This is a genomic window from Candidatus Dependentiae bacterium (genome assembly GCA_013821315.1).
Classification (GTDB): Bacteria; Babelota; Babeliae; order Babelales; family Babelaceae; genus JACDHA01.
Genome location: JACDHA010000010.1, coordinates 1 through 49952 on the forward strand (window position 1 = coordinate 1; position 49952 = coordinate 49952).

At 36.6% G+C, this 49952-nt stretch carries 46 protein-coding genes and 2 tRNA genes; 30 read left to right on the top strand and 18 right to left on the bottom strand.

The features are described 5' to 3' along the window. A partial coding sequence (locus H0X48_03245) for a hypothetical protein (GenBank protein ID MBA3954305.1) occupies positions 1-250 on the top strand: 250 nt, incomplete at its 5' end. A gap of 15 nt (positions 251-265) precedes the next feature. Here H0X48_03245 and H0X48_03250 read toward each other — a convergent pair. From H0X48_03250 to H0X48_03275, 6 genes are all read right to left on the bottom strand, one after another. Then, positions 266-577 (bottom strand): hypothetical protein, encoded by a 312-nt coding sequence (locus H0X48_03250; GenBank protein ID MBA3954306.1) that lies wholly within the window; start codon positions 575-577, stop codon positions 266-268. Then, positions 547-819: a hypothetical protein gene (locus tag H0X48_03255; GenBank protein MBA3954307.1), complete on the bottom strand. Its 273-nt coding sequence runs from the start codon at positions 817-819 to the stop codon at positions 547-549. Before H0X48_03255 ends, H0X48_03250 begins: the two co-directional genes overlap by 31 nt. A gap of 95 nt (positions 820-914) precedes the next feature. Further along, positions 915-2039, bottom strand: a complete 1125-nt coding sequence (rodA, locus tag H0X48_03260) for a rod shape-determining protein RodA (protein MBA3954308.1) — start codon at positions 2037-2039, stop codon at positions 915-917. A gap of 122 nt (positions 2040-2161) precedes the next feature. Then, on the bottom strand, positions 2162-2821 hold the full coding sequence (locus H0X48_03265) for a hypothetical protein (GenBank protein MBA3954309.1): 660 nt from the start codon (positions 2819-2821) through the stop codon (positions 2162-2164). 95 nt (positions 2822-2916) lie between these two features. Next, a tRNA-Pro gene (locus tag H0X48_03270) sits at positions 2917-2992 on the bottom strand. Between the two features lie 63 nt (positions 2993-3055). After that, positions 3056-3131, bottom strand: a tRNA-His gene (locus tag H0X48_03275). Positions 3132-3334: 203 nt separating this feature from the next. Here H0X48_03275 and H0X48_03280 point away from each other — a divergent pair. The 10 genes from H0X48_03280 (at position 3335) to H0X48_03325 (ending at position 17590) form a co-directional block, all read left to right on the top strand. After that, positions 3335-4744, top strand: a complete 1410-nt coding sequence (locus H0X48_03280; GenBank protein ID MBA3954310.1) for an ankyrin repeat domain-containing protein — start codon at positions 3335-3337, stop codon at positions 4742-4744. Positions 4745-4775: 31 nt separating this feature from the next. Beyond that, positions 4776-5147, top strand: a complete 372-nt coding sequence (locus H0X48_03285; protein MBA3954311.1) for a hypothetical protein — start codon at positions 4776-4778, stop codon at positions 5145-5147. A 250-nt stretch (positions 5148-5397) separates the two neighbouring features. After that, the gene (gene uvrA, locus H0X48_03290; GenBank protein MBA3954312.1) at positions 5398-7992 is read left to right on the top strand and encodes an excinuclease ABC subunit UvrA; all 2595 of its coding nucleotides are present in this window, start codon (positions 5398-5400) and stop codon (positions 7990-7992) included. Positions 7993-8165: 173 nt separating this feature from the next. Then, positions 8166-9320, top strand: coding sequence for a hypothetical protein (locus tag H0X48_03295; GenBank protein MBA3954313.1), 1155 nt, complete (start codon positions 8166-8168; stop codon positions 9318-9320). Between the two features lie 43 nt (positions 9321-9363). Next, positions 9364-10422, top strand: coding sequence for a hypothetical protein (locus H0X48_03300; GenBank protein MBA3954314.1), 1059 nt, complete (start codon positions 9364-9366; stop codon positions 10420-10422). 18 nt (positions 10423-10440) lie between these two features. After that, positions 10441-11169, top strand: coding sequence for a hypothetical protein (locus tag H0X48_03305; protein MBA3954315.1), 729 nt, complete (start codon positions 10441-10443; stop codon positions 11167-11169). Between the two features lie 7 nt (positions 11170-11176). Next, complete coding sequence (locus H0X48_03310) at positions 11177-14158, top strand: hypothetical protein (GenBank protein MBA3954316.1); 2982 nt, start codon at positions 11177-11179, stop codon at positions 14156-14158. A 20-nt stretch (positions 14159-14178) separates the two neighbouring features. Then, positions 14179-16812 (top strand): DNA mismatch repair protein MutS, encoded by a 2634-nt coding sequence (gene mutS, locus H0X48_03315; GenBank protein ID MBA3954317.1) that lies wholly within the window; start codon positions 14179-14181, stop codon positions 16810-16812. 83 nt (positions 16813-16895) lie between these two features. Beyond that, positions 16896-17180: a nucleotidyltransferase domain-containing protein gene (locus tag H0X48_03320; GenBank protein ID MBA3954318.1), complete on the top strand. Its 285-nt coding sequence runs from the start codon at positions 16896-16898 to the stop codon at positions 17178-17180. Next, complete coding sequence (locus tag H0X48_03325) at positions 17168-17590, top strand: nucleotidyltransferase substrate binding protein (protein MBA3954319.1); 423 nt, start codon at positions 17168-17170, stop codon at positions 17588-17590. The genes H0X48_03320 and H0X48_03325 overlap by 13 nt, the downstream gene beginning before the upstream one ends. A gap of 31 nt (positions 17591-17621) precedes the next feature. On the opposite strand, the gene H0X48_03330 is transcribed toward H0X48_03325, so the two are convergent. The 4 genes from H0X48_03330 to H0X48_03345 form a co-directional block, all read right to left on the bottom strand. Then, positions 17622-17921, bottom strand: a complete 300-nt coding sequence (locus H0X48_03330) for a nucleotidyltransferase domain-containing protein (protein MBA3954320.1) — start codon at positions 17919-17921, stop codon at positions 17622-17624. A gap of 160 nt (positions 17922-18081) precedes the next feature. Further along, complete coding sequence (locus tag H0X48_03335) at positions 18082-18687, bottom strand: ankyrin repeat domain-containing protein (GenBank protein MBA3954321.1); 606 nt, start codon at positions 18685-18687, stop codon at positions 18082-18084. Positions 18688-18936: 249 nt separating this feature from the next. Then, positions 18937-19602: a methyltransferase domain-containing protein gene (locus H0X48_03340; GenBank protein MBA3954322.1), complete on the bottom strand. Its 666-nt coding sequence runs from the start codon at positions 19600-19602 to the stop codon at positions 18937-18939. A 237-nt stretch (positions 19603-19839) separates the two neighbouring features. After that, positions 19840-21492 (bottom strand): arginine--tRNA ligase, encoded by a 1653-nt coding sequence (locus H0X48_03345; protein ID MBA3954323.1) that lies wholly within the window; start codon positions 21490-21492, stop codon positions 19840-19842. Positions 21493-21667: 175 nt separating this feature from the next. Here H0X48_03345 and mnmA point away from each other — a divergent pair, with 175 nt between their 5' ends. The 5 genes from mnmA (at position 21668) to H0X48_03370 (ending at position 24899) form a co-directional block, all read left to right on the top strand. Further along, positions 21668-22729: a tRNA 2-thiouridine(34) synthase MnmA gene (gene mnmA, locus H0X48_03350; protein ID MBA3954324.1), complete on the top strand. Its 1062-nt coding sequence runs from the start codon at positions 21668-21670 to the stop codon at positions 22727-22729. Next, complete coding sequence (locus H0X48_03355) at positions 22726-23331, top strand: CDP-alcohol phosphatidyltransferase family protein (protein ID MBA3954325.1); 606 nt, start codon at positions 22726-22728, stop codon at positions 23329-23331. Before mnmA ends, H0X48_03355 begins: the two co-directional genes overlap by 4 nt. A gap of 4 nt (positions 23332-23335) precedes the next feature. Beyond that, positions 23336-23734: a hypothetical protein gene (locus tag H0X48_03360; protein ID MBA3954326.1), complete on the top strand. Its 399-nt coding sequence runs from the start codon at positions 23336-23338 to the stop codon at positions 23732-23734. 106 nt (positions 23735-23840) lie between these two features. Further along, positions 23841-24338 carry a single-stranded DNA-binding protein gene (ssb, locus tag H0X48_03365; GenBank protein ID MBA3954327.1) on the top strand — a complete coding sequence of 166 codons (498 nt, stop codon included), beginning with the start codon at positions 23841-23843 and terminating at the stop codon, positions 24336-24338. 156 nt (positions 24339-24494) lie between these two features. Then, entirely contained in the window at positions 24495-24899 is a 405-nt protein-coding gene (locus tag H0X48_03370; protein ID MBA3954328.1) for a hypothetical protein, read from the top strand. Here the strand turns inward: H0X48_03370 and H0X48_03375 are convergent. Beyond that, positions 24870-25916 carry a hypothetical protein gene (locus H0X48_03375; GenBank protein MBA3954329.1) on the bottom strand — a complete coding sequence of 349 codons (1047 nt, stop codon included), beginning with the start codon at positions 25914-25916 and terminating at the stop codon, positions 24870-24872. The genes H0X48_03370 and H0X48_03375 overlap by 30 nt on opposite strands. Before the next feature lie 107 nt (positions 25917-26023). Next, complete coding sequence (locus tag H0X48_03380; GenBank protein ID MBA3954330.1) at positions 26024-26644, bottom strand: hypothetical protein; 621 nt, start codon at positions 26642-26644, stop codon at positions 26024-26026. 213 nt (positions 26645-26857) lie between these two features. Between H0X48_03380 and H0X48_03385 the strand changes: the two genes are divergently transcribed. Together H0X48_03385 and H0X48_03390 are read left to right on the top strand one after the other, a co-directional pair. Continuing rightward, complete coding sequence (locus tag H0X48_03385) at positions 26858-27373, top strand: nucleotide exchange factor GrpE (protein MBA3954331.1); 516 nt, start codon at positions 26858-26860, stop codon at positions 27371-27373. 200 nt (positions 27374-27573) lie between these two features. After that, positions 27574-28098, top strand: coding sequence for a hypothetical protein (locus H0X48_03390; GenBank protein MBA3954332.1), 525 nt, complete (start codon positions 27574-27576; stop codon positions 28096-28098). An 84-nt stretch (positions 28099-28182) separates the two neighbouring features. On the opposite strand, the gene H0X48_03395 is transcribed toward H0X48_03390, so the two are convergent. The 4 genes from H0X48_03395 to H0X48_03410 form a co-directional block, all read right to left on the bottom strand. Next, complete coding sequence (locus H0X48_03395; protein ID MBA3954333.1) at positions 28183-30363, bottom strand: right-handed parallel beta-helix repeat-containing protein; 2181 nt, start codon at positions 30361-30363, stop codon at positions 28183-28185. A gap of 158 nt (positions 30364-30521) precedes the next feature. Then, positions 30522-31586 carry a hypothetical protein gene (locus H0X48_03400; GenBank protein MBA3954334.1) on the bottom strand — a complete coding sequence of 355 codons (1065 nt, stop codon included), beginning with the start codon at positions 31584-31586 and terminating at the stop codon, positions 30522-30524. Beyond that, positions 31586-33409 carry an elongation factor 4 gene (lepA, locus tag H0X48_03405; GenBank protein ID MBA3954335.1) on the bottom strand — a complete coding sequence of 608 codons (1824 nt, stop codon included), beginning with the start codon at positions 33407-33409 and terminating at the stop codon, positions 31586-31588. The genes H0X48_03400 and lepA overlap by 1 nt, the downstream gene beginning before the upstream one ends. Before the next feature lie 94 nt (positions 33410-33503). Beyond that, positions 33504-35114: a hypothetical protein gene (locus H0X48_03410; GenBank protein ID MBA3954336.1), complete on the bottom strand. Its 1611-nt coding sequence runs from the start codon at positions 35112-35114 to the stop codon at positions 33504-33506. A gap of 180 nt (positions 35115-35294) precedes the next feature. Between H0X48_03410 and H0X48_03415 the strand changes: the two genes are divergently transcribed. The 12 genes from H0X48_03415 to acpP all read left to right on the top strand — a co-directional run bounded on the left by H0X48_03415 (position 35295) and on the right by acpP (position 46109). Further along, positions 35295-35438 (top strand): hypothetical protein, encoded by a 144-nt coding sequence (locus tag H0X48_03415; protein ID MBA3954337.1) that lies wholly within the window; start codon positions 35295-35297, stop codon positions 35436-35438. 367 nt (positions 35439-35805) lie between these two features. Further along, positions 35806-36492, top strand: a complete 687-nt coding sequence (locus tag H0X48_03420; protein ID MBA3954338.1) for an ankyrin repeat domain-containing protein — start codon at positions 35806-35808, stop codon at positions 36490-36492. 246 nt (positions 36493-36738) lie between these two features. Further along, positions 36739-39243 carry a DNA gyrase subunit A gene (gene gyrA, locus H0X48_03425; GenBank protein ID MBA3954339.1) on the top strand — a complete coding sequence of 835 codons (2505 nt, stop codon included), beginning with the start codon at positions 36739-36741 and terminating at the stop codon, positions 39241-39243. Beyond that, the gene (gene dprA, locus H0X48_03430; protein MBA3954340.1) at positions 39233-40339 is read left to right on the top strand and encodes a DNA-protecting protein DprA; all 1107 of its coding nucleotides are present in this window, start codon (positions 39233-39235) and stop codon (positions 40337-40339) included. The genes gyrA and dprA overlap by 11 nt, the downstream gene beginning before the upstream one ends. Positions 40340-40397: 58 nt before the next feature. Continuing rightward, positions 40398-40769, top strand: a complete 372-nt coding sequence (locus tag H0X48_03435) for a hypothetical protein (GenBank protein ID MBA3954341.1) — start codon at positions 40398-40400, stop codon at positions 40767-40769. Positions 40770-40852: 83 nt separating this feature from the next. Continuing rightward, positions 40853-41380 (top strand): hypothetical protein, encoded by a 528-nt coding sequence (locus H0X48_03440; protein MBA3954342.1) that lies wholly within the window; start codon positions 40853-40855, stop codon positions 41378-41380. A 1-nt stretch (position 41381) separates the two neighbouring features. After that, entirely contained in the window at positions 41382-41999 is a 618-nt protein-coding gene (locus H0X48_03445) for a hypothetical protein (protein MBA3954343.1), read from the top strand. Between the two features lie 205 nt (positions 42000-42204). Beyond that, entirely contained in the window at positions 42205-42495 is a 291-nt protein-coding gene (gene rpmF / locus H0X48_03450) for a 50S ribosomal protein L32 (GenBank protein MBA3954344.1), read from the top strand. A 122-nt stretch (positions 42496-42617) separates the two neighbouring features. Next, complete coding sequence (locus H0X48_03455; GenBank protein ID MBA3954345.1) at positions 42618-43271, top strand: hypothetical protein; 654 nt, start codon at positions 42618-42620, stop codon at positions 43269-43271. 33 nt (positions 43272-43304) lie between these two features. After that, positions 43305-44756: a glutamate--tRNA ligase gene (locus tag H0X48_03460; protein ID MBA3954346.1), complete on the top strand. Its 1452-nt coding sequence runs from the start codon at positions 43305-43307 to the stop codon at positions 44754-44756. Between the two features lie 26 nt (positions 44757-44782). Next, on the top strand, positions 44783-45793 hold the full coding sequence (locus tag H0X48_03465; GenBank protein MBA3954347.1) for an acyltransferase domain-containing protein: 1011 nt from the start codon (positions 44783-44785) through the stop codon (positions 45791-45793). A 61-nt stretch (positions 45794-45854) separates the two neighbouring features. Then, a complete protein-coding gene (gene acpP, locus H0X48_03470; GenBank protein MBA3954348.1) occupies positions 45855-46109 on the top strand; it encodes an acyl carrier protein in 255 nt (84 codons plus the stop codon). A 71-nt stretch (positions 46110-46180) separates the two neighbouring features. Here acpP and H0X48_03475 read toward each other — a convergent pair whose 3' ends face one another. Together H0X48_03475 and H0X48_03480 are read right to left on the bottom strand one after the other, a co-directional pair. Next, on the bottom strand, positions 46181-48070 hold the full coding sequence (locus H0X48_03475; GenBank protein ID MBA3954349.1) for a hypothetical protein: 1890 nt from the start codon (positions 48068-48070) through the stop codon (positions 46181-46183). A 75-nt stretch (positions 48071-48145) separates the two neighbouring features. Beyond that, complete coding sequence (locus tag H0X48_03480; protein MBA3954350.1) at positions 48146-49924, bottom strand: hypothetical protein; 1779 nt, start codon at positions 49922-49924, stop codon at positions 48146-48148. Between the last annotated feature and the right edge of the window lie 28 nt (positions 49925-49952).

Sequence of the window (49952 nt, forward strand, 5' to 3'; positions counted from 1 at the left end):
AGCTCTAGGTGAATGTTCTATATGCTTTGAGCTTCTTGAACCTGCTACTAAAAATATACGTATAAGCTGTGGGCATGTTTTCCATTTAGAGTGCATAACTGCATGGAATAACCAAAGGATATCTCAACCTACCTGTCCTTTGTGTCGCAGAGTATTTAGTCTTACTGTAAACACAGAAAGCAAAAGTATGTTTGAATTGTGTGTAAAAAAGTGTAGAGATTTTATGGGCAGAGGCTTTTGTGCAACTTAAAACAGGTACTTAGGGTTAAGTACCTGTTTTAGCTTTAAAATCAATTACTGTATGGGCGTTTTTAATGCCCCATATATCCTGCCTATGTTTTTTTATTTTTTCACATTCAGCAGAACAACTAGCTTTATCAGTGCTAGTAAAGAGTACTTCGTCAGCAAGTAGTCTGTTGCTTGAGATAAACAACTTATTAGTATCTGTTGGTATATCTTTTTTAGACGTTATAGTACAGGTGCAGTTACTTAAAGCAAAGATGCTCTGTATGCTACAAGATATACACAGAAAAAAAGCTACAAATGTTATTCTGCTGCGCATCCACAGTCTGTGCATCCTGACTCCTCTGCATTTTCATCTTCGTCGTGATCGTTATCTTCCTCTTCATCTTCATCATGATTGTCATCTTCTTCATGACCATATTCTTCTTCATCTTCATCGTCTTCTTCTGTTTCAAAAGATAGCAACATCTCTTCAAGTAGATCTAGACGTTCTTCAAGCATTTGAAGAGCAAATTTAACTTCTAACATTTGCACTCTGTTTTTTAATGCTTCAACTGAATTTGATTGTTTGCACATAGTAACTCCAATAGCTTTTTGGTTTTAATAGTTTTATACTTGTATTTAATTTTAAACTAAAAAGTAGCAGAGAGTAAAGAGTTTTATAAAATATACTAGAGGTCAGAAGCAGTAGACATACTCAGATAAAATCTACGCATGGCTATACCGTTAAACCAACCAAGGCTTGCAAAGGTAATCCATAGATGACTAATGCCGTAGCTCATAAAAGGTAGAGGAATGCCTACAATAGGAAGAAGACCCATAACCATACACATATTTATAATAGCTGAGAAAATAATATGGGTAACAAGTCCACAGGCAAGAAGTTGGGCATAAAAGTTTTTTATACTTAGAATGATAAAAAAAGAACGCAAAAAAAGTAATGTATAGAGTGCTATTAAGGTACATGCGCCTATAAATCCCCATTCTTCTGAAAGCACAGCAAAAATAAAGTCAGTTCTGCTTTCAGGCAGAAACATAAGTTTATTTTGGGTGCCCTGGAGAAAGCCTTTGCCTAAAAGACCACCAGACCCTATGGCTATACGGGATTGCTCAATTTGGTAACGCTCTTTTTTGCTATCACCAGCGCCTAAAAAAACTTCAATCCGTTTTTTTTGATAAGGCTTTAAACATTTCCATAAAATCGGTGTTGCTAGTCCAAAAAAGAGAAAACTATACAAAAAAAACTTTTTATTAAGACCTGCTAACCATAAAAGCGTTACTCCAGAAAATAAAATAATTAGTCCAGTTCCTAGATCGGGTTGTTTTACAATAAGTAAAAAGCTTGCCCCTAAAACACCTAAAATAGGCAGTATATTAGTTAAATAAAACGAAAGATTGTCGCGCTCAGTATACAAGTAGTAACTAAAAAATGAGGGGAAAAATAGCTTTGAAAGCTCTGATGGCTGAAATTTGATAAATCCTAGATTAATCCACCGTTGAGCTCCCATACCGATACTACCTTTAATGATAGTAAAAACGAGTAGGCCCATAGTGGCAAAGTACAAAAAATAACCACTACGTTCTAGGGTACGGTAATCTATAAAGCAGCAAACAAAATAAATAACCAAGCCTGACAGCATGCCAAAAAGTTGTTTTTTAAAAAACAATGAAAAATGGCATTCAGGTCTATAAGTAGCACTAAAAACACACGTCAAACCAATGGCACAAATAATTACTATAATACCAAGGCCAAGCCAATCAAATGATCTAATATACCGTCTATCTAAAAGCAGCATGAGTTTACACTTCTAAAAAGTAACATTACCTAGGTTCTCTTTTTTAGAATACTACAAACAAACTAAAACGGCTAACAAAAAAGAGCCCGAAGGCTCTTTTGCTGTACAAACTAGTTTTTAGCTTAAAACTTGTTGTTAAACTTAGTAATAGTTGCTTGGGCTAGTATATCTGCTAGCATTAATCCCATTTCAAGCGCTTTATCAACAGTAGAAATGTTTTTTGTCCATTGTTGTTTAATTTGGGTATCTAAATCTCTATCGGCAAGTTTAAGATGAGTATCCCAATGTGATTTAAGGGTCGCTTTGCTTACACCTGTAAGTTCACTTAAAGTACTAGCAATAATATTGCCATTACCATACCACTCTTTTACAAAGTTAGTGCGAGCTGATACATTATGAGCCTTGGTTGCTTTAGCAACCTCGTTACCGATTTTAATATGCTCTTTTAATAGGTGAGTTATTTTGTCTCCTGCTGCTTTTCCATAATAGTGTCCTAGTGCAGCGCCTATATCTTCTTGGTTTTTCATTAAACGTTTAGTAATAGCTTCTGTATGAGCCGGTTCACGGTTATTAACTGACACTAAGCACTCGTGATCCCATACCATATGTTGTGTCCAAAGCTTTCTTGAATCTGCTCTAAACTTTTCTGCAGGAGAGGGCTCATAAGATTTATTTTCTTGTGTAGGGGTTATTTTAGAACTTTGTAAAAGAGCAAGGCTGCTTTGAGTGCTTGATAAAAGTAAAGCTAGGGATAAGAGTGTAATTTTAAAGAAATGGTTCATAAAGACTCCTTTTAAGTAATTATTATATGTTTTACTTAAAAGTATACAAAAAGAAGTGATTAAAAATCAAGAATGAGAGAAATTGGTTTAAAAAATGGTCGGGGCGGCCAGACTCGAACTGACAACCCCTCGCTCCCAAAGCGAGTGCGCTACCAATTGCGCTACGCCCCGACATAAGATATAGATTACTATATACTGGTTTTTTCCTAAATGCAAGTATTTTAAACTTGAAAGTGGGGTGAATAGTGGGACTCGAACCCACGACCCTCAGAGCCACAATCTGATGCTCTACCAACTGAGCTATATCCACCATATAATAACTAATAGTATACGCTCTTTTCAAATAAAAACAAAGCTTTTATCTTTTTAAACCATTTAAGTAAGCTTTTAAACTTACCTTATCCTTATATTAATTCAATTTTTTAATTAAGTATTTGACTAAATCGCTAGTTCTGTCATGCTGAAACTTAAATTACTATTGATCTAAAACTATTAAATCCAGCAAGTACTAATATGAAATTATATACTTTATCTTTAATTTTGGCTTTAGCTAATACATTCTTAAGCTTTAGCATGGGTGACACAAGTAACCTTAGCGGGCAGCTTTTTGCAGCAATTAAGCAGTCAGATGTGGCGGCTGTTGAAGGACTTATTGAGTGTGGAGCTGACATTAATTGTATTAGTGACCGTTTTGGTGTAACACCGCTTGTCTTTGCTGTAGAGTCTAATAATAAGGATATAATTAATATATTACTTAAAAAAGGTGTTAACGTTAATCTTCAAGAGACAAACGAAGAATTGACTCCACTTCATTATGCTATAAAAAATGGTAATAGTGAGATTGCTACACTCTTAATTGGTATAAAAGAATGTAATCTTAACATTCAAGATGGTATAGGCTATACGCCACTCTTATATGCTATAGAAGGTAAACATACACAATTAATTGAATTATTAATTGTGCAAAAAGTAGACGTTAATCTTGCAGATTCAAATAATATGGCTCCTGTACATTATGCTGCTGCAAAAGGCGATGTAGTATTACTAAAGCTATTAATTGAAAAAGGAGCTAATTTTAATGCTCGTGATAATGAAGGATTAACGGCGCTCCATTATGCAGCACAAAAAGGTGAAGTTGCTATACTTAAAGTATTACTTGAAAAAGGTTGTAATATTGATTCTCAGGACTTAGAAGGTAATACCCCATTACATAAGGTAGCTGAATGGCTGTTGTGCTCTAGTGTTCGAGCTCTTTATTTTTTATTAGAGAATGGCGCAGATACGTGTATTTTAAATAAGGAAACTTTACTTGCACTTGATATTGCTGTAGAGCCTAAACAGTGCTCTTCACTTTCTGATAGTGATAATAAATGGTATACACATATTTTAGAAGCATTTTTAGCATACATGCCACCTACTTATAGCTTATTAGATACTACAACAGAAAATCAGTATTTTAAAGCTGCTCAAAAGAATAGATTTAAGCTTTCTCAAGCTAAAGATTTTAAATCAATTGCACAGTTATTAAGTAAAGGTGCTTACGATTACCCATTAGTTAAAATATATGTAGATCAAAAGCGTGAAGAACTTTTTAAGGCTATAGCAAGTAATAAAGTTCAACAAGTAAGTGCATTACTGAAAGATGGTTTTAGTCTAAATACCTGTGATAAAGAGGGTAATACTTTGTTGCATAAAGCTATACAAGCAGAGAGCTTAGAAGTAATGCAATTATTGCTTATGTTAGGTGCTAATCAATATATAGATACAGCTAATGCTAGTTTACTTAATCCACTAACCCCGCTACAACTTATAGTAGCTCATGGTAAAAAAGATGTTTTTATGGCTCTATTTTCAAAAATTAATGTAATAGAAAGTGATAAAGTAAAATATGCTCTCTCTAAAAGAAAATCAATGAATAAATAATTTTTCCTAAGAAACTATACAGGGGCTCTTGATGTTTAGGACTTTAAAACTAACACTTATTTTCTTCTCGAGCGTTTTGTATACTTTTAGTTTATTTGGTTGTTTGCGTTACATTCCTGAGTATACTCCTAATAGACGTATAACTAAAGCTGTTTCACCTGTTTCTTTGCGTGATTTGGCTATAAGCAAATCAATTGAAGTGCTTTTATCGCAAACTCATCAAGAGCTGGAAGATTCTCTTGCAAGTTTACCAGAAGGTATAAAAGATATTCTTAAGTCAGCTTTACTACAAAAAGGCAATGGTTTGATGATGCAAAAATCAGTGGGTGTTCTTGTTAGCGGTGACGCTAAAGAATTAAGCCTTGAAGAATTACTAGCTATTATCCAAGTTAAAAGACCCTAGATCTACTATAGCTTCTTGTTGCAAGCTTTTTTTAACGCGCTCTAAGATATGTTTGTTTGTTGGATCAAATAACTCTAAAACGCTTACTTTTCTTTTTAGAAGCTCGAAAATAATTTAAAAACAAGAAGTTTTAAATTATTTTTATTTATAATTTTCTATTAATAAATTAAATTGCTACAAAAACTTCCCTTTTCTTTGTATTGTGGTATACTAATAAAGACTCTAAAATAAACCAAATAATGGGGGTTGAATGCAAGCTATAAAATCAAATAAAAATCGAATTAAAGTAATTGGTGCTCGTGAGCATAATCTTAAGAATATTACCGTAGAAATACCAAAAGATGCTCTTACGGTAATAACTGGGCCATCAGGTTCAGGTAAAAGCTCACTTGCCTTAGATATTTTATATACCGAAGGTAAGCGTCGTTATATTGAATCATTATCATCCTATGCTCGGCAGTTTTTAGGATTACCTAAAAAGCCCGATGTTGATAGTATCGAGGGACTATGCCCAGCAATAGCTATCGACCAAAAAACCGTAGGATCTAATCCTCGATCAACCGTTGGTACTATAACAGAAACGTATGATTATATGCGTGTGCTTTTTGCTCGTAATGGCACTATAGCATGTCCTGATTGTAAGTCTCCTATTAGTGCTGAGTCGCCTGATAAAATAGCTAACTTGCTCGTAACTAATTTTGATAAACAAACAGTTATTATAGCTGCTCCTATAGCGCACTACCAAAAAGGTGAGTTTGTGCGCACATTAGAAAAGCTTTTTGCGACAGGTTATTATAAATTTATTATTGATGGGCAACGGTATAACTTTAGAAAATTACAAGAAATACAAGAGCTTAAACTTAAAAAAACAGAGCGTCATTCTATAGACGTATTGCTTGATGCTTGCGAAGTCACTGAAACTGAAGCATCGAGACTCCAGGATAGTATTGAACGTAGTTTTTCGCTAGCTCAAGGGGTATGTAAAGTTATTGTAGGAGATACTGAGCATATGTATGCTGCTCAACGTATGTGTTTGCGCTGTAACTATTCGTTTCCTGAAGTTGAGCCACGCTTATTTTCTTTTAATTCACCCATAGGAGCTTGTCGCCAGTGCCATGGTCTTGGTATGGTATACGCTATAACCACGCATGATACTTCATCTCGTTGGTATAGAAAAAAAGATCAAGAAGACGAATCCAAATATGCCAATTTAGAATCTGAAGAGGTATGTTCAAGCTGTAATGGCCAACGATTAAATAAAGCAGCTCTAGCAGTAACTATAGAAGGCAAAAATATTTATGATCTTGGACAACTATCAGTTAAAAAGCTTGCTCTGTTTTTCAATCAACTGAAGCTTTCACCAATTGAACAGTCAACTATTGGTCGCTTAGTACAAGAAATTACGACCAGGGTTCAGTTTTTATGTGATGTTGGTCTGGGTTACTTGTCGCTCAACCGTACAGCACGAACACTTTCAGGTGGCGAAGGGCAGCGTATACGTTTAGCTACTCAGATCGGGTCAGCATTAAGCGGTGTACTTTATATTTTAGATGAGCCTAGTATTGGACTGCATCAGCGTGACAACGATAAGCTTATTGGTACATTACATGCATTAAGAGATCTGGGTAATACCGTAGTAGTTGTTGAGCATGATACTGATACCATGATGCAATCGGATTACATTATAGATATGGGTCCAGGAGCAGGTGTCGGTGGCGGTTATGTAGTGGCTGCAGGAACGCCACAAGAAATTAGCGATAACCTCGATTCGCTTACGGGTGCTTATTTAAGTGGTCGTAAATGCATAGAAGTGCCTCATAAAGCTCGTACACCAAAAAGCTTTATAACGCTTAAAAATGCCAACACGAATAATTTAAAAGATCTTACCATTAAGTTTCCTTTAGGAGTGCTCTGTGGTATTTCTGGGGTATCGGGTTCAGGTAAAAGTACGTTAATTATGCAAGAGTTAGTACCAGCACTACAAGCGGTGCTTAAAAAGCGATCACGTATACCTGAATGGATGAAAAAGATGTTCTCCGGGCATGAAAAACTTGAGGGTGCTGAAAAAATTGAGAACCTAGTAGTAATTGATCAAACACCGATTGGTAGAACGCCGCGCTCAACGCCAGCGACCTACCTTGGTATATTTGACGATATACGGGCTCTTTTTGCAGGACTTCCTGAAAGTAATGCTCGTGGCTATAAAGTTGGTAGATTTAGTTTTAACGTAGCTGAAGGTAGATGTTCTCATTGTGCTGGTGAAGGTACAGTAACTATAGCAATGCACTTTTTAGCTGACGTAAGTATGATTTGCCATGTATGCCAAGGAACACGTTACAATATTCAGACGCGAGAAATTAAATATAAAAGCAAAAACATCGCTCAAGTACTTGATATGACCGCTGCTGAAGCAGTAGTGTTTTTTGAAGCTCATAGATCATTACACAAAAAACTACGATTAATGTGTGATGTAGGCCTTGATTATATTAAGCTTGGTCAATCTTCTATAACGCTTTCTGGTGGTGAAGCGCAGCGTATTAAGCTTGCGTCAGAGCTTGCCAAACGCGGTACTAATACTCTGTATATTCTTGATGAACCTACCACAGGATTGCATTCAAGTGATATTGATAAGTTGCTTAAAGTGCTTCAAAATTTGATTGATAAAGGTAATTCGTTACTGGTAATTGAGCATAATCTTGATGTACTTAAGACAGCTGATTATATTATTGATCTTGGTCCTGAAGGTGGTGAAGAGGGTGGTACTTTAGTAGCGCAAGGAACACCAAAAGAAATTGCCCATAACAAACAAAGCTATACTGGTAACTATCTTAAGCGTGTACTCTAAATCTTATTAACTACTGGAATTTATAAGGGCCTTTTAAGGGCCCTTTTTTTATGTTTGAACTACTATCAGCCTACCATTTGTCATTGAACGCATAATAATTTAAACTGTAGATTATAGTGTAAATTATATAAAGTTTTACATTTTGTTATTTATTAATTGTTTAAAGGACTACAATGGCATCGCGCAAATACTTTCTTTTATATATAAGTTTTATGTTTTTAAGTGCTCCACCACTACTCTTTGCTGGTGGCGATAGAAGTGGTAATAGTAATGGTAGTGATTCTACCAGTGTAGGCAAAACAGACTATGAAAGAAAATTTAAAAAAGTATCTAAAAAAGATAAAAAACGTAGACATGAGCGTGATGCATTGAAGATGCAATTGCTAATGGCACAATACGCTGCGGGTAGTCAAGGAGCACCAGCTTTTTCGAGTGCAGGTAGTGGTCAGCCTGTAGTTACAAGTTCTTTTGGTAGTTTTAAAAAGGGCCTTGCTAAATCATGGAAAGGCTCAGCTTTTAACCTTGTTAGCAAAGATGATACATTTACTGAGCACATTGGTAATATAGTCGGTCAGTCTATTGATAAGGCTGCAAAGCATGCTTTAAGTAAAGTTTTTGAGAATATATTTCATGAACTTATCAGAGACTTTCCTCAGCTTATAAGTAAACCAAGAGCTTTAATAGGGGCTTATGCGTATAAAATAGCTTTTGGCTCAAATGGCCTTACTGCTGAGACTTTAGGAAGAAAATCTAAGCATATCCAGTTTTTATGTTCTCCCTATACGGTTCTTTCAGCGGGATCACTAGATAAAAAGCGTCGTTTAGATAACATGGTTCAAGATCAAAACGATTTGTCAGTTGAAAGCAATTGGAAAGTAGCCCAAGCTAAACTCATTCGTGCGCTTGAACATGAAGTTGCTTATCTAAGAAAAGCATTACCGTGTTATGATGAAGTATTTAGCAATTATTCACGTAGTGGCCTACGAATTAGATTAGCTCGAGCTATGCAAGCTACATCAGTTACCGATAATGGTGATATTGGATTTAACATTCAAGAAACTATTAAAGACCTATTAGAACTTATACAACAATTTAAGAGTTTTCGTTCTTTTGACGATGCTCAACAAAAACACCAGCAGACAAAGCTTTACTTACAATGGACACTTGAGTCATTTAAAGTAGTAGGTGAATTAATACAAGAGAGTTCACCATCAGGTAAGCGTGTTGCCTTTCCTACTATAAGCTCAAGTAATTCACTCAGTTCAGGATTGAACAATGATATACTTAAAGCACTAGAAGGCCAGGGTAACGGCTTATTTGGTGGCTAATATAAAGCTAAAAACTAGTTAAATTAATTATAGCGGAGATTATATGAATATACCTAAAACAATAATGAGCATAAGTTTAACGTTGCTTATGCCTTTAACACAAGCGGCGGTACTTGTACCAAGTAATGCACGTATTAACAAGATACAACAAGAATTACAGGCAGAAGCGACTCTTTCAAACAAAGTAGAAACTGGAGTTCAAATAGCTGCAACTGCTGCTGTAAGTGCTGGGTTATTTTACTGGTTATTTTTAAGAGATAGAACTAAGCCAGCAGATTATAGAGCCGAAAATATGGCCAAGATAATACAAGCTTGTCCGGATGTTTTTCAGCAATTTGTTGATGCTGCTAATGGGGCAAATAATCAACCGGCACCTGCAGCTGTTAACCAACCCTCTCGTACTTGGACTCAGTCGTTTCTTGGCGTGCCAGGAGCAGTAAAAAGCACTATTGTAAACATGCCAAGTACTGTAAAAAATGGTGCAGCAAGCGCAGCAAAAAGCACAGCTCAGTTTGTCAAAAAAGATGTAAAGTCTTGGGCAATTCAAGGTGGCCTTTTGATGATCTATAAAATAGCTTCAGGTGGTTTATTTGATATAGCCAATAAAGCTTATCCTCAATTGGGTAGGATACTTGATATGTATAGCGCTCATGATTTGCGTTGGTATATAGAAGAAAGAACTTCTTTTAAAATGCTTAACAAAAATATAGAAGATTATGCTCGTGAGTATGCTTTAGCACCGTCTGAAGAAAAAGCTGACGTAAGAGAGCTTTTAGAAAATACCGTTTCGTGTCTTGTAGAAGATACAGAAAAAGCTCTTGGTTTTATGATATTTTATGTAAAACAATACTTTAAACAGGCTCCTATAAGAACTAAGGCTCTTAATACTAAAATAGTGCATATAAGAGATCGTCTTATAGAGTTGACTAGTTTATTTAATAATAAAACAGTCAGAACACAAGAAGATACTGATCGTTTAGCTGTAGAAATAGTAGAATTAAATAAACGTATTTATAGTGAAGTTGATAGCTTTCAAGTTATAACAGCACGACGTGCTTTAGTTGATCCTATCAAAATAGTTACACCTGAGTTCGATTTTTAATTGACGCAAAGTAAACGTATGAACTTTTTTAAACATATCATAGTTACTATAGTACTTGTAAGTGCATGGGGGTCTATTGGCCTCCATGCCGCACTTGGTTTGACTGTGCCTGAAAACTCTATTGAAAACTTTATGCAGCAACTACAAGACTATAAGCCTAATGCTCCTTGGATTAGCCATGAACTATTGCAGCTTTCACTGAAAGATTTTGAGCGCGGGTGGTCTGAAGCAATAGATATGCTTACACGATCTGAGCGTCGATGGTTTTACTTTTGCGATCGAGAAGTTGATTTTGATCAAGAGCGTTATTGGCAGCAGTGTGTATGGCAATGTCAGTATTATGATCGCTGGCTTAAAAAACTCTACGTTGATATTGGCTCGAGCGAGCTTATTGTCAAAACCATACAAACACGTCTACCTGCAGGAGCTTTGTCTATTTTTGAGTATTGGCAACTTACAGGTGCATTAGAAACTAACTCAAAAGCGGCTGCAGTACATAAGCTTTATATGTTTTATTTTGATTGCTTGGCACACTTTTTTTGCCAGTCAATTGATTTAGCTTCGAAGTCAAAAGATGCTTTTGGATTATATGCAAGTTGTTGGGCTGTGAGTAAGCTTTGTCTTAAAGAATTAGACACTATTATACTACAGTTTGCTGATACAAAATGGTACCCTAAGTACCAACTTATGCTCAAGCGTTATCAAGAGGTCTATGCACTTTTAGAAGAAGAATTTTTAGTAGGGTAATAGAATAATGGTAAATCTGATAAAATATAGCAGTTATTTTTGGTTAGTAGGTACTGCTTTTTATGCACTATGCGGTCCAGCGGATGCGTTTCATACAAGTTTTATTTCAAGTTACGATCTTTCAGGTAGGTATACCCATGAGTACCATCCTTATGTGCTTAAAAAAACCAGAGATAGTTTTTTAGAGCTTGAGCACTCGCTGCGTAAGGATAATTTTTCAGTTAATGGTCGTATACTTATACTTGGCTACCAAGAAGATGCGGTAGCTCCTTATAAAACCGATTGGCAGCGTCAAGCGCTTGAAGATGAAGCTATTGCTAAAACCGCAGGTGGATTAGCTCAGCCTACCAAAAATATTTTTGGTTATCTGACAGGCTTTTTGCTTAAAGACGCTGAGTGGCTTGAGAAAAATTGGTTTAAAGATATGCAGCATGCAATTAAACATGTCTATGCACGACCAATAGATCTTTTTAAAGATAGTGCAGTCTTTTTTCAAAAACATGCCTTAGGTAAAGATTTTCCTGCAATTATAGAAGCGCGTGATACTGTTGAGCATGCTTTATACAGTCGCAATCTTAAAACTGTTCTTGGTGAGCTTATAAGCTTTTGGATGAGTATGTATGAGAATGCTTCAAAAACAGGCTCTCAAGAGACTATAGCCACACAAGACATGTTGTTTTCTATAGATTACGCACGAGCACTTATTGAAGGACAAGCACCTCTTAAAAAATTATTTGTAGGTCCTGATATTACTTATCCTATAGAAATATTGTCATGCCAACAAAAAGAAGCAACAGCTCATGCGCAGCAATTTATTCATGAGTTACAAACGGAACTTGTGCCTGTTAATAATCAAAAAACGGTCTATATATTTTGTAGTTTTGTCGATGGTGTAGGTAAAAGTACTTTGCTTAATAATATTGCCAATTGGGGGCTCCATGGTCTTCAATTTGATAAGTATGAGCGTTGTGATAATTCCTCATCTCAAGAAGCTACATTATTTGAACTTAAAGAAAATACCTATATTGCAGATTTGCCTGCACAAATTAGCCACTATACTATAAAGCCTGATGGCTTAGTGTTTACTGATATTTCTACGGTAAAAGAGATCGATAAAACAACTCAAGCTGCTGTAATACGTTATGCTATAGATAATAAAGCACTCTTAATTGCGCAGTTTGAAGACATTAAAGAAAAAGCAAAACTGCATACTCAAGCTCTTTATGTAAGTACTGATCATGTATATAATTATGCTGTTAATTGTCAGGTGCTTGGTGTAATAGATTCGCCATGGGTAGGTTTTATGCATGAGAATAAGTATTATTTGTTTCATAAGCAGCACCCTCACAAAATTCGTGCATTAACAACGCTTGCAGGAGCTCATTCTTTTGGTCTTAAAGTTATAGAGCCAGAGCAGATGCTCTTTACTAATGGTATGTCTATTCCTATGCATTATGCTACTTTTTTAGATGCGCTTAAAAGCAAGCTGCATGCTCAAGGCATTGAACAAGTAGTTTTTGTAGACTTTTTGAGTATGTATCCACGCTCGTCTCGTGAAAATATTCGAGTAAATTTTGTACTACAATACTTAAAAAAAATATTTGGCGATACGTATAATCTTGGTGAAAGCTTTTATAAGCATCGTGCCAATAGAGAGCAAGAAATTTGCCAACTGTTATTACAAAATTTTGATAAAGCGTTACATACTATTGTACTTGAAACAGCCCTGCGCTGGGCTATGTACACGCTTATGGAAGAAAAATCAGTAAGCTACGTTACCACCCTTAAGGCCCAGGATCTTGAAGATGTTTTAGGCAACGAAGTAGCAAGGCTGCTTAAAGAGCAGCATAATGAACTGACAGCTCTTGCACGTAATCGTTTAGAGCCAGAACGCGCTCTTTATTATCAAACGTATGCACTTGATATTACCTATGAGACTGTTGTGCGGTTTTCTTTTGAGCCGTTACAGGCTTTTAGCGACGTTGTGAGCCAGCTTTTTAGTAAGCACTTGCAAAACGAGTATTATACTAACTTATGGGCTGGCATGGAGGGCAATTTGCCAAAACAGCATTATAACTTAAGAAAACCGATTGAGCTTGATACTCAAATAGAAGCGTCAGTGCTCTATGCATTTGATAAAGACAATCGTAACCAGGATGAGCTGCAAAAATTTGTACGAGCTCTTAAAGCACAATGGTACGCGATGCTAAGTAATATGCTGTCTATTGGTCTAAATTCTGACGGTGACTATGAAGTTAAAAAAGTTGAAACAGCAGTACCACCTCTACTACTTAAGTCTGACGGCACTCGATGCTCTTTGGTACAAAAAGTTTTACCCTTACTTGATACACGTGAGCACAAAATTGAGCCTCCGCTTAAATTTCATTTGATTGATGGACCGGGAGTAAAGCGCCCTTGGGGAGTGCTTGATAAACAACCTTATTGTATGGACTGGGATATACCAGGAGCATTCTTTTGGATCTACGCGTATGGCTATACGCCTGGTAATCAAAAGTCTAAAAATATAGTTACACAGCTTGTAGATAAGTATCGTCAAGAGTGTGTTGTTAAGTATAAGCAATCAACGTGGGGTATGCCTACAACAGTCTTATTAAATCAAATCAATGCAGGTAATTTGTGGAGTAAAATAGAGCAAGAGAGTGCTGCTATAGCTCAAGCTCAAACTAAAGATAAAAATACTAAAAACACTAAAAATACTATGCGAGTTATTGCTGCTGAAGATCCTCAAATTCCCGTATTGCAATTATGGACTCGTATGATAGCTACGCTTGATATGATACTGAAAGATATGGATCGTCGTACCATAGTCCTTGTACGTAAGGGCAGTAAAGAAGACTTTGCAGCAGCATTGCAGCTTACTGAAAAAATTACTTTGCCTCTCTATTTTGGCATTAAAGTAGCTACGCCTTTATTTGAAGATTATGCAACTGTAGATCCAGTAATACCATGGCAAATAATCAATAAATAACACGTGAGCTTAAAAAACCAATGCTAACTCCTTTAATGCGCCAATATTACGATATAAAAAATAGATACCCTGATACGTTGCTTTTATTTCAGGTTGGTGACTTTTACGAACTGTTCTTTGAAGATGCCCAACGTGCAGCTTCTGTGTTAGGTATAACGCTCACTCAACGCGGCACAACGTCTACTGGTGAGCCTATACCCCTTTGTGGTGTTCCTTTACACGTACTTGATACCTATTTAGCTAAATTAGTAAAAGCAGGCTTTAAAGTAGCTATTTGTGATCAACTTGAGGCTGCCAAGCCAGGTGTTAAAACTATAGAGCGTGGAGTAACACAAGTGCTTACGCCGGGAACGCTTACTGATAGCCGGCTACTTGACGATAAATCTGCTTCGTATTTATGTGTTATATTTTCAACGCAGGAAGCTTTAGCAGTTATTTTTGCAGAATTACTTACTGGTCAATTATTTATCACCCAATGTGAACCACAAGCATTTAAACTTTTAGAAACAGAGTTAAGTCGCTTTTTACCAGATGAAATAGTAATTCCTGATAATAAGTTTGGCAAAGCTTTAGCAGCCAAACTACAACAGCTTAGCTATACGGTAACGTTAGAGCAATCTGTTTTACATGCTCAAGAAGTAACAGATGCTTTAAATCAGTGGCTAGCTCAACAAGCATCACAGGTATCTGATACAGTAAGATCTGCTTTTGCGGTACTCTACACCTATTTAAAACGTAATAACGAACGGGCTTTAAGTAATTTAAAACAATTTTCTTTTTATAATCCTGATGATTTTCTACTACTTGATAGTGCAACACAACGAAATTTAGAACTTGTTAAAAACACCCAAGATGGTACCGCGTCAAGTACCTTATTTAGTGTTCTTGATAAAGCAGTAACCGCCATGGGATCGCGTACATTAAAAAAATGGCTTTTGCGTCCCTTGATTAAACAAGAGCTCATTGAGCAACGGTTAGATGCAGTTTCTTTTTTAGTAGCTGATTTAGGGACACGTGACCATCTACGTGCTTTGCTTAAACAGCTTGGTGATATTGAGCGAATTGTGGGTCGTATAGCACTGCGTAGAGCACAACTTCAAGATTATGTTTGCTTGTTACGTGCGCTAGAGGTGGTGCCACACATTGCTCATAGTTTAAGCCAGTTTGATGAGCATACGTTACTACATTCTATCAAAACTAAAATAGCGGATTTTAGCCCTCTTTACTCATTGATTGTGCAAGCACTTAACGACGATAGCACAACCGATTGGTCTATAAAATCTGGTTTTAATAGCGAGCTTGATCGTTTGCGTACGCTTATGCAACAAGGTACTCAAGCTGTAGTAGCTCTTGAACGTAAAGAGCAAGAAAGTACGGGTATTAATTCACTTAAAATTAGATTTAATGGTGCTCATGGTTACGGTATAGAAATTACTAAAGCTAATGCACATTTAGCTCCTGCCCATTATGTACGCATTCAAACACTGGTCAATCGTGAACGGTATACCACTCAAGAGCTTAAAGATTTAGAATATGATCTTTCTCGTGCGCGCACTGATAGCGCTCAGGTTGAAAAAGAGTTATTTGAAGATATAAAAAAACAAGTAGAAGTGTATTTGAGCTCACTTAAAAAACTAGCGTATGCTTTATCTTATTTAGATGCATTAAGTGGTTTGGCTGAGATTGCGTATAGCAACAATTATACTCGTCCTGTTTTTAATACAGAACGTGTTTTTACTATCGTTGCTGGTCGTCATCCTGTTATAGAAGCGCGTTTGCAGACTAAGTTTATACCTAATAATACAGAATTTAGTGATGCTGCTTCTTTGTGGATTATTACTGGTCCTAATATGGGCGGTAAATCTACGTACTTGCGTCAAGTAGCACTTATTTCTATAATGGCACAAATGGGGAGCTTTGTTCCCGCTGCACAAGCACATATAAGTATAGTAGATCGCATATTTACTCGTATTGGCGCAGCAGATAATGTCGCTGAAGGTAAAAGTACTTTTTTAGTTGAAATGGAAGAAACTGCAGCTATTTGTAATCAAGCTACTCCACGCAGTTTAGTTATCCTAGATGAGGTCGGTCGTGGTACAAGTACTTTTGATGGTCTTGCTATTGCTCAAGCAGTTGTTGAATATATTTATACGCACGTACAAGCGCGTTGTTTATTTGCTACCCATTATCATGAACTTACTGTATTAGCGCAACAGTATCCAGGTATAGTATTGTATTACGCTGCGAGCACAAAGGCATCTGAAGGCATAGTATTGCTCCATAAGATTATCCCAGGCGTTGCTGATGGAAGCTTTGGCCTTGAAGTTGCTAAACTAGCACAACTGCCTGAATTAGTGCTTACACGTGCTCGTGTTATTGCTCAAGAGTTACTGGTGCGCGAACAACAACTTGCTGCATCAACTGGTAGTAATATAACAATTAAAGCACCTGCAGTTAATCAGCTTGTTGCACTTGAATCTCGATGTGCTGAACTTGAACAACGCAAGCGCGAGCTTGAATTGTATAGAGAGCAGCACGATACATCGCGCAAACAAGAGCATACAGTTATTCAAGAGTTGAGCAAACTTGATTGTGATAACTTAACACCACGACAAGCACTAGACATTTTATGCCGACTTAAAGAACTAGTTTAATAGCAATTAGTTTAGTCTTGAGTTTAAATCTTTATTTAGGTAGTATAGTAGTACCTAATAATCAATTAAGCTATTGAGAAGTCGTGATTAAAGAAAAAGAAATTATAATTAAATTATTAAGTGCTTTATTTCCGAAGGCCAAGATATATTTGTTTGGATCTCGGGCAAGAGGTACTTATAAGCTTACTTCAGATATAGATATTGCTCTAGATATAGGTGAGCCAATTTCTGGCCTTGACTTAGTAAAAGCTCGTAACATTATAGATGCATTAAATATTCCTCAAAAAGTTGATCTTGTAGATTTTAACTCAGTGCCTCAAGCTTTAAAAGATAACATTCTTAAAGAGGGAGTGGTGTGGAAAATTTAAAACTTCATTATGTAGAAGTGTTAAATGCTTACAAAAGGCTTGAACATATTATTGTTAAATTACATAATGCTCGTCTAAAAGTTTGTCCTGATGAAGATGATATTTTAGCTTATAGAGATTCTGTTATTAAGCGATTTGAATTTAGTTATGATTTAACATGGAAATTATTAAAGGCTTATCTAGAAACCAATTATTCTGTCTTAGTTGCTTCGCCTAAAAAAGTGTTTAGAGAATGTTTTGATCAAAATTTTATCACCGAAGAAGAAGCTCGTCAATTTCTTAATATGGCCGATGATCGTAATTTAACTACTCATACCTATAGTGAAGATATGGCTGAACAAATAAGTATTCGTATAGTTGTATATTATGAAGTTATGAGAGCAGTGCTTGAAAGGTTATATAAAGCATAATAAAGCAGTTTAGCCTTTTAAATGAGCTCCTTTAGGATTTGCCATAAATTAGTTTTCCTTCATGTTTTACTTTATAACAGAACCTTGTTTCATCTTGTGAAAATGTATCCCATTCTTTTTTGTTATATACCAAAATGTCTTTTGATAGATATAAACCAATGAGAGCTTTATGACCATCTACGAGCACTTGATGACGCGTTTTGTTATAGTCGTCAATTACAACAAGATCTGGATTGCCCCATGCATAGGAGCCAAAGATATATAAAGCTAAAGGATTATAAGTTTTTATGAGTCGTTGCTTAACTTCTTCAATAATATGAGAATCAATCATATATCTTCTTATAGTATTTAACTACTAGTATAGCATAAATATTAATGCTAAAAACAGGTTTTTATTTAAAATATTCCAACAATTGCACTACTTTAAAACTCAGTGATACTGTAATGAGAATCTATTATTAGACTCAGAGTTTTAAAGCAGCTTCAGCTTCTTACGGTTGAGGTAATCCATAAGCATATCCAATAATAACGGTCATAATATCTTGAGGAATAGGTTTTAAAGGCTCTCCTTTATCATTGCGTGCGTACCCAAGCAAACGAGTAGTGGACTTTACTAGGTGTTCTCTTAAAAGTCTAACGATTTCTGTTCTGTTTTGCCTTTCTTCAGATGTTGCCTCTGCCCGTAACGGGCTTTGAGCAAGATCTAGAGCTGTCTTGCCTTCACTGTCTTTTATTAATGCATCGGTGCCTGCATTGATAAGTTGTTTTACAATATCTTGGTTATTAACATTAATAGCAAAGTGAAGTGGTGTCGCTCCGAGCATATTAAGTAAATTAACATGTGCTCCAGCACTGAGTAAATGAGCCACTATATCTGGTTTTTTATACATAATAGCTGTATGTAAGGGTGGCAAGCTCTCGCCGACAGGATTTATATCAGCACCTTGTTGCAAAAGCTTGTCTATTTTTGGTATATTACCCTGCCTTATTTGTCCACCTAGTTTAAAATTGAGGTATTCACGGTCATTATCATTCATACTAAGACTTGGTAAGCAAAGGGAAATGAGTGTCATTGCTATATATTTTTTTATAGCCATAAAATTATCTTTCATAAAATTTTATTAAATTAAATATTTAACTATATTAGTTAATTTAACATATTTAATTTATAATTGTCAATAATGATATGGAGTCAACTAAGCTAGTATACTGATACTAATCAATTACATTAAGGTAAGAATAAATCAAATTGGTCTATGCGTTTGGTCAATAGTTGCGCCGCAATTATCTCCTGATCGAGAAATAGAGCTTGAATATTGTTTTGAAATAAGCGAATTATCGAGCGATCAAATCTTTTTAGTAATTACGAAGATCCACTGGTTATTAAGCTTAATGTCTATAATTTTAAATTTATTTTTTAATAATAATTCTTGAAGGTCATTAGGCAGCCAATAGCAGAAATAGCGTGGTCCACCAATTTCTCTTTCGGACCATTCTTCACCTGTTCCTTGTTTGACACTAAATGCTAAAATACCTTCATGCTGTAAGCTGTTATACATTTTACTTAAACACTTTTTAAATTCTTCTGGGTTTAAATGAATTAAAACAGCACTAGCAAAGACCATGTCATAAGGGCCACCCAGGTTATCAGTAAGTATATTAAGTAAGGTTGCCTCATAGCCATGTTGCTGTAATAGTTTAATAAAATTTTTAGTTGCGTCCGTTCTTTTAACTTTATATCCTTGTGACTCTATATAATTAGCATCTCGACCCAAAGCGCTTCCAATTTCAAGAATGGAATCTTGTGTATTAATATAACTTAAAGCACTATCGATCCATACTTTCCGGTCACTACTTACAGTTGTAGGTGTATTCTGTACGTATTCCTGTATACAATTTTCATAAGTTTGAAGTGTTTTTGCATTACTGCTAGGTGATGTAATTAGAGTATCCATAGATACTATATTAAAGGCGATAGCAAGTAATATAAAAAAAGTTTTAGTGATATTCATAAGGGTATATCGTTTAAATAATTTAAATTAAAGCATGTTTAAAAGATCTAAGTATCACGTTACTTAATTTGCTTAGCCTTGTCTATAAACTCTAAAAGTATTTAAGCAAAAAGTAGGCAGCAAGCAAGTAACTCCTTTAGACTTGTTGTAATTTTAGGATAAGCTCTAAGTATATCCGTTAAGCTAAAAGATTAAAACGGATATACTTAGCAAATGATTAAAATAATAACTAGTTTGCTACATGCGTTCAGGGCTACTAATACCTAACAGGTCTAAGCATAATTTAAGCGTATTTCTAAGAATCGTTATAGTAAGCAATCTGCCACGACTTTGCTGTATATGGGCTTGATCAATTACTTTATGAGCGCCATAGTAACTATGAAACAGCTGCGCAAGCTCTAAAGCATAGTAAGTAAGTGTATGTGTTTGATAGTGTCTACTTATAGAAGTAAGCGTTGATGCTAGTGAGGCTATCTTTTTAAGAAGCAACTTTTCACTATCACTAATAAATACAGCATCAGCAGCTGTAATAGCAGTAAGCTCTGGTTGTTGAGCGGCTTTTTCTAAAATACTTGCAATACGAACGTAGGCATACTGAATGTAATAAACAGGATTTTCTTCGGTCTTTTTAAGCGCTAATTCAATATCAAAATCTAAGTGAGCGTCGGCTTTTCTATTTAAATAGAAAAAGCGGGCAACATCGACCCCTACGGTATCAATAACGTCTTCTAAAGTTACTATACGTCCTGCTCGTTTAGACATACGTAGTTGTTGGCCACTTTCTTTGAGAGTAACGAGTTGATACAAAATAATATCTAAGTCTGCTGGATTATAACCGAGTGCCTGCATAGCAGCTTTTAAACGTACTACATAACTATGATGATCTTGACCAAGCACCATAACTAATTTATTAAAGCCACGACCTATTTTATTGTTTAAATAAGCAATGTCGGCTGATACATAGGTAAGTTCACCAGAGCTTTTTCTTAGTACGCGATCTTTATCGTCACCAAAAGCAGTTGATGCAAACCAAAGAGCATCATCTTTTTGATAGATATGACCATGTTTTTGTAACGTATCAAGAGCTTGCTCTATGGAGCTATTATCATGTAACGTTTTTTCTGAAAACCATACATCAAAAGTAATACCATAGTTTTTAAGAGTGTCTTGGAGCTGCTGCAATAGATGTTCTTTAGCATAAGTGGCAAAAAAGCTATCAGGACGTTCAAGTACTTCTGGACCATGTTTTTCTATGCATTCTTGTGCTAATGATATCAAATACTCACCATGATAAGTATCTTCTGGAAGTTCTACGGTTAAACCTCCTTGTTGCTGACATCTTATTTTAAAAGATAGGCCAAGTTTCTGTATTTGTGACCCCGCGTCGTTAATATAGAATTCTTTGGTAACTACATGGCCTAAAAAATGCAAAACATTACCAAGCACATCGCCAATAATGCCGCCGCGACCGTGTCCTATGTGGAGTGGCCCGGTAGGATTAGCGCTTACAAACTCAACGTTATAATTATATCTTGGGGCATGGGCTTCAAGTTTAAAAAAGTCTTGATTGCCTTGCAGTAGTTGTCGCGCTATATGGTGAAGTGCATCTTGTGTTAAAAAAATATTAATAAAACCAGGCCCAGCAATTTCTATGCGTTCAATCCATTGATGGGTAAAATGTGCTTGAATTTCTTGAGCAATAGCACGTGGTTGCTGTTTGAGCTCTTTAGAAAGTACAAGTGCAGCATTAGTGGTAATATCACCAAACTGTTGCTTTTGTGCATCTATGTTTAAGTTTATTTCAAGATTTGATAAAGCAGTGCTATCAATGGGATAGGTAGCTTTAAGATAATTGTGTAATGTCGTTTGTAATTGACTAAGAGTATTCATAACTAAATAACTTTCAAGTGTGTGTAATATTACTTTTAGTTTACTACTTAGGCTGTTTTTTTGCTAGAAAAAGAGAGCCTTAACAGCAAGTTGCGCACTTAAAAATATACTTTTAGGCTTACTTGTGTTAAAATACTAGTAGACACTAAACTAAAAATAATATTAAAGTGAGAGTATGAAAACAGCAGTACTTCTTTCAGGTGGTGTTGACAGCTCTGTTGCTCTGAGACTACTCAAAGAACAGGGTCATAACGTTACCGCATTCTATTTAAAAATTTGGCTTGAAGATGAACTTTCTTTTCTAGGTACATGTCCTTGGCAAGAAGATCTTTCGTATGCTCAAGCTGTCTGTGATCAAGCAGGTGTTCCCTTAGAAGTTGTTTCATTGCAAAAAGAATACTGGGACGAAGTTGTATCCTATACTATTGCTGAAATTAAATCTGGAAGAACCCCTAATCCCGATATTTTATGTAATCAGCGAGTTAAGTTTGGTGCATTTTATAAAAAAATTGATGAGAGCTTTGACTTTGTAGCCACTGGTCATTATGCCAAGCGTATCGATGTTGCTGGGCAAGCATTGCTTTATAGAGCTCCTGACGCAATAAAAGATCAGACCTATTTTTTATCCCATATAAGCCAAGCACAACTTAAACGAGCTTTATTTCCTTTAGGTCATTTAGATAAGTCACAAGTGCGTGAGCTTGCAGTGGCTTATAATTTGCCTAACAAGCAACGCAAAGATAGCCAAGGCATTTGCTTTTTAGGAAAAATAAAGTTTTCTGATTTTGTTAAGCACCATTTAGGCGAACGTGAAGGTGCTCTTGTAGAATTTGAAACAGGTAAACAGTTGGGCGTACATAAAGGATTTTGGTACTATACCATAGGTCAGCGTCAAGGCATAGGCCTTGCAGGGGGCCCTTGGTATGTTACAGCCAAAGACACTGCTACCAACTGCGTATATATTTCACGTAATTATTATTGCCAAGAAAAAGAACGTGATACATTTATTATAGAAGCTGGAAATTGGATAACATCGCCACCGCAAGTTGATAAGCAGTTACACGTTAAAATGCGTCATGGTCCACTGCTCAACGAATGTACAGTGGAGCCTGTGGGTGTTGATGCTTATCGCATTACACTAATGGAAAGAGATCAAGGCATTGCCCCTGGTCAATTTGCTGTTCTTTATGAAGGCGAACAGTGTTTAGGTGGAGGGGTAATAACCCAAACAGTATGATACAAAAAAAAGAAAAACAACAGTGGTGCACGGTAACCCCCTCAACGCTTATTACTTTACTACGTATGGTATTAGTGCCCTTTATAGGGATCTTTATGGTGCGTGAGCACTGGGGTGTTGCTTATGGCTTATTTTTATTTGCAGCAGCTACGGATGTGCTTGATGGAGCTCTTGCCCGTTATTTACACCAAGAAACGAAGCTTGGTGCTTATCTTGACCCCTTAGCTGATAAACTATTGGTTGTTAGTTGCTATGCAGGTCTTGCGTTTGTCCATACACCTCTTTTTAAAATACCGCTCTGGTTCTTTGCCGTTATGTTGGTGAAAGAGCTTTGCTTAATTGCAGGGGCTGTTTACTTGGGTTTGATTAAAAAAATTATAGTTATTAAGCCGGCCATTTTAGGAAAGATTACCACGTTTGCACAAGTTGTTTTTGTCTGGTGGCTTTTTACGAGTGCTTATTTTGGGTATGTCTCTCAACCGATATTTAATATTTTTATCTTTGTTTTAACCTTATTAATGGTAGTAACCTTTGGTTATTATGTCTTTAAAGCTTATGCAAGTTATACGCTTGCTGCATATTCTAAAAAATACAAAGGGTGATGGTATGTTTTTTAAAAAAATAAACAAAACAATTATAGCTTTAAGCCTGCTTGCATTGTCAGCAGGAGTATATGTGTGCTTAGCTGAAAGCTTTTTAGCTGCACCTGTAGCTCGTAAACGTACGGCAGGACAAATAAAACAAGAAGCTATGGAACTATATGCTGATATTTTGCTTTCTACAAGTAAAAATATAGAAACATCCGCTTATCTGCAGCAACAGCTCTGTGCTCGTATACAAGAAATTGCTGAAAACAATAAGCAAGGCATTTTTGTTTCTTTACAGTACAATGACATGGAAAAATGTGTGCAAGAGCTTAAAAATATCCAAGCTCAACAAGAGAAAAGTGCACATGCTCTTAAACAAGCCATACAACTTGTTCAAACTGGGTATGCTAAAAAATAATACTTAGTTGTTCTGGTGGGTAGCGAGTTTTTTTTAAAGCTATTTGTGGTATACTAAAGAGTAATCACTAACTAGTATAAAAATATATTTGATTGAAAGGGCTGTAGTGGCAAGTTTTAATAAAGTTATTATGGTGGGTAATCTTACAAGAGACCCTGAATATAAGCAACAACCAAGTGGTCAAGCAGTATGCCGTTTAAGCATAGCTTCTAATAGATCATACAAAAACAAACAAACAGGCATGCTTGTGCAAGACGTATGTTATATTGATGTCGATGTATGGGGACCACAAGCTGAAAATTGCCGTCAGTATTTACAAAAAGGTCGTTCAGTGCTTATTGAAGGACGTCTTAAACTTGATGTGTGGCAAGCACCTGATGGTCAGACGCGCCGTCGCCATGTGATAGTTTCGGAAAGTGTAGTTTTCTTAGGTTCTGGACAACAAGCTGAATCAGGCGATGAAGCTGGTCAACCACAGCAACAACGTAGCAACAGTAATCCTTCACGCTCTAAGGGTCTTTTAGACTCAGGGGCGAGTGACGACTTTGCAGGTGAATCGTTATTTAAAGATGAGCCACCATTTGAAGACGATCTGCCATTCTAAAAGTATATATATGCTAAAGGGAGCCTTGGGGCTCTCTTTTTTTTATGCTTATCAAACAGAAAAACAGTAAAGAGTATTGACTTTTACAAATACAATTTGCAATTATTATAAAGAAGTGATAGTTGTTCAAGTACAGTTTTGTTAAAAGGAATACACATGCTGGGTGTTAAAAAAAGTAGAGTAGTAGTTTTCGTATCTTTGTTAAGCTATTCTGCTTATATGCATTCAGCTAATGGGTATGATACAGTAACTGATCTTTCACTTGATCTTTGGGCTCAAGTAGATTTAGTTCGCTCAATTAATACTACGCATTGCCAAAAAGAAGCGTTTATAGAGCAAATAGCACAAGAAACTTTAGCATTATATGCTCAAGTTGCAGAGCTACCTAGTCAATTGGATCTGCTTGAGTCACGTATTGCTTTAGTAACACTACTTACTAATGTGTGTCAGCATATTGAGGAAGTGTTTGAAGAAATATCTCATCCAGCTTTAACTACTACTTTATATGTACTAAGTACCATAACTACCAATCTAAAAGCACCAGCTCAGAGAACAAGCTAAGTAGGCTCCCAGGGTATTAGTCTGGAAAACTCTTTTTCCTGTTAAATGGCGATTGTAAATAAGGCTAATAGTAGGGTAGCATGAGCATTCGTACCGTATAAAATCATATTCAATAAGTAAATGCACAAGTGATCGTGACCATCCTTTAATAAGCGGTATGGCAAGTGATTTACTAGTACAATTATGCTTAGATAGTTTGTTTTGTTGCTCATAAGTAAATGCTAAAGAAAAAGAGAGCCCTTTGTATATATGATCTGCTTTGCCATATGCTCCAATACGCCATACATTACCAATGGATCTGTTTTTTTTAGGAAATATAATGCCGTCAGCGTGAATTCCTGCGGTAAGCCAGTCGTACATGCCAGCTGATAAAGTAGCAGATCCTACAATTCCCCAGGTATTATTATACCCTAATGGTATGCCTAAAGGGTTATTAGTGCATGGTCGATTACTTGTAGGTAATAAAGCGCCTGCTTTAAGAGTAGTATCTATAAAATCTAAGACTGTAGTATTTTCGTTGTTATAGGTCCAGCCTATCAAAGCAGTGCTATCGATAAGTTGGGTGCGGCGGCATTGTGAGGTAATAGCAGTAGAGCATAAAGAAGTATGTTCTTGAGAGCACTGGGCTGAACATTCATGGCAGGTACCTTTAAAACTTGGTCTTATTTGAACAACGGTAAAAGGCACAGAAATTTCTGTAAAAATACCGCCACAAAAGTTTTGGGTATAATGAGAATCTATTTCAAAAACATCGATTCTACCATCAGTGAGATTTTGTTTTTCAGAAAGTATGCTTAGTAAAGGCACTTTGCGTCCACAGTTGTCACGACTTATGCATGTTGATCCTCCCGTAAGCTCAACAGCAAAGGTACTTAAAAGTTGACGTTCAAAACGAGGCTCATCCCAAAATGATGATGCTCGATAAAAGTAACTACTGTTAAAAGCTTGCGTGGTAGTAACACTAAAAATTACAAACACCAAAGTGGTATATTTTTTTAATATATGCAACAAAATCATTATGTTTAATCCTTGGCAAATGTGGTAACTCTACTTAAGTTATATACTACTTGTTTGCCAAAGAAAACATATTCTTAAAAAATATGTAGAGAAAAATCTTGAACTACTTAAAACGTTTCATAATCATCGTCATTTTCTTCAATGATACAGGGGATATTCTCATCAAGTAGACAAGGTTGCTGGTCTTCTAGTAAATCATCGCCTGAGAGGTCCATAGGGTGTACCGATCCTGCACTTCGCTCCATCTGAGCATTGGCAATATGATTAGGTTGATAAGTAATAGACTCATCGTAAAATTCATTGACACTTTCAATAATATCATTATTAAGACCTACCATAAAAGCAAGATCATGAGTTATAAACTGACTTATAATACGAGCAAGCTCAGGGTAATCCGGTTCTGCTGCTACAATAGTCAGTATATCAGCTTGTCGTGTATACGGTATAAATGCAAAGCGAAGCAAAATGTTTTTAGGAAATAAGGACAACAAGTAATGATCAAAAAACTCACCTACCACGTCAAGAGCAGGTACCGAGTAATACTCTGACATAGCTTGCAGTAAATCGTCCTTAGTTACTAAATCTTCTTCAATTAAAAAATCTTCAAATGCAATGTCGTCACTGCTTTTATACGTGTGCATTAAAGCTTGTAACTCATCCATGGGTACAAGTTTATGACGTGCAAGTATAAGGCTTATGCCTTCAATAGCTTTGTTGCTGTTTTTCATGCGGTTTATCCTGTTGTAGAGGTAACTAGAATACTAGTTGTTATATTTAATTATCTGCCTATTTGTATTTTAATAAATTTTATACTTATTTTTCAATAGAATGGTATATAAGTTTAGCCTAAGTCTAGAAAATAACGCTTAATTAAGGTAAACTATAGTATAATAAACGCGCAATAAAAGTTATAAATATAGCCACTTACTTAAAGGAATAGTATGGAAGACTTTAAAGATCAAGCACCAGAAATGGTAGAAGAAAACCACCATGAAGCTTGTGCTTCAGAGCTTAAAACATGTCAAGATGATCTACGTAACACTAAAGAACGTTATATCTATTTAACTGCTGAGTTTGATAATTATAAAAGACGTATTGAACGTGAACGAAGCCAATGGATAGAAGATGCCCAAGCAGACGTTCTTAAAGATATGTTGCCTACCCTCGATAATTTTGAACGTGCACTTATAGAGCTTAAGTCTCAAAATCTGCCTCAAGAGCTAACTGCTCATTTTGCAGGTATTGGGCTTATAGCTAAAAATCTCCACAAAGTGCTTGAAAAATATAATATTCAAGAGCTTGAGCATGCAGGTGAATTTGATCCTGAAATGCATGAAGCTATTATGCAAGTAGAATCTTCTGAACATGAGTCTGGCCACGTAGTAGATGTCTACCAAAAAGGGTATTCTCATAAAGGAAAAATACTCCGCCCAGCCCATGTAGCTGTAGCAAAATAATTTTAAAATTCTTAGATATATATTTCCCTAGATGACTTACGAGCTTCTAGGGATTTTTTTATAAATAAAATAATACTTTGCCCACTATTGACTTAGTATCTATAAAAATATTACTATTAGAAATAATACTATGGTGATCATTACATAGTAACTATATAAATAATTTTTATAAAATTTTATAATAATATCAAGGAGTTCTTATGAACAAGCATTTTTATCTTTTAGCTTTAGTTGGTTTAAGTTCATTAGGTGTTAACTCAGCTTTTGGTTTAACTAACCCTTTTGCTTCTAAAAAAGCAGATGTTGCTGCACCACAAGATAATATCGAGAGAACTAAGTTTTGGGGAACAGTAGTTACCTCACTTAAAAGAAATGGCTACAGCGATGATTCAGCTGAAATTCGTCATGCTCAACGTTATTTACGTCGTGCAGAGAATGATAAAGGCAAAACAGGCGGATTTATGAGCCGTATGTTTGGTACAGGCGGTAAAAAAGCAACAACTGCACGTCCAGCACGTCGTACAGATAGTAAAGTAGGCGATCGTCGTCCAGCAAGAACTACAGCTAATCGTACAGCTGCACGAGCTACTACAGCTAATCGTACAACTGCACGAGCTACTACAGCTGATCGTACAAAAAAGACAGCAGCAGCAAAAGCACGCGCAAAAAGAGCTACAACAGCAAGAACTACAGCACGTAGAGCAGCAACTAAAAAAGCTGCGTAAATTTTAGATAAATTTAAATAAGAAAGAGCTAGAGATTTTACTCTCTAGCTCTTTCTTTATAGATAGTATTGTAAAATATACTACTTATGCACCAAGGTTAATATTTTGACCTGCTAGTGCTGGGTCACCTTGAACGACTATTGCTGCAATACCTGCGCTATAGTTAGTTATATTGCTATGTGCTTCATTGTAAGTAAACTCATTACCTGCAAATGCTCCACTAGCAGGGCCTTGATTAAGAATACCAACAGCTGCTGCACTGAAAAGATGACCTATAACAAGGTTTTCTCTAACTGAGTTATTGCTTGTGTTAGCACCAAGTCTGATACCATTCAGTTTATTACTAGTAACTATATTGTGCTCAATAACGTTAGCATTAGCAGTAGCAGAAGTTCCTTGTGGTTGCTGTTCTGTTGAGCCAGCAGGGAAAAGAACACCAGTTACAAAAATACCTTCGCCACCGTTACCAGAAACTCTATTGTCTACTATTGTGTTGTTAGAAGACGACAAGAATGTTTGATTTGGATTATCGCTAATTGGTAATGATGGAAGTGAAGCGCTTAATAATACACCATTAGTAGTGTTATCTTCAATTGAACTATTTTTTAAAGTTACAAATGTGCTTCCAACTATTCTAATACCTCTATTGTTTCTAGAGATAATACACTCTTCTATTACCACATTACGTGTACCGCTAGAGATGATAACACCATAAAAGCCTTGATTTCTAAAGCTTGAATTGCTAACGCGTACGTTGCTGTATACTGCGTTTGGGTTACCACAAACAGGAACATCTACGCCACTTACAGTAAGGCATGGTTGATCCGATGCGCTTATATGTAGTGCACCGTTTAAATAAGGTGGATTACCGGTTGGATCTTGTGGAGAGTTTACATCTACCACTACATTTTCAATAAGAGCTCCTGAACCAGCAGCAAGTACTATACCGTCAGTACCATTGGCTACGTTTTGTGATTTAAAGGAGGAATTTCTAATAATGATGCTGTTGGCTGTTAAAGCATTATCCAGATCTGTTCCCGTTGCACCTGTATTAGGTGATCCGCCTTGCAAAAGATTAGCATTAAAGATCTCATTGTCTACGCTTACAGTAGTATTTTCTACTAGAGCACCATCAACAAATCTTAGTTGTATTGGTCCACCTAAAGAGGTACCACTAAACTGACAATCGCTTATGCGGATATTTCTGCATGATGGAGTATCAAGTTTTCCTGAAGTACTATTGAATCTTACTCCAGCAGTTCCTGCATCGGTAAATGCTAGATCGTTTACAAATTTTGAGTCTTCAATTGCTATATCATCAGAGCTAAATGCATCTACAGCTCTAAAAGTGATATTATGGAAATAGGATCTTAAAACGCGTAAACCACGTGAATTAGTTATAAATATACCAGTATTAAGGTTATCTATATTAACATTTTTTACTGTAATATCAGTTGAGTTTGCTATTCTAATACCAGTAGTTTCTGTTTCTTCTATTGAAGTAGGGTTAGCTGCTCTTAGAGAATCATTTTCTATAGTTACTTCATTTACACCATCCATAGCAATAGCTGTAGCTGTTGACCCTTCAGGTAATATAATATTATGATTAGCTAAATTTAAGTTAACATTACTTGCTGCTATAGTGATAGCTGCATCACTACCTGTATAAGTAACATCTTGAGCTAAGCAGTATTTACCAGATTCAGTAATAGTAAACGGTACAGATCTAATAGGTGTTATAGCGTCGCATGTATCAGCATTAATAAAGTTATTAACAGTAGAAGTTAAGCTGTTAACATTGTTATTTATATCTCTTAAGGTATTGCCGATATTAATAAGTCTGCAATTAAGTACTTTAAGACCACGAATTATTACAGCTGGAGAACAATTTCTTGAGCGAACTGCATCTTCTGGCAAAGTGCTCATATAGCTAATAGCGCTATCGATAGCTACATTAAGTGTTTGAACTTCTTGAGCTGACAATTGACGCTGTGATTGAGCGAGCTGCTTAATTTGAGCATGTAAGCTTTGTAATTCTTGAGCATCTTCTGAAGCTGGTTGAGCAGCTAAAAATTCTTCAAGTTGCCCTTGAATTTGTTGAGCATCAGCTGATAAGCTTGAAAGATCATCTGCTTGTGAAAATACTTCTTGGCCACGAGCAAGTAATTCAGCACGTAATGCTGAAGCAGGCAAGTTAAGAGTGAATGGTACTACAAAAGCGTAGAAAAATAATCTACGTAATGTAGCAAGATTATTTGTACTCATAAGTTCTCCTTTAATGAGTGTGTATTAACTTCGACAAATTGATCTTAATACTTAAAACCTACATAAGTCAATATTTTTGATAAGTCACTGATAAGCAAAAAAAGCCTGGTTTAAAACCAGGCTTTTTTAAGTTATCAGTACTAAGCAATTACAAGATATTACTTAAAGTAATGAAGTATTCCAACGATCATTTCGATAAAAATTAAGACTATAATAAGCAGTGAAAGCAAGTCTTCTCGTAATGCTTCAACTTTGTTTTCGTATACTGTGCGTACGTCGCGAATGATATCGAGTTTTCTATTTATAGATTCACGCCAGTTGGTAATATCAAGCTTGGATACTAAAAGAGAATACAATTCAGAGTAATACGGCTCTCCTGCAAGTTTAATACTATTTTCTAAACGTTCGGTGATAACAGAAATATCAACGCGCAGTTTGCCTAAATCACCCATAGGGTCACTATGAAGTGCTCCAATAAAGGGTAGATATGCTTTAAGCGGAAGCACGGTAATTTCACGCTCATACACCGTATTAAGTTGTTGATCGAGTACACGATCAAAATATTGCAACTCTAATTGCTGCATATTGGCAAATTCAAATAAACCGAGCGTTTCTTCAAATTCTTCATCATACATAAATGCCGCTTCAGTATCGATAATAATAAGGTCACCCCGATAGTACCCAATAGCAGTCTCAAGCATTTCGTTTTTTTGATATTCTGAAAGCGTCTCAGTTTCAAAGCGTAAAATAGAGGCTATAAGGCTGCCATATTCTGCTTTAAGGCTTACAACATCTATAGTGGACTCTGGATCTACCTGTATTACAACATACCGTCTACGTAAATGAAAAAAGCGCGGTTGCTTAATGTGCTGTTTAATGCGTTTAAAAAGAGAACCAGCATCAACAACACTTTGCTCTTTATATTCATCATCTACATTACTAATATGGGTACGTAATTCATCAAGACTTTCAGAAAAGGGTATTTTATAAGCAAGAGAAAGTACCCCAAAGTTATGAAGTTTAGCGCTCAGACAACGTGAGCTTGAATGTGGATGAGGCAACTCAACTGCAAGTGGTGTATGGTAATTTTTAAAATACTTAGACAGTATTAAAGGACGGCGCGAAAGCGCTTGAGACTCCTTAACGGCTTCTAAATTTATGTCGTCGCCTACATCAAAACAATGAAAAATAAATATATTACCGGTAAAAACATGCTTTTGCATTACTCGTCCTTTTTAAGTATTGACAAGAAGGCTTCTTGAGGCACTTCTACGTTTCCTACTTGCTTCATTTTCTTTTTACCTTCTTTTTGTTTTTCAAGCAATTTGCGTTTACGCGTAATATCGCCACCATAACATTTAGCAATTACGTTTTTACGCATAGCTGATACTGTTTCACGAGCAATAATTTTGGCGCCAATGGCCGCTTGTATAATAATTTCAAAGAGTTGCCGCGGGATAACTTTTCTTAACTTTTCAGCGAGCGTTCTGCCTATGTTTGCTGAACTTTCTCTATGCACAATGATAGAAAGAGCATCGACTGGTTTACCGTTAAGCAATATATCCATTTTAACTAAATCAGATTCAGCATAGCCCGATTCTTCGTAATCTAGACTAGCGTATCCAGAAGTAAGTGATTTAAGTTGATCATAAAAGTCTGTAGCTACTTCATTAAGAGGTAACCGGTATTTTAAGATAATACGCTCTTCATTAAGATATTCAAGGCTCAGTTGTTGGCCCCGTTTTTGCTGACACAACGTTATTATAGGCCCTAAATAATCGCGTGGCATTAATATAGTCGCATCGATTATAGGTTCATAAATAGCATCAATTCTTTGTGGATCAGGAAAATCTGACGGGTTTTCAATATCTGCTTCTTGGCCGTTAGTTAACTTAATTTTATACAACACGCTTGGTGCAGTAATAATAACGGAAAGACCATATTCTTGTTCAAGCCGTTGCTTAAATACGTCCATATGAAGGAGCCCTAAAAAGCCACATCTAAAACCAAGACCTAATGCTACGGAGTTTTTCTTTTCAACTTTTACACTTGCATCATTAAGGGTTAACTTTTCTATAGAGTCACGTAGCACTTCAAATTCTTCGTTGTCTATAGGGAAAATACCGGCGAACACCATTGGCTTTGCTGGTTTAAAACCAGGAAATGCTGTTACTGGATGCTTGGCTTGATAAATAGTATCACCAACACGAGCTTCATGCACGGTTTTCATACCAGCTATTAAGTATCCTACTTGACCTGCGTAAAGAGCATCCATAGGAGTCTCACTGGGGTACATAAGACCTAACTCAAGTACTTCATAACTTCTACCTGCTTGAGCGAGTATTATAGTGTCACCCTTGCGCATAGTGCCATCTTTTAGAGCAATCAAACAGATTACACCTTTATAAGAATCAAACCATGAGTCAAATAACAGTGCTTTAAGATGTCCCTGAGTGTTGCTTGCAGGTGCAGGCATACGTTCAATGACAGCATCAAGAATTTCTGTTATGCCAATGCCAGCTTTAGCTGAAGCTTTTATGATTTCTTCTTCGTTGAAATCAAAAAGATGCTTCATCTCTTTGCCTACCCGTTCAGGGTCAGCATTAGCCATATCTATTTTGTTCATAATAGGCACAATAGCTAAATTCTGCTCAAATGCTAGATAAAAATTAGCCATCGTCTGCGCTTGGACACCTTGGGCAGCATCAACAAGCAATAACGCGCCTTGACAGGCATACAATGAGCGGGATACTTCATAGCTAAAATCTACGTGTCCTGGAGTATCAATTAAGTTAAGCAGATACGTGTCGCCTTTATAGGTATAAAACATAGAAGCTGATTGAGCTTTTACGGTTATACCCCGTTCTTTTTCTACTTGCAATTTGTCTAAAAATTGTTCGTTTTTGTGGCGTGTTGAAAGTGTTCCTGTAACTTCTAAAAGTCTATCAGAAAGCGTAGATTTACCATGGTCAATATGCGCAATAACAGAAAAGTTGCGTATTTTGTCAGGAGTGAACTGTTTTAAGTCTATTTTTTTTAAATCCATTTTTATTAATCTAATGTTATAAGTGTAGAGCACAAGTGCTTAAGGTATTATTACTTTAAGTCTACTTCAGGGCTCATAATTTGTAAAACAACAGCTAGAGAGCCAGAGTTTTGGCCTGTGCTTGTATGAGTGCCTTTTCTTGCTCAAAAAACATAAAATACTTTTTAGCTATAGCAGGCGTCAGTTTTTTAAGTGTCTGATTGCCTCGTTTTAGATTAACCGTGTATGCTGTATTGTCTTTAACATAAAAAAGCTTGTTAACGCGTTGGTACCGATATGTTTCAGGCGTAAGAGCATGCAGAAATATAATTACAGAATTAAGAATATGTGTTTTGTTTTCAAGTGTATACTCAACATTTTCTATTAAAAGCACATGTGCATGAGAACGCTTTTTAAGTGACTTTTTACATAATGTAAGCAAATCACCTTCGCACGTTAAATTTTCTATTTTTAGCCCATGAATATAAGAGATTTGATTTTCTAAACTGGATGCTATAAAGTGCTTTTTGCCTTGAGGCAATACAAGGGTATAGGGTATATACGGTTGATCAATAATAAGCGTTTGAGCATCGATTCTTAGCTGTTTGTCGCCAAAAGACTTTGAATTTACTGCTTTTTGCTCACTGTTTTTGTCCATAAGATAAGAGATAGGTTCAATGTGCCCTTCAATACGTCCTATTTCAAAATGATCAGTGTGCGCCCAACAAATATGAGGCATATTGTTAAAAAGAGTCTTTGTTACAATCTTATCTTCTACAGTAACGCTAAATTCACCTAGAGGCACACAATAGCGTAGAGCTTGCATAAGCTTTGCGCTCGAGCTTTGCTCAATAGGAGCTTCGTGCAATAATGTAAAAAACTTATTAAATTCAGGCTGCTGAGTAGTAAAAGAAGAAATAGCCGTTAGGCAAGGACACACAAGAGTAAAGTTATAGGTATTACGAATACCTTTGGTTGTGTACAAAGTATTTAAAAAGTTGTTGCTACCGCCATTACACGTAAGATAAACAAGCACTCGTGTAGAGACTTGATTATTAAGTACGGATAAAAATCTTTTAAAATAGGTTGGATAAAGACCGCCTACAATAGCAACACTAATGGGTGACGTGCCGCCATGGCCGCATAATAATATATTCCACTTAAAGTCTTTTGCTTTTTTGTTTAGTAAAAGCTTTTTAATCACACCGATAAATTGTGAAGAATATAAAGGTAGTAGAGCATTTCTATGTAAAATATCGTTATTGATACTAAAGGCTAGATAATCTTTACATGTTTGCAAAAAACTGGGTGTATATAAGGTGTGTATATCAGTTACTTCTTGCCAATCTTCTAGATTAAAACCTAAATCTTGAGCAGTAGAGGCTTCTAATCTTGTTTTATAAGCTTTGGGAATAAATAACAAAAAGCCCTTTGTGTGATAGTAGCTTTCCCATGCTTCTTGATCGTGTGATTTCATGTCTTTGCTGTTTTTTGTCAGTGTTTTCCAGCAATAAAGCGTCGTTAAAATAGGGGCACTTTCGGCCATTAAGCCATTAGAAAGTTGCATAGCAGATGCTGCATAATGCGGCATAAAAACTTCTTGGCCTAATAAATCAAGTGCAATATGTAAGTCACGCTGGTTACCTTGAGTATTTTCAAGAACGGTAGCTAAAGAACACGTGGAGCTGAAAAGAGCTAAAAACAGGAGTGTGTATTTTTTATTCATAGTCTACTCGTAGTTAAGAATATATAAAAAAGATCATTTAAGCATACACTACCATTTTTTGCATTTCAGTGCGAGCTTAAGGTGATTTTTTTTAACTATAGATACTTATCAGTAGAGTATGGTACTTTAATAGATGGCTAATCAAAGTATGATTTACTATTTTTATAAAAAGAGAAAAGCATGAATGCACAATTAAAAGCTCGATTAAAAACAGTTGGAGCAATTGCCCTAGTGGTGCTTCTTGCTCTGTTTCTTATATTACGCGGCGGTTTTAGAACGGTTGAGCTAGCACAAGACCTAGAAGTACCTGCAGCTAACTCATAGTAGTTCTAAGCTAAGTATAACAAGGTATTGATTTTTAGGTTAGTTTGTATAATATGCAATCCAATTGCATATTATACAAATTAGGGATTTTATATGGTTATTATCGTGAAATTACGCCTATATTAAAAGAAGTGGTGCAGCAATTTCCTGTAGTTGCCGTTATGGGGCTAATAGCAAAAATAGATTTGTCAAAATTGTGTATTTATTGTATAATTATTAATATTTAGAAACTATTATTCGCGTCTTGTAAAGACCTATTTGCAAAGGTTTTTGTTTATAAAATCAAATGAGCTCTCTTAGAGAGGATTTGATAAAAAGTTACTAATGAGAGCATTAAAATTCTTATCCAACTAAAAGGTTCATGAGTATGATACAATTTCTAAAAATAAGTGCTTTGACTTTGCTTACGCATTCTCTAGTTGCAATGGATTATGAAAGACAACTTATAACAGGTATTCTAGCTGGTGATTTGCAACTAGTTCAAGAAGCTTTAGATAATGGTGCTACTGGTGACGGAGGCGCTATGCCAGCTTTACATGCTGCAGCTGGGCTCGGTAAAGATGCGATAATAGAGCTACTTATTGATCGTGGGAGTAAAACTAATCTTGAAAATACTCATTGGCCTTCTCCCTTATTACAGGCTGTTTTTGGTGGCCATGTTTCAACTGTGAAATTATTACTGAAATTAAGTTTAGACGACCGCTTGCCATTTACTGGTGATACGCCATTACATCTGGCTGCACAGACAGGTGACAGCAACATGTTAAGTGCGCTCTTGCAACTAGGTTTTAAACCTAATGTATTGAATAGGTACTTCGTTACTCCGCTTGAAATAGCTGTGCGTAATAATCAGGCAGAGGCTGTAGACATATTGCTTGCAGCAGGAGCCAGTCCTTGCTTCTATCCAGAGCTTAAACAAGGTAAAGATGCTTTGCAGTATGCTCAGCAACAAGAAGCTAACTTGCGCCTTTATTCTTTAAATGAATGCTCTTTAAGAAAAAACAAACAGATACAACAATCTTTAAAGAGATTTTTATCTTTAAAAACACACTAAAGATCTTAAGTTACTAACTATACAATAGCTCCTACAACCTCTGTAACTAGAGGTTGTTTTTTTTAGCCACTTTTAGCAATCTGTGGTATGGTTAAATCTAAAGGAATAGGAGTGATTTAGCTGTTGTAAATAGTGAGCTAATAGCAAAAATCGATTTGTCAAAAGTGTAAAATTATTGTATAATTATTAATATTTAGAAATTACTATTTTCGTCTTCCAAAGAGACATTTGGAAAGGTTTTTGTTTATGGATTCAAATACACTTTATGAAAAAGGCGCGCATTCACGCATAAGACCTATTTTGATTGAAGAAGAGTTAAAAGGCGCTTGGCTTGACTATGCCATGTCGGTTATTGTAAGTCGTGCATTGCCTGATGTTCGTGACGGTCTTAAGCCCGTGCACAGACGTATACTGTACACTATGCATCAGTTAGGCTTTCATTATAATAAGCCATACCACAAATCAGTTCGTATCGTAGGGGACGTAATGGGTAAGTATCACCCACACGGCGACCAAGCGGTTTATAATACTATGGTTGGTATGGTACAAGATTTTTCCAAACGGTACCCATTGCTTGACGGTCAAGGAAACTGGGGCTCGGTTGATGGTGATAATGCTGCAGCTATGCGTTACACCGAAGTGCGTATGGAGCGCATTTCTCAAGAGATTTTATATGATCTTGATAAAGACACTGTGGACTTTGTGCCTAACTTTGATGAATCGACTGTTGAGCCAGTAATTTTGCCAAGCAGGCTACCTAATTTGTTAATTAACGGTACTGCGGGTATTGCTGTTGGTATGGCAACATCGATGCCTCCTCATAATTTAGGTGAAGTTGTCGATGCTTGTTTAGCATTTTTAAAAGATGATAACTTATCAGATGATGAGTTATTTGACCTTATTCCTGCACCGGACTTTCCTACAGGTGGGATTATTTGTGGTCGCGCAGGTATTGTGCGTGCCTATGCTACCGGTCGTGGTAATTTAATATTACGCGGCGTGGTAGATATTGAAGAAAATAAAAAAGGTGCTACAACGGTTGTTATAACTGAGTTGCCGTACCAAGTAAATAAGTCTGAGCTTATTATTAAAGTTGCCGATCTTGTTAAAAATAAGATTATTGAAGGTATTTCTAATATCAGAGATGAATCTGATAAGCGTGGTATGCGTGTAGTTATAGATATTAAAAAGGGTGAAAGCGCTCAAGTAATACTTAACTTGCTGTATAAACATACCTCGTTACAAACAAGCGTTGGTATTTTAATGCTTGCGTTGCTTGATAATAAACCGTTGGTATTTACGTTGCGTCAATTGATTAAAGAATTTTTAGCGCATCGTGAAATTGTTATTGTAAAACGTACCCAGTATGATCTTACAAAAGCACAGCAACGTGAACATATGCTGCTTGGCTTTGTTATAGCGCTTAACAATATTGATGAAGTAGTTGAGCTTATTAAAAAGTCTGAAAATGCTGAAGAAGCTATCTTTAAACTTAATAAACGGTTTTTACTTACGCCTGAACAAAGTAAAGCAATACTTGAAATGAGATTGCAGCGCTTGACTGGTCTTGAGCAAGAAAAGATTCATGCAGAAATAGCAGAAATTAAAAAGCTTATAGCAGAACTTAAAGCAATTTTAACTACACGTGAATTACTTAAACAAGAAATTACTCAAGAATTAATGGATATTCGCGCTCAGTATAGTGATGTGCGTCGTAGTCGTATTGAAGGACCAATTGATATCTTAAGTGAAGCAGATTTAATTCCTGATGAAGAAGTGGTCGTAACGTTAACTCGTAAGGGTTATGTTAAACGTGTACCTCTTACTGTCTATGATGTACAGCATCGTGGCGGCAAAGGTAAAATGGGTATGACTGCTCTTGATGAAGTAGGGGATATTTTACAAGATATTTTTGTTGCACGTAATCATGATGAGCTCTTATTTTTCACTAACTTAGGCAAAATTTATAGCCTTTCAGTGTTTCAAGTTCCTGAAGCGTCTCGTACAGCAAAAGGGCGTGCTATTGTTAACTTATTGCCTCTAGCGCCTGAAGAATACGTAGTAAAACTATTGTGTACTCGTGATTTTGATGACAAACATTTAGTTATGGTAACTAAGTTGGGTACTATTAAGCGTACGCAGGCAACCGCATTTGCTAAAATACGCAGTAGTGGTATTCGTGCCATTACTCTTAATGAAGGCGACGAACTGGTATTTTGTTCTTTAAGTTCAGGAAATGACCATATTGTTCTTGCTACAGCTCGTGGCCAAGGCATTAGATTTATAGAAAGCGAAGTGCGATCTATGGGTCGTGTAGCAGCCGGTGTTCGTGGTATTCGCTTGCATGCTGGTGACCAAGTCGTCGGTATGGAAATCGTATCAGAAGATCAAGATATACTCTTTACGACAGAGCGTGGTTACGGTAAACGTGTACGTGTAGCTGACTTTAGAGCTACTCATCGTGGTGGTCTTGGTGTTAAAGCTATGCCAACAGACAAGCGTAACGGTAAACTTATAGGGCTTGTAGTAGTTGATGATTTTACTCATATATTACTTATTGATACAACAGGTAAAATTATTCGTCTATCGCCTAAAGAAGTGCGTACTATGAAGCGTCAAGCTATGGGCGTACGTCTTATAAGATTAGAAGATGCTGAGCGTCGTCTGGCAGCTATAGCAGTTATTCCTGCAGCAGCTGAAGACGAAGAGCAGGTAGCTAACAGTAAAATAGAAACAACAGATGCAAGCTAATACGCTTCTTCATTTATCATTAATTCAAAATGCCGGACCAGCTACTATTGAGAAGCTGGTCCAGGCTCTTTCTCTTGAGCAGCTTGATAAACTCTATTATTTTTCAGCCAAAGATTTGCAAGCGCTTACAGGTATATCCTCTACTTTAGCGCATTGCATAGTATCTGGTCTTCAAGATAAAAAGCTACTTGAACAAGAATTAACCCTTCTTGAGCGATATAACGTTTCGTGTACAACGCTCTATGATCCCGGGTATCCTGCATTACTTAAAAATATACATTTACCTCCCGTAGTTTTGTACACTCAAGGGCGTCCTCTGGATTATACTAAGTGTGTAGCGCTTGTTGGATCGCGTAAAGCTGATCGCTATGGCATAACTATTATAAATAAGCTTATACCTGAGCTTGTTGCTGCTGGGTATACAGTAGTAAGTGGGGGTGCTCTAGGCATTGATACGCTTGCTCATCAAGCAACACTTGCTTGCGCTGGCTCAACCGTTGCAGTATTGGGCTCAGGATTGTTAAAGCCTTATCCTGCTGCTAATGCACGGTTGTTTAATGCTATTGCTGAACAAAATGGCACAGTAGTCAGCTCGTTTTCTTTGCAATGTTCTGCGCTTGCAGGCAATTTTCCTGCACGTAATCGTATAATTGCAGGATTAAGTAGTGCTTGTATTGTTATTCAGGCAGCTGAAAAAAGTGGTGCTTTAATTACTGCACGTTATGCACTTGAGCAAGGTCGAGAAGTAGGCGCCGTTCCGGGCGCTATTGATAATCCATTAAGTGCTGGATGCCATAAAATTATAAGCGAAGGTGCAGCGCTTATAGCGAGTACTCAAGACATTTTAAACTTGGTCTCTGATAGCCTGCCTTTAAGATCAGTATCGTTAATGCAACCTATAATAAAGCCTCTACAACAGACAATTCCCCAGACTCCTCAAGAGCATATTCTTCTGTATACGCAAACACCTATTTCGTTTGATGAACTACTTATTAAAACTGGTTTAGCAAGTACAGATTTGCAAGACTTACTCTTTAATCTACAGCTTGATGGGTTACTAGAACAAAACTTTATGGGCCTTTGGAAAAAGAGTTAATTAGTATATTCTTGAAATAACAACTTATAACTTAAATCTTATTTATCAAGGGATATGTATGAATACCACTAAAATCTTACATGGATTTTTTCGTTTAATAGCCTCTCTAACGCTAGCAAGTGTTTTTTATCAGATACTAGGGTTTTTAACTTACTCTACTGGTTATTTTGAATATATTTATTATGGTATTAGTATTTTAGTTTTTTTCCCACTTATGTTGTTATATGAACCTCTTTCCAATAAGCCTATAACTTTTATATCTTTAAGTGCATTATTGACCCATTTTTTTGGGATACTTTCTATTGCAGGTTTGGTGCCATCCTTTATTACGTTATTAGATACACTTTTGAGTCTTGCTTTAACCTATTTTGTGCGTCTATTTCCTCATAGACTAAAAGCATTAAGAAAGCAGCTTGGCATAAGATTTTAGCAGAGCCTTTTGTCATAGGACGCTAATAAGTTATACTGATAGTTATTTAGTTTGTTTTAATTTTAGTAAAAGAAAGTGAATATATGAATTATGCTAAAATGATAGTGTTAGCTTTAGTCTTTTTCTTTGCATCATCTAACGTTATTGCAATGCCTAAGCCTAGTAGATTAGAAGCTTCTCGAGCAGAACGTGCTCAGGCTCTTGAACAAAAGCGTAAAGAACGCGAAGATGCAGAAAATAAACGGCAACAGGAAAAAGAACAAAAACGTAAAGAACGTGAAGCTGCTGCAAAAGCAGCAAAAGAAGCACAACAAAAAGAACGCGAAGAGCGTGACGCAAAGAAGCCAAAAAATATAAATAGAAAGTTATCTAACCTCAAGCAAGCACAAGAGGCTAAGAGACTGATAGATATATCACATCAAGATGACACTAATAAGCCAGCAGTAAAGCCCCATGATAATTCTAATACAAGTTCCTGGCTAATAAGTGGCGCTGTTGTAGGTGGTGCAGGTATACTTGCGCTTGTCTATTCTTGTTTTTATAAGTCAGAGACTAAAGTAGAAGAGATCGATGAAAGTAAAGAAAATTATAAAGAAAACCAAGGAAACTAATATGATAATAAAAAACATCTCTAGGACACTATGTATAGTCAGTCTCTTTTTAACAAATAGAGTAGGTGGTGTGCCGCCCCGTTACGACGCTCATGTGCATGCAGGTAAACACGAAGTTGTTGATACTCCTTTGAACTCAACTACTGCTCGCTCAAAACAGCAGGGTTCCCAAATAAAACCGACAATATGTAAAAAACGTAAGAGCAGAAAAACACTTAATGAAAATCAATCTCAAGCTGCTCTTGCAAGTAAAGAGCTTAAAAAGTATAAGCGAGAGTTGGAAATTATTACTAGTAGCTTAAGCCAATTAGCTACAGGCATTTTAACACAAGACCAGCAAGCTGAAAAAAGTTCTCTAGAAAAGCGTAGACTAAAAGTTATACAAATTATAGATAACTTTGAAAAGAAACAGGGATTGAAACAAACACCCCCTCAACTTTTAACTCCAAATCAGTCAGATACCAAGCAACTAGTAACGTTAAGTGCTTTTACTATTGGTGTTGCTCTAGCGCTTGCTGGATCTTATGATTACTTTTTTGTTCCTGTAGAAAAAAATCCTGAATTTAAATTAGAGGATTTAGTTGAGTTTGAAGAAGCAGAAGACCTAGAATTAGTATAAAAATAAGCTCTTAGTACTCTGAAATTACTATTAATTTGACAAATCTGTAATTTAATTTATTATTTGATAAGAGAGTTGTTTTATAAAAATTAATTTATTCAGAGTTATTGATTAATAGTTTTTTGCGTTTTTTTGTAAATTGCTTTAAACTTAATGGAATAAAGATAAGATTTACACGCTATTAATTACCTTATTGGAGCTTATTATGCCAGTACCTAAACGGAAAACGAGTAAGGCCCGTAGAGACCAACGTCAATCTACGAAGTTTATTCGCCCCCAATCTATCACTCAGTGTGCCAATTGCCAAGAGCCACTAGCAACCCATCAAGCATGTGCTGTGTGTGGTTACTATAAAGGCCGCAAAGTATTAAATACTAAACTTGAACGTACTATTAAGCGTACTGAAACACGTACCGCTCTTCAAGCTAAAGCACAACAAAGTGCTCAAAGCCAAGATAGCAACGAACAAGGTCATGAGCAAGACAATGAAAAATAAGCCATTAGCGCTTACTTTCGTTGAAAATATTAAAAAGGTTCAGCTCTCTTTAACGAAGTTGAGCCTTTTTGGCTATAATAGATTAAAAATTCAGGTAGTAGTTTTATAAATAGGACTTTAAAGTGTTAAATTCTAATATAAGAAGAGATTATTCTCGTCAATCATCAGTAAATCGTTATATACAAGCATTGATTATTGCAGGCAGTATAGCTGTGATAGCAGCTACCGGTTGGTTTGGTTACCAATGGTATACAAGACGTGCTGAACAGAAAGCGTATGCAGATTTGGCAACTACAAGCGAAAGCTATAAAAAAGCAGTGGCTTCTCAGGATGCTGAAAAAATAAAAGATAGTGAACGTGCTTTTGCTGCAGCCGCGCAAAAATATAAAAATTCTTCATTGGCACCATATTTTTTAAGTTATCAAGCTGATGCGTTAGTACAGCAAGATAAAAAAACAGAAGCACTTGCTGTTATGGATCAAATGATCTCAAAAATAAAAAAAGAGTCGCCACTTTACTCTTATTATGCACTTAAAAGAGCTCTTATGAAGCTTGATGCAACTCAAGAAGACATGCAACAAGCAGGTCGTCAAGAGCTGGCTAATTTAGCACAAGATAGTAGTAATCCAGTCCGCGATATGGCTCTGTATTATAGTGGACTTGAAGCTAGTCGTCAGGGTGACTTAGAAAAAGCAGCTAGTAATTGGTCGGAACTTGTATCTAAAGCTAAACCAGACTCTCAGTGGAGAGCGCTTGCTCAAGAACAGCTTCAATAAGCTTTACCTAGATTTGAAAGTTTTAAGATAGATATGAATAAACAGCACAGTACACCACGTGTTCGTTTTGCACCGTCGCCTACTGGTTATTTACATATAGGTGGGCTACGAGCTGCATTTTTTAATTGGTTGTTTGCACGACACAATAACGGCGTCTTTTTATTAAGAATAGAAGACACCGATGGAGAAAGATCAAAGCCTGAATATACTCAAGCTATCTTAGATGCTTTCGATTGGGTTGGTTTGCATAGTGACGAGCCTATTGTTATTCAATCGCAACGTATTGCACGTCATAAAGAAGTTATAGAGAGTATGCTTGTAGCAGGTACTGCGTACAAATGCTTTTGTACAATACAAGAGTTACAAGAACGTTTAGGTGCAAGTGCTGCTCAAGAGGGTAGTTATACTAAGTATGACGAAAAATGTCGTACGAGAGTTACAACTATTGGTGACGAGCAGAAATCCTGTGTTGTTCGGTTTAAAGTGCCAAGCACTATCAAAGAAGTTGCTTTTGATGATCTTATTCATGGCCCGCTTGTGTTTGATAAAGAGCAGTTTGACGATTTTATTATAATGCGCTCTGATGGCAGTCCTATGTATAATTTTGTGGTAGTAGTCGATGATGCTGATATGCGTATTAGTCATGTGCTACGAGGTGATGATCATATTGCCAATACGCCAAAGCAGATTTTACTGTATACTGCGTGCGGCTTTACGATGCCTCAGTTTGGCCATTTACCTATGATATTAGGAGCTGATGGTCAGCGTTTAAGTAAACGGCATGCAGCTACCTCGGTGCTTGATTATAGAGTTAATGGTTTTTTGCCTGATGCTTTATGTAACTATCTAGTGCGTTTAGGCTGGTCTCATGGTAATCAAGAAATTTTTTCGCGCGAAGAACTTATGCAGTACTTTTCTCTTGAGCAGGTAGGCAAAAAAGCAGCTATTTTTGATAGCACTAAACTAGAATGGCTTAATAGTGTGTATATTAAACAGACACCAGCTCAAGAACTTTTAGAGTATAGTATAAAATGTATAGACCCAGCATTACAGGTAAAGCTATCTGGTTGGCATACGGAACAATTACTAAGTTTTATAGATTTATATAAAGACCGCGTAAAAACACTGCGTGAGTTACTTGACGAATTATATAGTGTCTACGCGCGTCCAAGCATGATGGTTGTTACCGCTGAAATGGAGCCGTGGATACATGAAAAAAATTACCATAACATGAAGCATCTTGAACTTTTTTTAATTGGTCTAGAAGACTATTCAGTTCAAGCATTAACGGTAAGTATTAAAGATTTTATAAACAAGCAGGCTTTAACTATGCCTGAAATGGGCAAACCGCTGCGAATAGCCTTAACGGGAAAAACAGCAAGTCCTGGTGTGTTTGAACTTCTTGCTTTACTTGGTAAACAAGAGAGTATTGAGCGATTACATGCCTTTATTATTTTATTAAAGGAGAGCCTAAAGAAGCATTAACCCTAAATCTTAAATGGAGGTTTATTATGAAGATCGGGATGCTTTTTCCGGGTTACGGAAATCAATTTGTTGGAATGGGCAAAGAATTGTACGATGATTCACGTCTTATGCAAGAGTATTTTGAAGAAGCTTCAAATTGCTTAGGTATAAACTTTGTTAAGTTGTGCTTTGCTTCATCTGATGTCGAATTAAGTAAAATAACTAATGCCTATCCAGCGCTTTTTTTAGTAAGTGCAGCAACTGCAAGCATGATTAAACAGTTAGGAATAACTATTGATTACGTTGCAGGACACGGTATTGGAGAATACAGTGCTTTATATACAGGAGGGGGCTTGAACTTTCCTGATGGTCTTTATTTGTTGCATAAACTTTCTTATTTTTACTCACAACTACGTGAGCAATTAGAACAACTTGATGTAAAAACAGTATTAGTTGATGGTCTATCAGCTCGTAAACTCAAGCAAATTTGCGCTGAAAACAGCTCAGAAGAGTGTTCTGCCCATATAGCAGTTTATGAAACTAAAACTGAACATTTAGTAACTGGATCAGCTTCAGCAATTAAAGCAATTGTAGAAGGTGTCTATGACGCTGGTGCTGATAAAGTTAAAAAAATCAGCAGCAGTGAAGAGGGGTTTCATACACCATTAATGGAACAGCTTATGCAACAGCTTAAAATTTATCTTACTAAGGTAGATTTTAAAGACTTGTCTATACCGTTAATTACCAGTGTTGATGCTAAAGAAGTCTGTTTAGCTAAAAAAGCGCAACATGCTATCATACGCCAGATAACTGAGCCTTTATATTGGAATAACGTGGTAAAATCGTTTAGTGAAGCTGATATACTTCTTGTTCCTGCTCCTGCTAAAGCTTTAGTGCTTGAGCTTCAAGCTCATTATCCACATAAAACTATTTTTGGTATTAACACGCTCAGTGATTTAGAGCAAGTTAAAGAGTTTGTTTTTGCTCAGCAAAAGCGAGAACAAGAGCAACAAGAGCTAGAGCTAGCGTTATGTGCTGAGCCTTGTAGTCAAGTATAATATGCGTATACTAATACAGTAGTATATCTTGATTATTTACATCTTGTAGGGAAATATAAACATGGTTACAAACACAAGCGATATCTATGCTAAAATAGTAGCTCTTATTGCGGATCAATTGAGCATAGATAAAAGTGCTATTGAGTTAAACTCGCGCCTAGAAACACTTGGTGCAGACTCTTTAGATCAAGTGGAAATTGTTATGAAGCTTGAAGAAGAATTTGATATTGAAATTAATGATCATGATGCAGAAGAATTAGTAACCGTAGGCGATGTGACGAACTATGTTGCTAAGCTCCTTCAAAAGCGTGCCTAAATAAACAGGTATAGATAAAAAGAGCCAAGAAAACACTCTTGGCTCTTTTTATATGAGTTATGGTTACTGTATTAGAATGAAAGACCGCCCTTTACCCAGACGCCCCACTGCTGTACGCCTATGCGTTGGCAAGTAGTACGTTTACCAGTAAATTCAACTTCTCCGCCAATTCCTACATGAGGATCCCAGCCACATTCATCAGGCCACATATAATTAACATGCGCAAATATTTTATGCGTTAAATAAGATGCAGATTCTGCTGAGCGTGTGTTAAGAGATGCCAGAGATTCTTGTAATAGTGTCGGTCTTTGACTTGGATCAACAAGTGATGCACCACCTGCAAGCGTGGTTATGTCAGTTACCGCAATGCCATTGGCCGCAAATTCTGGGTTATCATTCACTGCAGCATCAAAGGCAGCTCTGTTATCAAATGTTAAGCATACGTTACATGCAGTTGCTGACGGTTGAAAGCTTTTAGGAGTTATAACCGTAAAGGCTGTTACATTAGATTGAGTATTATTATCAAGTTGCTGTGTCTGAGTTGACTCGCTACCTAAAGCAGGACATCCTTCAGGTGCTACCGCTTCTTGAGAAAATGGGGTACCAGGTAAAAATATACTTGGCGCATCATTAACAAGAGCTACAGGTATTTGATTGCAGCACACACTTTCAGTGCCTTTAATGCCAAATTTACGTGTATCGATATCGCAATTACTGTTATTGCAACGTAAACGAACTTTTTCATGAGTATTGCCATAGACATCGTAACCGATATCTATACCAAGGCCACCTTTGCGAAAAGCAAGCATAAGAGCTGCTTCACCTTTAACGCCTATACTTACATCAGCAAGACGTGTATTAAATTCAGTTGCGCTTACTAAATTGCCATTATACGTTAAGTTGGTGCCATCGGTATCAAACTCTTTAAGCAGTAAATAGCGGCTATAGTCACCATTGCGTTTAAAATCAAATAAACGGCATTGGCGCGATTTAAATAAATGCGTTATGTTACCTTCAAGATATAGAGAAAAGTTATAATCTTCGCCAGCCCATAAAACAGAATGAGCAGTTATACCGCCCCCAAGACCAAAATGGCCACCATTGCCAACTACAGGCTCAAATACAAATTCGCTCCGTTGCTTTCTACCTGTGGGTAATTCAAATTGAGCAAATACTCCAGCATGAGAGCAATCATTACTAATAATATCTTGACCGACAAGCACATGAATATCTGCTATACCATTACGAACACGACGTCCAAAATCAAATTTGCCTGACTGCCAGGGAGTCTGCATGTCACCATAGAAGAATGTGCCACTCAACGCCTCTTGAATGCTTCCAGCAGAATTAACTGACGTATCAGCTGTGTCAGCTGTTACATAACATTTTTCAAATGGTGTACCAACGCAGTTGTTTTTTTTGCGATCTTTGCAGCTTAACCCTAAGTCCCAACGTGTATGCACTATAGGAGCAAATACTTCTACGAAAAAGCCTGGAGCCCATTCATCAAGGCCGAGATAGAACCCAAAATCAACTATAAAGTTTTCAATACGTGGCTTTAATTTAATGCTTCCTTGAAAAGTACGTGAAAGGCCAAAATTATCTGCTACAAGCTCATGAGCACTACGGTTAGGCACTAAGCTACCAGCAAATCGCAAGGTATCTGAACCAAACAAAGGCTCTGTTATACGACGTGAATCAAATGATCGTGTATATTCAAAAGCTACATACGACGCACCGTAAAACTCACACATTTCGGGCTTATGAAGTTCAGTTTGCCATCCTACTAGCTGTCGTGCCAGGTTGTCGCCTTGTGATCGGTAATGAATGCCAGTACGTGTGCCTGCAAAGCAACAGGTTTGACTAGAAGATTGGCATTTCTTTTTACAGAGCTCATTTGCATAAGCCCGGGGGCTTAAAAGCAACAGAGCGCATAGCGCTGTTTTTAAGATATAGTTCATGTATGCTCCTCGAATAAAATTGTAATATTCTGCTCAGCTATAGTAAATCAACGGTTATGGTAAAGCAATACTCTTTTAGAATGTTATACCGCCTTTAATCCATATACCCCATTGATTTAAGCTGTTATGTCTGCATTTGCCGTCAAATTCAACTTCACCACCAATGCCAATATGTGGTTGATAACATGAATCTACCAATATATAGCCAATATGACCAAATACTTTATGAGAGATCATAGAGCATTGGGCTGCTGAATTAGGATCTAAATCCAAGCATGATATCAAAATTGGCGTAGCATCGGTATTAGCTTGAGCTAGTGGTGCAGGTAAAGCTGAGGCACTGGTGTCAGGCGTTACTTGATCATTATAAAGCAAGCATGCAGTTGTTGCGTTGGGGGCAATCTCTGCGTGAGATTGTGGTAACACATTAAAAATCGTAGTAGTTGATTGAGTACTATTAAGGGAAGTTCCTGGTAGTGTAGAGATAATCGCTTCACCATTTTCTACAGTAGCTGGTATGCAACAGACGCCTTCAACACCTTTAATACCAAAGCGACGTTGATCTATATCGCATGGGCAATCAGTAACGATGCATACTCGCTCTTTGTCACGTGCGTAAAAGTTATAACCTACATCTACCATAATGTTGCCAATACTCCAAGCAATTTTGGCCGAAAGGTCGACCTTATAGCCAATATGGACTTCTGCGTTACGAGTATTAAAATTAATAGCATTTATTAATCTGCCCGTATAGTTGTTATCTATATCAAACTCTTTAAGCAATAAATAACGGCTTAAAAGACCATTATGAGTAAAATCAAATGATCGTTGTTGATGTGTTTTAAACATATGGGTAGCATTACCTTCAACATAGACTGCTACAACATGACCGTTGCAGTACGTATCATCATACAGAGTAGCATGAGCCGAAATGCCTGCTCCTAATTCCCAGTGTTTTCCGTTGCCATAAATAGGTTCAAAAATATACCGTGCTTTAGGACGGTTACCTGTAGGCACTACTACTTGAGCATACACACCAGCATGACCAAAATCATTTTCTATAACATTATAGCCTAGCATAACATCAATATCAGCAAGTCCTGTTTTATTGCGTGGGCAAAAGCTAAAGCGTCCAAACTCCCAGGGTTCTTTCATGTCACCAAACAAAAATTCACCACTTAACGCTTCACGTAACGACGAAGCAGTTGGTGTTGCTAAAGCTGTGTCATTGGTGCTTGAATCAGATTGCATATAACAGTCTGGAAAGGTAGTATCACCACGTGATTTATCAGCGCATGGTAAACATTCGTCAAGTTCTAAAGACCAGCGTGTATGAACGAGTGGCGCATGAACGCGTAGATAAGAGCCACGGATAAACTCGTTAAGACCAAAAAACATATTAAAATCAAGAATATCATTTTCTATGCGTGGTCTTATTGATAATGTTCCGGTAAAACGTTCTGAAAGGCCAAAGTTATCAGCTACTACTTCGGTGTTATTATTTGCGTTGACAGTGCTGCCAGCAAAGGTTAAACAATCAGTACAAAAAAGAGTGCGCGCAAGTCTGCACGATCTAAAAGAACGCGTATATTCAGGCGTTAATGCTACTGTAGCATAATTTTCAAGATAATAGGGCTGATGCAGTTGCCGTTGCCACCCTATAAGTTCACGTGCAGTATTTGCTCCCACTGATCTGGGTATAAATGTTGTAATGCCACACGGATAGCAGGTATTGGAACATCTAATTTTACAGGCATTTGGCGTACACGGCTGCGTTGAACTAATTTCTCCAAATGTACTTAGATTAGATTCCCTTGAACCTACTTTAGTTTTACCTTGTATACTCAGAATCATAAGGCATAGCCCTAGAGTGGTAAGTATA

Coding starts and splice junctions, on each gene's coding strand:
- H0X48_03250 (MBA3954306.1), bottom strand. CDS start 577: ATGCACAGACTGTGGATGCGCAGCAGAATAACATTTGTAGCTTTTTTT.
- H0X48_03255 (MBA3954307.1), bottom strand. CDS start 819: ATGTGCAAACAATCAAATTCAGTTGAAGCATTAAAAAACAGAGTGCAA.
- rodA (MBA3954308.1), bottom strand. CDS start 2,039: ATGCTGCTTTTAGATAGACGGTATATTAGATCATTTGATTGGCTTGGC.
- H0X48_03265 (MBA3954309.1), bottom strand. CDS start 2,821: ATGAACCATTTCTTTAAAATTACACTCTTATCCCTAGCTTTACTTTTA.
- H0X48_03280 (MBA3954310.1), top strand. CDS start 3,335: ATGAAATTATATACTTTATCTTTAATTTTGGCTTTAGCTAATACATTC.
- H0X48_03285 (MBA3954311.1), top strand. CDS start 4,776: ATGTTTAGGACTTTAAAACTAACACTTATTTTCTTCTCGAGCGTTTTG.
- uvrA (MBA3954312.1), top strand. CDS start 5,398: ATGCAAGCTATAAAATCAAATAAAAATCGAATTAAAGTAATTGGTGCT.
- H0X48_03295 (MBA3954313.1), top strand. CDS start 8,166: ATGGCATCGCGCAAATACTTTCTTTTATATATAAGTTTTATGTTTTTA.
- H0X48_03300 (MBA3954314.1), top strand. CDS start 9,364: ATGAATATACCTAAAACAATAATGAGCATAAGTTTAACGTTGCTTATG.
- H0X48_03305 (MBA3954315.1), top strand. CDS start 10,441: ATGAACTTTTTTAAACATATCATAGTTACTATAGTACTTGTAAGTGCA.
- H0X48_03310 (MBA3954316.1), top strand. CDS start 11,177: ATGGTAAATCTGATAAAATATAGCAGTTATTTTTGGTTAGTAGGTACT.
- mutS (MBA3954317.1), top strand. CDS start 14,179: ATGCTAACTCCTTTAATGCGCCAATATTACGATATAAAAAATAGATAC.
- H0X48_03330 (MBA3954320.1), bottom strand. CDS start 17,921: ATGATTGATTCTCATATTATTGAAGAAGTTAAGCAACGACTCATAAAA.
- H0X48_03335 (MBA3954321.1), bottom strand. CDS start 18,687: ATGGCTATAAAAAAATATATAGCAATGACACTCATTTCCCTTTGCTTA.
- H0X48_03340 (MBA3954322.1), bottom strand. CDS start 19,602: ATGAATATCACTAAAACTTTTTTTATATTACTTGCTATCGCCTTTAAT.
- H0X48_03345 (MBA3954323.1), bottom strand. CDS start 21,492: ATGAATACTCTTAGTCAATTACAAACGACATTACACAATTATCTTAAA.
- mnmA (MBA3954324.1), top strand. CDS start 21,668: ATGAAAACAGCAGTACTTCTTTCAGGTGGTGTTGACAGCTCTGTTGCT.
- H0X48_03355 (MBA3954325.1), top strand. CDS start 22,726: ATGATACAAAAAAAAGAAAAACAACAGTGGTGCACGGTAACCCCCTCA.
- H0X48_03360 (MBA3954326.1), top strand. CDS start 23,336: ATGTTTTTTAAAAAAATAAACAAAACAATTATAGCTTTAAGCCTGCTT.
- H0X48_03370 (MBA3954328.1), top strand. CDS start 24,495: ATGCTGGGTGTTAAAAAAAGTAGAGTAGTAGTTTTCGTATCTTTGTTA.
- H0X48_03375 (MBA3954329.1), bottom strand. CDS start 25,916: ATGATTTTGTTGCATATATTAAAAAAATATACCACTTTGGTGTTTGTA.
- H0X48_03380 (MBA3954330.1), bottom strand. CDS start 26,644: ATGAAAAACAGCAACAAAGCTATTGAAGGCATAAGCCTTATACTTGCA.
- H0X48_03385 (MBA3954331.1), top strand. CDS start 26,858: ATGGAAGACTTTAAAGATCAAGCACCAGAAATGGTAGAAGAAAACCAC.
- H0X48_03390 (MBA3954332.1), top strand. CDS start 27,574: ATGAACAAGCATTTTTATCTTTTAGCTTTAGTTGGTTTAAGTTCATTA.
- H0X48_03395 (MBA3954333.1), bottom strand. CDS start 30,363: ATGAGTACAAATAATCTTGCTACATTACGTAGATTATTTTTCTACGCT.
- H0X48_03400 (MBA3954334.1), bottom strand. CDS start 31,586: ATGCAAAAGCATGTTTTTACCGGTAATATATTTATTTTTCATTGTTTT.
- lepA (MBA3954335.1), bottom strand. CDS start 33,409: ATGGATTTAAAAAAAATAGACTTAAAACAGTTCACTCCTGACAAAATA.
- H0X48_03410 (MBA3954336.1), bottom strand. CDS start 35,114: ATGAATAAAAAATACACACTCCTGTTTTTAGCTCTTTTCAGCTCCACG.
- H0X48_03415 (MBA3954337.1), top strand. CDS start 35,295: ATGAATGCACAATTAAAAGCTCGATTAAAAACAGTTGGAGCAATTGCC.
- H0X48_03420 (MBA3954338.1), top strand. CDS start 35,806: ATGATACAATTTCTAAAAATAAGTGCTTTGACTTTGCTTACGCATTCT.
- gyrA (MBA3954339.1), top strand. CDS start 36,739: ATGGATTCAAATACACTTTATGAAAAAGGCGCGCATTCACGCATAAGA.
- dprA (MBA3954340.1), top strand. CDS start 39,233: ATGCAAGCTAATACGCTTCTTCATTTATCATTAATTCAAAATGCCGGA.
- H0X48_03435 (MBA3954341.1), top strand. CDS start 40,398: ATGAATACCACTAAAATCTTACATGGATTTTTTCGTTTAATAGCCTCT.
- H0X48_03440 (MBA3954342.1), top strand. CDS start 40,853: ATGAATTATGCTAAAATGATAGTGTTAGCTTTAGTCTTTTTCTTTGCA.
- H0X48_03445 (MBA3954343.1), top strand. CDS start 41,382: ATGATAATAAAAAACATCTCTAGGACACTATGTATAGTCAGTCTCTTT.
- rpmF (MBA3954344.1), top strand. CDS start 42,205: ATGCCAGTACCTAAACGGAAAACGAGTAAGGCCCGTAGAGACCAACGT.
- H0X48_03460 (MBA3954346.1), top strand. CDS start 43,305: ATGAATAAACAGCACAGTACACCACGTGTTCGTTTTGCACCGTCGCCT.
- H0X48_03465 (MBA3954347.1), top strand. CDS start 44,783: ATGAAGATCGGGATGCTTTTTCCGGGTTACGGAAATCAATTTGTTGGA.
- acpP (MBA3954348.1), top strand. CDS start 45,855: ATGGTTACAAACACAAGCGATATCTATGCTAAAATAGTAGCTCTTATT.
- H0X48_03475 (MBA3954349.1), bottom strand. CDS start 48,070: ATGAACTATATCTTAAAAACAGCGCTATGCGCTCTGTTGCTTTTAAGC.
- H0X48_03480 (MBA3954350.1), bottom strand. CDS start 49,924: ATGATTCTGAGTATACAAGGTAAAACTAAAGTAGGTTCAAGGGAATCT.